This is a genomic window from Pedobacter superstes (assembly GCF_037622515.1).
GTDB classification, from domain to species: Bacteria; Bacteroidota; Bacteroidia; order Sphingobacteriales; family Sphingobacteriaceae; genus Paradesertivirga; species Paradesertivirga superstes.
The window spans coordinates 57,672-115,342 of record NZ_JBBJCN010000007.1 but is presented as its reverse complement, the minus strand read 5'-3'; the positions used below and the strand labels follow the sequence as shown (position 1 = coordinate 115,342).

The following is a 57,671-nucleotide window of genomic DNA, read 5'->3' as shown; positions in this document are numbered from 1 at the left end:
GGTAAGCCAGGAGTAGAATATATCAATATGTCCCAGCATAGAGTCGTATATAAGCATCCTACCGTTTACCATGGAAAGTATTGCGCTTAGCAGGGCTATACGCTTATCTTTTAAAAAGAATGCTGCGGAATAATAAATGGTAATTGCAAACAGAAATAATGGCACAACTGCCGGCAACCTTGTGGCAAACTCAGAAAAACTTCCCGAAATTTGATAAACCAGTGTTAATAACCAATTATACACCGGAGGTTTATTGTAATAGTATTCTCCACCAATCGTAGGCACCGAATAATTACCAGAAAGAATCATTTCTAAAGCCACATTCGCACGTGTTGGCTCATCAGCAAACAGTGGAAGCAAACCAAGATTGATTAAAAAAGGAGGAATTGCCAGAAAAAGTAAAGCAGCAAATGTTTTGCCCGGAAATCTTGAAATATAGTTTTCAATTTTCTGCATCAGGCGGCAAAGATATAAAAGGATTATTTTTAAGCTTTAAATCCTATAAAACAATTTTGAAGGTGCAACCTTTATTGACTTCACTTTCTACCGTTATTGAACCGCCTAAAGATTCTACCTGCGCTTTAGTCATATGAAGACCTAATCCTTTCCCTTCGTTCTGACTGGTAAATCGTTTATATAAACCAAAAATCTGAGGGCCATATTGTTCCAAATCAATTCCGATACCATTATCCGAAACTTCTATATATATATTTTCAGCATTTTTCCAGGCTTTTATATGGATTTCAGGATCTCTGTCAGGCGCCTTATATTTAATTGCATTTGAAACTAAATTATGTATGATGCTTTGAACATAACTTTTGATACTTGTTAACTGATCGGCTTCATCACTAATTTCGACTTGAATATTGGCGTCCGAACCCTTAATTTGTTGTTCAAGACTATTACAAACCTCTTTAACAATATCAGTTAGTCTGAATTCTTCTCTTTTTTCATTAAATGGAGATCTGGCCGTTAAGACATCGTTTAAATCTTTTATTAAAGTATCAATCGATTCGGCAGATTGAATGATGTAATCGAAAATTTTTCTAACATCCTCAGGTGGAGTGCTGGCATTCAGAATATAAGACATCCCCAGGATATTAGCTATTGGAGAACGGAGGTTGTGCGATACAATATAGTTAAACTGCATCAATTCATTATAACGGTTATTAATCTCCATTATTAAACGTTCCTTTTCCTGCTCGTTTTGCTTTTTCTCAGTAATATTTTGTGCCAGGAGTATTACAGACATGACCTTGCCAGCATCGTTTTTGACAGGCCCAATACTCACACTGTACCATTCATTTAAGGCTTGGTTAACTGCTAACTCAAGATTTTTGACCACCCCATATTTATAAACTTTATCAATATGATTCCTTAATAATGCATGATACTCAGGCATCACAGCCTCAAATACAGATGAGCCAATAACCTCATCTCTCTTTTTACCATTTACATTATTAACATATGTGATCCGATAATCAGAGCTGAGCTCTAAAATATATATAGGGGAGCTTTCGGCAATCGCCCTGAAATGCTCCTCCCTGTGTGCAAGAGCATCCTGAGAAGTTTTCATCTCAGTGATATCCTGGACCATTCCAAAGAGGTAAGTATTAGAGTTGGAATCCGTCCGGCTGCTCGACGACTGCTCTTTTATATATTTAACATTTCCATTTTTTGTAATAATCCGATATTGTAATGAATAAGTAGAATTATTTTTCCTCGATTCTTTTATTGTTTTTTTAAAACTCTCCCGGTCATCCGGATGAATATAATTTAAATATGTTGTGAGAGATGGAGTAACATGCTTTTTATCTTCCTCAAGAATATCAAAAATGCCATCGCTCCATTCATGCTTACGATTGCTTCCATACCAGACCCAATACCCTACCTTTGCTAGCTTATGGCTGAAAGATAACAAATGCTCCCTCCGCAATAATTCATTTTGAATAACTTTTAATGCGGTAATATCAACTCCATATCCAACTTTATATTTTTGACCATTCGGACCTTTAAGTGGTTTTAAGGTTCTTACAAAATATTTCTTTTTTCCAGAGTTATCGGATAACTCCTCGATCCATTCGATAGGCTTTTTGAGTTCATCAACCAGGTTGTACATTTCTGTTCTGGATTCAGCAATCTCGATATTTTTATTGCGGTATCTGCAATAGTCAAAATCTGTTTTCCCGATTAACCAGTCGCGAGTGTTATCATCTTTTACCGCCGACTTGCTGATTAATAAATACCGGTTCTTCTCATCAATAACTGCAATATCTATATTTACATTATTGATGATACTTTCATAAAACTCTTTGGCAGTTTTTATTTCTTCTTTTGCTTTTATAGTATCCGAAATATCACGAATGATGCAAACAACTTCATTATCGTCACTTTTCACAAAGCGAGCTTCGTAATATAAAAGCTTATGATGGTCGCCCGCTAAATGATACTCATATCTTAGGCTATTGTTGTATCTCAGAACATTTTTAGTATACGCAAGGAAATTCTCAGCTATTTCCAAGGGGAAAATTTCTTTTAGATGAGGCTTTCTGACTGAATCGGCTTCAATTACTAATTCCTGATTTTCATTTTTATACGATAAACAGTTTCCTGTTTTTCCAATACGCAGGAGCTTATCCGGAACACCATCTATTAACGCCTTTAAACGTTTCTCATTTAAAACACTTTCATTCACATGCGCTTCAAGCGTCGAAATTACTTGTCTGTAATCCTTCTTTTCAGATATATCCGTAATATATCCCTCTACATACAGCAGTTGTCCGGAATCACTATATACTCCATTAGAAATTTCCCGAACCCAGATTATCTTACCTTCTTTATTTATAATCCGATACTCACCATTACATTCCTGTTTATTCTTTAATTCTTCGGAAAAGTATTCCCATACCCAGACTTTGTCCTCGGGATGAATAATGTCGGCATATGCTGTTGATGCATTATTTAATATTTCCTCCGGATAGTATCCTGTCAAAGCATAACATCCATTACTGACAAAGGTCATGTTCCAATTCCGGTCGGATACAGCCCGGTAAATCATCCCCGGCAGATTCTTGACAAGGTTTTGAGAAAGGGATGTGGTTATTGTACTTTGCTCCATGCCCGGAATTATTTTATCCTAATAATTAATTTTAAATATAGAGTAATTTTCAGAGAAAATAAATGGCTCTGTCCCAAGCTAATTAAAATTGTGTAATTATCCCTCCATAAAAATTTCTGGGGGGAGCCGGATTATAAAACCTTGCCCCAAAGGCATTTAAATCGTGGCCTAAACTATATTTAGAATTGAAGATGTTATCGGCGCCAGCGAAGACTTTTATTATATAAGCATTAACCTTTTTTTGCACACTCAGTTTTGCCTGCAGCAGGTGATATTTATCTGCAAACTGGGTATTTGCATCGTTTAATGGCATTGAGGAAACATAGGCATGTTGTAAGTATAGGTTTAAGTTTAACGGGAAATAAAGATTTACAGAACTCACCAGGTTATGCCGGGGAACTCCTGTTAGTTTATTCCCCGAAAAATCTGAAGAATTAACTATATAACTCTCGAACTTAAATCTGCTCCAGGAATAGCTTTCGCTAAATTTAGCACCCCTCATCCATCCTGAATTCTTTAATGGAACAACCCAGGCGTTAAGCTGAGTTTCCAATCCTGTTTGTTTTGTGCCTCCTGCGTTAACAAAATACTCGGTATCTGCAGAATTGACTCTTCTTACAATAGCGTCTTTAAGTTTGTAATGAAAAACAACATTGTCAAAATAAACTCTGTTATTGAAAATTGATAGTCGAATTCCGGTTTCAAAGTTCCATCCGGCTTCTGGCTGCAGATCTGTATTTATTTCGCGGCTCGATGGGCGTACCTCTTCAATTGTAGGAGGAGAATAACCTTTGCTGGCTGATGCACGTAATGCCAGATAATCTGTAAGAAAGTATGAAAGCGCCAGTCTTGGAAGAAGCTGAGCTTTGAAAGCTCTGTCTTGCCACTCAGATGCAACAGGATATATTCCTTTGAAGTTATACCTATAAAAACTAAGACTTATTGCGGCTTCAGTCGTCAAACGATTAGTAGGTTTAAAAGTTAAATGTGAAAAAAAGAAACCTTGATAACCTTTAAAATCAACAAAGTCCTGTGGCTCTCCCACTTCCCCGCTTAAATTGTTATAATTTTTTTTCTCAGAACTGGTTTGCTGTCCTTCTGCTCCCAATTGCCATTTCCACGAGTTTGATGATTCGTTCCTGCTGCTCAATTCAATATATGTTCTTAATCCAAGGCTTTTTTCTTCACGGATTTCATAGGTAGTAATAAAGGGATTGACAAAATCTGTAAATGAACCGGTTAAAGAAACTACATGCCTCAGCTTTGGAGAGAATAGTTTTGAATGCGACAGCCCCGCAAGAAAAGTTTTATTAAAAATACCAGCCTGCTGCTCCGCCGCTCCGGGAACTGCAGATGTTGCTGGTCTTGCCAAACGGGCATTTTGCCGGACCTGGGCCTGGGTTAATCCGCCCGGTGTTTGATAATCTAAATCAGAATACATTATTAAAGAGCTTAGTATTGCTGAATTAGAATATTTCCACCTGGGAGTCAACTGAATACTTTTGCGATTTAACTCGCTATTCTGCCTATACCCATCAGAATGCTGAACGGCTTCATTTAAAGCTATTTCAAAAGTATTTGTTTTTGTTTTTAGGCTAACATCCTGCCGAAATAATCCATAAGATCCAGCGGTAATTCCGGCAGAGATTAACGAACTATCCTGTTTTACTAATTCAGAGCTGATTAGCACTACCCCTCCCGAATTGGCCCCGAATATACTCCCCTCGGGACCTTTCAAAATTTCAATACTTCCCACGCTTGAGGCATCCAGCAAATTAAGATATGTATTCCCCCCGGCATCACTTAATAGAAAATCATCAAGGTAAACTTTAACATTTCTTACCCCGAAAGGAGATCGTAATAAACTTCCTCTGATAGATAATCGGTAACTCCCGGGCGACCGTTCCTCCATACGTACCCCAGGGGCTGTATTAATTGCTGACAGAAGCGAATGCCCGGCTTGATTCTGCAAAATCTCGGAATTAATTAAACTTATTGAGGAAGGAACGCCCAATATTGGTTGCTCAGAAAAATATGATGTTACAATTACTTCATCAAGTTTAGAAGTATCGGCAACGATCTGACAGTTAGCAGAAATATTTATAAATGAGAGGATTAAAACAATCAGCGGGGATCTCATAAAACCTTAAAAATCATATTAACAAAGTGAAATTATTCAAAAATACGTTTTATCTCCCAGTACAATAATTGCAATTAATCAAACACTCAGAGCAAATCGGCGTTTCTTTAATAAACCAAAAAACAATGGCTATTATATATCCTGACATGTATAACCGTCCCGAAAAATACAATACCGGGAATACTGAAAATCATTTGAACTTAAGAAACGAATATGTAAATATTAACACCCCCGAACGAATTCTATCAGTAATAAGTGGAGCATTCCTTTTATATTCTGGGATTAAATCATTGTTTAAACATCCTGTTAAGGGCTTATCGAAGGTTGTAGCAGGTGGCACTTTGTTTATGAGGGGAGCCAGCGGACATTGCCCGGTTTATGAGGCAGTGGGAGCGGACAGCACCAAACCAGAAGTAATAAACATAAAACAAAAGTTTACGGTCACCAGCCCTAGCAACGAAGTGTACCAATTCTGGCGAAGATTAGAAAATCTGCCCCTTTTCATGCATCATATTGAATCAGTAGAAGAAAAAGGTCCAATTCACTCTCACTGGAGAGCCCGGTTTTCTAAAAATACTCCTGCAATAAGCTGGAATGCTGAAATTGTGAAGGAGATAGAAAACCAATTTATTGGCTGGCACTCCGTAAAAGGGTCGCCACTTGAGCATGGCGGGAAAGTAGAATTTAATGATGCACCAGGAGGAGGAACAGAAGTTGAAGTGGTTTTTAGCTATCAGTCGCCAATTGGAGGACTGGGGACAGGACTTGCAAAACAATTCTCCCCGGCTATTGAAGAGATTATTCGAGAAGATATTTTAAATTTCAAACATTTTATTGAAACAAAAGAAGTGCCTGATTGAAAATTCACAGGGTTTAATCCGAGATATATTGAATGCCAAAAGGTGAAACTGAACCTTTTGGCATTCTTTTTTAATACTACCCCACATGTACTCCTTCTGCAAATTCTTCACACATTTTTGCGTTAAAGGCAGGTAAGTCATTTGGATTACGACTTGTAACCAGGCCATGCTCGACCACAACTTCTTCATCAACCCAGTTAGCGCCTGCATTAATCAGATCTATTTTAATTGATGGATAAGAAGTTAAAGTTCTTCCTTCGGTAACCCCCGCCGTAATTAGAGATTGGGGACCGTGACAGATTGCAGCAACAGGCTTATTGGCATTAAAAAAAGATTTTATAAAATGTATTGCCTGTTCGTCCATTCGAAGCTGATCAGGATTGATTACACCTCCTGGCAATAAAAGCCCGTCGTAATCCTCCGCTTTAGCTTCAGAGATATGTTTATCAACTGCCAGTTCGATGGACCACTCGTGATTTTTCATTGCCCTAACCTTTTCTCTTTGAGGAGAAATGATATGAACCCTGGCTCCTGCTTGTTCCAAAGCTTGTTTCGGACTAGTGAGTTCAATTTCTTCAAAGCCATTCTCTGTTAGAATAGCTATGTTCAGATTTTTTAGATTAGCCATAACGATTTGAAATTATATAGATAAAATCAAAAAGGCTGCAAGAATAATACCACCCATTTCTTTTTTTAAGATACTTTTGCAAAAAGTATCATTTGTTTTGATTTAAATGGTATATTAATTTTTCAGGTCACACTATGTATCTAAAAAAACGTATAGCAATTTTCGCTTCCGGTTCAGGCTCAAACGCACAAAAAATCATGGAGCATTTCAAAAAACATAATGATGCCGAAGTGGCTATTGTGCTTACCAACAATCCTGATGCGTTTGTACTGCAGAGGGCTGATAATTTCGAAATACCCACACATATCTTTAACAGACAGGAGTTTTATCAAACTGAAACAGTAGTCGACCTGCTCAAAAGCTTACAGGTAGACCTTGTTGTGCTGGCGGGGTTTTTATGGCTTGTTCCGGAAAGCCTGCTTAAAACTTTTCCGAATAAAATTATAAATATCCACCCTGCCTTATTACCTAAATACGGAGGTAAAGGCATGTATGGCGACAAAGTACACCAAAGCATATTGGATAATCGTGAAGAAGAATCCGGCATAACCATTCATTTTGTAAACGAATGCTTTGACGAAGGAGAAATAATTCATCAATCCCGTTTTAAAATTGAGAAGGGAGATGATTTGGAAATGATAAAATTTAAAGGTCATCAGTTAGAGCACCTGCATTATCCCAAGGTCATTGAACAATTACTTAAGAAAATGAAGTCGGCTTAAAAAATATCTTAATTCACTTTCCTATTCCTTGGGTCATCAGCAGGATTAATATAAGTGATTCCCCAGGGGCCTACTCCGTGTAATTGGATAATGCACTCTTCCCTGGTGAAAAAATAATGATGAGTGCCTTTCTTCATTACTGCAAATGCTCCAGCTGCAAGTTTAGTTGCAGGATTTTCAGCAAAATCAGCACCTAAGCCCATATAGCAGGCCCCTTGAATAACTGTAATATGTTCATCGGCGGGATGCCAGTGAGGCATTATTTTATAATTGGCCGGAACTTTGGCCCGCATAGTAAATAATCCTGCTTTACCCGGATCTCCTTCAATCACCGCAACTTTAGATCCGGGGGGTAAAGATGCAGGACCATCCATCCACTTAATACTATCAGGTAAAACCATAATATGATCATTTCCATGTGTAATTTGTGCCTGAATCTGATAAACTACACTGAAGACACCTATGAGTATCAAGACAGCAATTTTCTTTTTTGGGTTCATCATGTTATTCGTTTAAGATTTCGATTTTTTCTAGCCTCAAAATTTCACACAAAATATTGTTTTTAATTGACTTTCAAGCACTTAAGAAGTAAACTTACTTATATTTAACTTCCGAAACTTAGAAGGGTTTTGCAATAAATCAAAAAATATTAGCATAAACTCTTCCAGAAATCAGCTTCAAGGTATTACATGATTAGTACGGTAGAATGTTAATGTCGCAGGAAGCCCCCTGGGTGTCTTCTTAATAAAAATACCCAGACACATATGCCGCTGTTTTCAACAAAATAAACTTAAAAGTATTTTATTATCAGGCGATACCCTATATAATCTCAATTTAAAATACTGAAAAAAATTAACTCAAAAAACCTATCTTTGCGCCTTCAAATAAAACCCCGAAATGAGTCATCCCGTTAAAATAAAAAACGCTTTAATTTCTGTTTATTATAAAGACAATTTAGAACCCTTAATCAGGCAACTGAATGATTTTGGAGTAACTCTTTATTCTACAGGAGGAACGGAGAAGTTTATAAAAGATCTGGGCATTGATGTTGTAAGAGTAGAAGATTTAACAGGATATCCTTCTATTTTAGGGGGCAGAGTGAAAACCTTGCATCCTAAAGTTTTTGGTGGGATTTTATCAAGAAGAGATCTGCAGGAAGATAAGGATCAGTCTGAACAATACGAAATTCCGGAAATTGATTTAGTCATTGTAGATCTTTATCCTTTCGAAGAAACGGTAAAAGCTGGTTTAGGCGAAGAGGAGATTATAGAGAAAATCGACATTGGCGGAATTTCCTTAATTCGAGCAGCCGCTAAAAACTTTAATGATGTCGTTATTTTAGCATCAAAAGACGATTACAGCAATCTTAATAACATACTTACCGAGAACGACGGAAGCACTCTGCTTTCTCACCGTCGCGATTTCGCAAAAAAAGCGTTCAACACCTCTTCTCATTACGATACCGCAATTTTCAATTATTTCAATCAGGATAATGGACTAAACGTATTCAAACAAAGTGAGCAGCATGCCACAGCGCTTCGCTATGGAGAAAACCCTCATCAAAAAGGCTTTTTTTATGGTAATTTAGACGAAATGTTTACGAAGCTGAATGGTAAAGAATTATCATACAACAACCTGGTAGACGTGGATGCGGCGGTTGCTTTAATTGATGAATTTGATGAGCCTACCTTTGCTATTTTAAAGCATACAAACGCATGCGGCGTGGCATCCAGAAGTACACTTGCCGAGGCATGGAAGGTGGCTTTAGCCTGCGATCCGGTTTCCGCATTCGGGGGTGTTATCATTTGCAATGGCGAAGTTGATGAGAACACGGCATTAGAAATCAACAAATTATTTTTTGAAGTATTGATCGCGCCAGCATTTAGCGATGCCGCCCTGAAAGTTCTTACAGAAAAGAAAAATCGTATCCTTTTATTAAGAAAAGAAGTTAAGCTTCCTGCTAAATTATTTAAAACATTACTAAACGGAGTAATAGAGCAAGATAAAGATATGTCTATTGAAGGAACAGAGCAAATGAAGTCTGTTACCGACAGAAAACCTACTGAACAGGAGTTAAAGGATCTGCATTTTGCTATAAAGCTTGTAAAGCACACCAAATCTAATACAATTGTTCTTGCTAAAGACGGACAGTTACTGTCAAGCGGAGTTGGGCAAACTTCACGGGTTGATGCTTTGCGTCAGGCTCTGGAAAAAGCCAAATCTTTCGGATTTGATGTTAAAGGATCTGCAATGGCCTCAGATGCATTTTTCCCCTTCCCTGATTGTGTTGAAATTGCCGCCGACGCCGGTATTGCTGTTATTGTTCAGCCTGGGGGCTCAATTAAAGATCAGCTTTCTATAGATATGGCAAATGCAAAAGGCCTCGGAATGGTTGTAACAGGGGTTAGGCATTTTAAACATTAATTTCAGATAATTTATTTTCAATTTTTGCAACATTTAGCAAGTTTTGACGTAATTCCATTGTAGTTTTTAACGATGCTTTAAAAAAAAAGACGTTAACTTAGCTTAATTTTAATCTTATAACATTATTCTTTAATGGGTTTATTTAACTGGTTTACACAGGAAATTGCAATTGATCTTGGCACTGCAAATACCCTTATTATACACAATGACAAAGTTGTCGTTGACGAACCCTCAATCGTGGCGTTTGACCGAACAACTAATAAAGTTATCGCTATCGGCCGTCAGGCCATGCAGATGGAGGGTAAAACTCATGATAACATTCGTACGGTCCGTCCATTAAAAGACGGTGTGATCGCAGATTTCAATGCTGCTGAGCACATGATTCGGGGAATGATAAAGATGATTAACAATGGAAAAGGCTGGTTCTTCCCATCTCTAAGAATGGTAATTTGTATCCCGTCCGGCATTACTGAAGTGGAAAAACGTGCCGTAAGAGATTCAGCAGAGATTGCCGGCGCGAAAGAAGTATACCTTATTCACGAACCGATGGCCGCAGCCGTAGGTATTGGTATTGATGTCGAAGAACCAATGGGTAATATGATTATTGATATTGGTGGTGGTACTACAGAGATTGCAGTTATTGCTTTATCAGGAATCGTATGCGACCAATCTATCCGTGTTGCAGGCGACAATTTCGACAGCGACATTGTGCAATACATCCGTCGCCAGCATAATATAATGATTGGAGAACGTACCGCTGAAAAAATCAAGATTGAAGTTGGCGCTGCTTTACCTGAATTAAGTGATCCTCCCGCAGATTTCGCGGTTCAGGGTCGTGATTTAATGACTGGTGTTCCAAAACAAATTACTGTATCCTATACAGAAATTGCTCATTGCCTTGATAAATCCATTTCAAAAATAGAAGAGGCCATTCTGAAAGCACTGGAAATAACTCCTCCCGAACTTTCCGCAGATATATACCAGACTGGTATCTATTTAACCGGAGGAGGGGCATTATTAAGAGGCCTTGACAAGCGTGTAGCTGCTAAAACCAAATTACCCGTTCACGTTGCTGAGGATCCTTTACGGGCAGTTGTTCGCGGTACAGGAATTTCACTTAAGAATATAAACAATTTCAAGTTTTTAATGCAATAATTCAATGAGTGAATGATGGAATGAATAAAGGAGCGAATGCTTTATTATTCTCTCATTCACTCATTCAAACAATGACCTATGCGTAACCTATTGATATTTATCAGCAAGTACAACGCATTCTTTTTTTTCGTTATCTTTTTTATCACCTCCCTTGTGCTCGTGGTTAGAAATAATTCATTTCAGCGGGCCAGTGTTTTAAATTCTTCCAATCAGCTTATTGGTCAATCATATCAAAGAGTGAATTCACTTCAGGAATATCTGCGATTAGCACAGGTTAATGATAGTCTTGCAGCCGAAAATGCACGCTTAAGGGCATCATTGAAAAGCTCGTTTTACAACGATAGCATACAGCAAATTTCAGTTAATGACACAACCCGTTTCCAACAATACACTTATATAGTGGGTAAAGTGGTAAACAATTCAATCCATCAGAAAAACAACACCATCACTATTGATAAAGGTAAACGTCATGGAATTGAAAAAGGGATGGGGGTTATCTGCTCTTCAGGCATTGTGGGAATCGTAGAAAACGTATCTGACCATTATGCTACAATAAGATCTTTATTACATCAGGACACAAGAATTAGTGCGCGGATTTCAGAGAATCAGGCTTTTGGCTCTTTGGTTTGGGGGCAAGAAAATTATGACCCGCAAATAGCTACGCTGAAAGACATCCCGAACCATGTAGAGGTAAAGAAGGGATTTCATATTGTTACTTCGGGTTATTCTTCTGTATTTCCGGCAGAAATCGCCATTGGAAGAGTGGCAGTTACCAGAAAGAAAACGGGGGAAATTTCATCTGAAGTGAAAGTGAAACTAAGTACTGATTTTTCCACGCTTGCATATGTCTATATCATTAAAAGCAAGTTAGCCGTTGAGCGACAAGCTTTAGAAACTCAAAACCAGGCAGTAAAATGATTAGAATATTTACCAGCAACCTGATACGTTTTGCATTACTGGTTTTTATACAGGTATTCTTACTTAAAAACATTGGGTATTATAACCTTTCAGTACCCTTTCTATACATCCTGTTTATTCTTCTCCTGCCCTTTGAAACACCCAACTGGCTGGTATTTTTGCTGGCGTTTTTAATTGGATTAACCATAGATAGCTTTTATGATACACTAGGTGTAAATGCTGCAGCCTGTACTGTTTTAGCCCTAGTGAGAATAATATTTATAAGTATCACAGTTCAACGCTTAAGCTTCGAAATAGAGCCCGAACCAAAGCTGGGAATAATGGGATTCAGATGGTTTGTTTTTTATGCAAGTATATTAACTCTCGTACATCATACAACTTTGTTTTTAATTGAAGACTTCAGCTTAAATGACTTTCAGTACACACTATTTAGGATAATTTTGAGTTCTCTTTTTACTGTATTTCTGATTTTAGTAGCTGAGTTCATCTTCTACCGCAAGAAAGAACGTTAACACAAAATGAATAGTTTCTTCCCCCGCCGGTATGTTATTCAAGGGATATTTATAGCGATTGCTCTAATATTGCTACTAAGGCTATTTTACATCCAGGTTATAGATAAAAGTTATTTTCTTTCGGCGAATAATAACGTTTTACGTAAAGTCATTGTGTATCCTGCAAGGGGGGTAATATTAGACCGTACAGGGAAAATATTAGCACAAAATGAACCCGTATACGACTTAATGGTTATTCCCCGGGAAGTGAAGCCATTCGACACCCTTGAATTCTGCCGTTTGATTGGCATTGATAAGGAAGGTTTTGATAAACGATTCAAAAAAGCAATCAGGTATTCCCGTTATACGTCTTCAATTTTCGAGAAGCAACTGTCGGCCATAACGTTTGCCACTTTTCAGGAAAAGCTATCCGAATTTCCGGGATTCTATGTTCAGAACAGATCTGTCAGAAAATATCCAGATAGTATCGCAGCTCAGTTTTTGGGATATATAGGAGAAGTAAATGAAAGAGATATCGAGCGATCTGGTGGATTTTACCGCAGAGGTGACTATATCGGGCGTACCGGAGTTGAGAAATCTTACGAGGACCTTCTGAGAGGCCAAAGGGGAGTTCAGAATTTGATGGTTGATGCATTTAACCGCCCAAAAGGTCATTTTGCCGACGGACGCTATGATACCACAGCCGTTTCGGGGGATCAGTTAATCAGTTCACTCGACAAAGCACTGCAAAAATTCGGGGAACAACTGATGAATAACAAAATCGGAAGTATTGTTGCCATAGAACCCTCTACGGGAGAAATTCTTGCATTTGTAAGCAGCCCCACCTACAACCCGAATTTAATGGTTGGCAGGCAGAGGGGAAAGAATTACGAAATTCTGGACAAGGACCCTAATAAACCAATGTTTATCCGGCCAATTCAGGCCGAATATCCTCCGGGTTCTACATTTAAAGTAATTAATGCCCTTCTGGGACAGCAGTTTGGTTTAATAAAGCCTGAGACGAGTGTAAATTGCACTGGAGGATACTGGTATGGTGCACGCCGTCCTATGAAATGTACCCATGTTCACGGAACAGTAGATCTGGCCCGTTCGATTCAGGTTTCCTGCAATACATATTATGGAAATGTGTATGCAACAATTGTAGATCGCTCGGGCATGCGGCCTGTTAATGGATTTAAACGCTGGCGCGAAGGAGTTGCGAAATTTGGAATAGGAACAAAATTAGATATTGATCTGCCAGCTGAAAGAAACGGGCATCTACCAACGGATGAACTTTATACGAAACGATGGGGAAGCGATAAATGGCGTTCCGGATTTAACATCTCACTTTCTATAGGGCAAGGCGAGCTTGGCATCACGCCCCTGCAAATGGCAAATGTCGTTGCGACAGTCGCTAACCGCGGATTTTACTTCAAACCACATCTGGTAAAAGCCATCGGAGAAAAAAATGTTATCAAAACTGAGTATACTAAGAAGAATAGTGTAGGCGTAGATGCGAAATACTTTGAAACAGTAATTCGCGGTATGAGTATGGTGGTTAACCAGGACGGCGGAACCGCTACCTATTCCGCCATACCCGGAATTGAAATATGCGGAAAAACAGGAACGGTGGAAAATCCTCATGGTGATGATCATTCGGTATTTTTCGCGTTTGCACCAAGAAATAACCCTAAAATTGCCATAGCTGTTATTGTAGAAAACGGCGGACATGGTTCAACCTGGGCTGCACCGATAGCCAGTTTAATGATTGAAAAGTATATCACCGACAGTATATCACGACCGAAATACTATCTTGACCGGATACTGGAAGGTAATTTATTACCTGGAGCAAAGGTAAAAGCCAGAACCGCGCCTGTAAAAAAGCCTGATAGTACCTCAAATAAACCTAAACCGAAGCCAATTGAGGCGAACACAAATGCTATTTTAAAAAATGATTAATCAGCGCAGCCTTTTTTTTAATATTGACTGGGTAATAATCTCTATCTACCTGGCGCTTTGCATTATCGGCTGGTTTAATATACATGCGGCGGTATACGATCCACTGCATCCCAGCATTTTTGATCTCGAAACCAACTACGGAAAGCAATTACTTTTTATAATTGTTGCATTAATTCTAGGGGTGGTAATTCTATTACTGGATAATAAATTCATTAATGCCTTCTCTCCTATTTTTTATGGAGTTACACTCATACTTCTTGTTGTGGTTCTATTTGTTGGACGAAATGTAGGAGGCAACCAGGCATGGATTCCCATTGGTAGTTTCAGGCTTCAACCTTCTGAATTTGCCAAATTTGCTACCTGCCTGCTGCTTGCAAAATATTTCAATTCAACTAATCTGAAACTGACTGATTTTCAGACATTATTCGTTACCGGGCTAATCATTGTTATTCCCATGGCATTAATTATGCTTCAGCCCGATACAGGTTCTGCCCTGACGTTTACCTCTTTAGTTTTTGTATTATATCGTGAGGGCTTGCCAGGACACACTCTGGTTGTCGGCGCCTTATTTATAGCCCTATTTGTCCTCACACTCCTGTTTAGTAAAATTATTGTAATAGGAGCTTTGATCGCAATAGCTGGATTATTGATTTATTCAAATAAAAAAAACCGGTCCTTTATTACCACAATAGGTATCGGTTTAATTATGTCTGTAATCTTTATTTTTACTGTAGACTTCGCATATAAAAACATCCTGCAATCGCATCAGCGTAACAGGATCGATGTTATCCTTGGTAAAATTGACGATCCGCGCGGACAAGGTTATAATTTAAATCAATCCAAAATAGCAATAGGTTCTGGTGGATTATGGGGTAAAGGGTACTTACAGGGGACTCAAACTAAATATGATTTTGTGCCAGAACAAAGCACAGACTTTATTTTCTGTACGGTAGGAGAAGAATGGGGCTTTATTGGAAGCCTTGCGGTAATTAGCTTATATGTCACCCTTTTGATCCGAATTATTAACCTTGCAGAAAGGCAGCGATCTTCATTTACCAGAGTTTACGGATACGGCGTGGCCTCCATACTTTTCTTCCATTTCTTTATCAATATCGGAATGACCATAGGACTAGTTCCGGTAATCGGAATACCTCTGCCTTTTATTAGTTATGGCGGATCTTCTTTAATCAGCTTTACAATCCTGTTATTTATTCTTTTAAGACTGGATTCAAACCGGATGGGGGTGATTTAAATTATTGAACATTCAAACAATCTTAAATTCCACCTTTCTGATATTTTAATAAAGCGATTTATAGCATTAACTATTTGCTGAAAATCGCCTGTTTAATAATTCGTAAAGTTTATCGGCTGTGCCTTGCCTGGATGCCCAGTTATTTTTACCCGCATAATTTGTCTTAAGAAAATTGTCAGCGGCCTCAAAAGAATCAAAGCGATTAATAATTTCTATAGCTTCACTATAAGCAAGACTATATCCATTAAACAAATCTTTAATAAACAGCAATTTATCATTCAGATTAATGATCGCCTTCAGGTCTGTAACAGCTTGCTTATTTATCAATCCGATAGAATTATTCTGAGGTCTCTGTGCAGACATCATCTCATTTAACGTTGGAACCTTTTCCTGCATCTCGGCAATAGACGGAACTTCTACATTAACTATTTTTTCCTCAATAATCACTTCGTTAATTACAGGGGATGATTCTTGCGTCGGGGAAGAAGATTCTTCATTTATCACAGGAACCGGGGTTTCAAGGTAAGATGACTCAGCTTCGTTAATTTCAGCTACATTCCTATCAGCTTGCTCTTCCACAATTTCTGACTGGTCTTCTTCCACTAAAGTATTATACTCTTCTATTCCCTGCGGATAAACGGGTATTGCAGCCGAAGTTAATTCAGCCTCAGGTACAGCCTCATTTTCAAGTGGGGTTTTATCTTCATCTAGTTCGTTGGATGGATAAACATCATCCTTAATCACCTCACCTGCAACCGGTATATTCTCAGGTTCTTTTTCGTATTTCTGAAATTGTGGTTCAACAGCTAATTTTTCTTGTGAACTAGCAGGCTCTTGCTTAGCAGAATTATCCTGAGAAGAGTTTAATTTTTTAAGCACCTTAATATGTTCTGCAAGAAAATCAGCATTAGCCGAAAGCAACTCCAGCTCCAGCTCATTCAGATTATCAGAAGATTCTGATAAATATCGATACTGCTCATTAATCTCGGATAATATACCTCCTACTTTCCTGAATATATTATTTGCTCTCATTTTAGGGTAACTTTTACAGCGTGTATATGTTAGTAACTAGGCTGCCAAAAATAGTATTAAATTCTGATATTAGCCCGCAGCAAAGGGCTTTTACATGTTATTTAGTGAATTACATTTCAGGTCCGTTACCGGACCGCGAGGCAGTATTGAGGTAATTTGCGGATCAATGTTTTCGGGTAAAACTGAAGAACTGATTCGCCGCTTACGCCGTGCCCAAATTGCTAAACTTAAAATCGAAATTTTTAAACCTAAGATCGATATCCGGTATGATGAGACAGCTGTAGTTTCTCACGATTTGAATTCCATTCATTCAACCCCTGTTGAAAATGCCTCGTCAATTTTGCTACTTGGTTCCCGTTCTCAGGTAGTTGGAATAGACGAAGCTCAATTTTTAGATGAGGAACTTCCCGATGTTTGTACAAAACTTGCGTCTAAAGGAATTCGGGTGATAGTAGCAGGACTGGATATGGATTTTAAAGGCAAGCCCTTCGGACCAATGCCCGCCCTTATGGCTATTGCCGAAGAAGTTACCAAGGTGCATGCAATATGCGCGATGTGCGGCTGCCCTGCAACGTACTCCTATCGCAAAATCGCTGACATCAGACAAATTCTTGTGGGTGAAAAAGAAAGCTATGAACCCCGCTGCAGGTTATGCTTTAATACTTCTGAAGAACTATCTTAGAATACTGATTTTACTGGTCGTAAGTTGATTATTATAAATCAACCGGTAAAAGTAAATGCCACTACCAATATCAGCAAAATTACCTCCTGCAAAGTCATAGTTAAGGTAATGAACTCCATTTCCATAAGGTTGATTTGATACAAGTGTTCTAACTGTCTGCCCCATAACGTTACAAAGTTCGAGAGTAACTATCCCACTCTCAGGCAAAGCAAAACGCAGGATGCTCAACCCGCTTTCCGATGTCAGAACAGGATTTGGATAAATATTTAGCTGGACTTTTGTGATTGGTTCCTGTGGAGGACGGGCACTTAAAAGATTATATTTTTCCTGAGCGGAATTTCCGGAAGCTTTAATATCCTGCAAATTATCCCCGCCAATTACGGCAAATGCTACTTTTATAGAACTATTGGCCGGAATATCATATGGCCCGTTGCCTGAAACAAAAGAAACATCAATCCCCGATGTAGTTGTTCCCATACTTAATTCTTTTACTCCGTTCGACAATGTCTCCCACTTTTCTGCAATAGTTAAATCATTATCACTAAGCGGATTATTAACAATATTATAAGACAAAGGATAGTAAATGAAAGGAGCATTTTGATTTAAAAGCTTTATTGCAGCATATGGCCCTACTTGTTGCTTATCATATACATATCCCAGGCGAGAGGATGGGTCAAATTGGGTGACATTGGCTACCCCTCCAAATATATCAAAGTCGGTAAATAGCCCTACATGAACATTTTTCAATAAAAAGTTGGTAGTGTTTGTAATTTCATATTCGGAAATAATATACTTGTCGTGAGGAGCAGACTTATAACCAATAACTTGCTGCTTTACAGATATAAATAATCGATCAGGATTTCCGGTATCATCAAACTGTGCTTCGGCTTTGATGGAATCGGAATTATTAACCAGTTCATGGGCACGTACCACTTTTATAAAATGTTCATCACTCTGATCATTAACACCCCTGGCATTATTAGAGACCCTGCCAGAAGAATTACCAATCATTAAGGATGCTTCATACAACAGTTGATTGCCTTTATAGAGAAACCCTGCTCCCGCTTCTGCCAATGGAGCACTGAACCCTATCCTACCCGTACTGGAAAGTGTGGTGGTAACAGAATTGGTGTGTATGTCGATGTAATCTTTAGCTACGATCACAGAAAACTTTTCAAAATCCTGGTAAGCATTATTATTAGCTGCATAATCCAATCTAAATGAAACGGCGGTATTAGTAGAAGTGCCGGGCGAAACAGCGACTTTAAAAGGACCAACAAGCGACCTTGACTCTAAGGTACTCAGAGATGGAATAGTAATTTCAGGAATTAGAACAGTAACTGCGGAATTTGCCGTACTTAAACTAATTTTAAGGTTTGCTGCCGGGAACAAAAAATTCTTTAAATCCAGGTAAAGATAAAGAGTATCCGATAATTGAACGTTTGAAGAATGATGTTCTTCTTCTGTTATTTTTTGAAGCCTGACGGATGGTGAGGTTTGCGTTAATGCATTAAAAACATTTAACCTCCCTTTACCCAGAAGCCCGATGTAAGACGGATTTCTGGAGTCAATATTATCTGCCGTAACCCTTAATAATTCACCCACTTGCGGCATGCTTAATAGGGGGAAATAGGCTTTCACCAAAGCAGCGGCACTGGCCACAACTGGAGCCGACATGGAAGTACCAGTACTTACACCATAGCCGTTGTTAAATGTAGTGCTAAGTAATGAACTTCCCGGAGCACTCAGGGTCACATAATCCCCATAGTTGGAAGATGGAGACTTTCGATCTGTATTATCTGTGTTAGCAACAGCAAAAACACCCTGATAGGCCGCAGGGTATTCTGGTTGATTAGCTCCTGTATTACCCGCAGCTGCAACAATAAGACAGCCTTTATTCAGGGCATAATCCACAACATCACGACCAAAACTACTTGCAGATTTACTTCCCCAGGAGCAGTTTATGATTCTGGCACCTTTATCCGCAGCGTATTTAACACCCTCGTAGCCTTTGTAAATATCGGCCCCGCTATCATCAGGTCCGGCTTTAACGATCAGCAATTTAGCATTCATCGCTATACTGGCTACCCCAACACCATTGTCGGTCACAGCAGAGGCAAGACCACTTACGTGCACCCCGTGATCATTATTAGCCGCTACAACATTAGGGTTATTATCGGCCTTTATATTATTTGCTGTAGCTCCAACAAAATCCCAGCCCGCATAATTATCTGTAAAGCCGTCGCCATCATCATCAAATCCATTAACCGGATCTGCTATATTGTAGTAAATGTTAGCTGCCAAATCCTGGTGAGCTAGTTCGGAACCACTATCTACAATCCCGATAATAATACCAGAGGCATCGCGAATTAAGTCCCAGGCCAACGGCGCCCTTACAATATTTAAAAACTGCTGCTCCCCGGAAAGATAGCGGGGATCGTTCGCGATATAATTAATATGATTTATATAAACAGGTTCTGCATAGTCAATATTGGGGTCAGTCAATAGCTCAGTAATTACTTTCTCTATATCAGCAGAAGTGGAAATAACAAGTTCAAAAATCCGATTGAGGCCAGGGTCTTTTTGCCCTCTTGAATAGGTTTTATTTTCAGGATAAGTCTCAGGGAACTTCTTATCCATGGAAATCACAACAGCTGATTTTAATTTCGGAATACTTGAAAGAGATTTGGATGAAGATTCGACACCTGCTTTAAATTTCAGAATGATACGACCAGGAATATAGTCGTTTGAAGTTATGCCCGGAGGAAATTTAAATATCCTGTTATTTTTTATACCTGTGTCCTGAGCTTGCGAAGCAATAAAATACAGGAGTAATGAAAGGATAATTAAAGGTTTTTTCATTAGGAGTTTCGGCTATTTAAAGTTATTAATAAATCGGATTATGGAAATAATTTGTTTTAGATATCTCTGATAAAGCAGCCGATAAATTTTATAACTCAATCTATTTTAACTCATTCAAAACCTTAAAAATTTTTTGCTTAATTCCTGATGTGCTTCCATTATAATTATTTGTAATGAAAGTGAAGGTCAGTGGAATACCTGAAGAGCTTTTATGATAGCCCGCATAGGCTAAAACGTTTCGAATACTCCCGCTTTTCATGCTCATTTCATTATTAAGTGGCAGGCTTTCTTTGAACGAATTAAACCAGGGTTCTCTTACTGCAGATTGAAGGATAGAGGTCATTGCCAAACTGGTAATCCTGTTTTCGGGCGACAAGCCGCTTCCGTCAAGAAGAGCAAGGGCATTGGCATCGACAGCTAATTTATCAACCCAATATTTCTGAATCTCTAAAATGCCATTTTCAGTATTTATGATTTTACCCCGCTTCATAGAGATTGTTTTTAATATATTTTCGGCATAAAGGTTAATGCTCTTTTGATTCAGCCAATAGATAACCTGAGTAAGAGAAGGTGAATTATACCGGTCGATAAAAGTTAATGCCTTTGAATAGTTCTCTTTAGTCAAATCAAGCCGGCGTGTGGTTGTGGCTATTCCAGCAATTGACATTCCATTATTAAGGAGATCCTTACGTAACTCATTACTGATGGTAAGGGCCGGATCAGGCATCGAAATCATGATTGTTTTCTTCAAATCGATGCCGTAAGTGCCTCTTAAATATACAATATCTGTATAAGGAGCAGAATAAGCGTACACTTTATCGCCGCTTCCGGCTGCACCTGTTTTAACTTCATTTACGAGCTGGATCCCTAAAGAAGTGTTAGCGTCGGTCATTAATTCCGTTTTATCACCCGGGCTATTTCCAGCACGAAACTTAACGCCCATTTCATTTTCCCTCCAGGACAGAGATGTAGCCCCGGCACCATAATAATTCCCTATATCCTGCCATATCCATCCCAATGGAGTTATTTGAGTACCAAATAACTTATCATCGCCAATTATTCGACCATTAATTTTTTTAATTCCCGCCCTTTTTATGGCAGCAGTCCAGTTGCTTAGTAATAGGTCTGCCTTCGATTGGGGAAACCGGTCGCTTCCAAGTGTTGGATCGCCCCCACCTGTAATAATAATATCCCCGTTGAGGGTCCCATTTGTAATGGTCCCACTATAACCCAAGGTCGTCTCCCATTTAAAGTTTGTGCCTAAAATCTGAAGCGCCGAAATAGAAGTTACCGTTTTAAGCGTTGATGCAGGCGCTAAACCTACATTTCCATTTCTTGAAAATACTACCTCCCCAGTCAGGGAATTAAGTACAGTTAAAGAGCTTAAACCATATTTCAACTGCGGGTCTTTTTCAAATTTCAGATATGCGTTTTCAATATCAGGCATGCGGGTTTGAGCGCATGCTGCTTGTGACAGAATGAACAGGATTGGAAAAATAAACTGCTTCATATGATTTTCAAATACAAAAAACACTCGTTTTACAACAAAAAAAGGCGGCTAAATTATCAATTTGCCGCCTTGTAAAAATATGAATAATCAGTTACCCTTTCAGGATACCTTTTTTTAATAGATACTCTGCGATCTGAACAGCATTTGTTGCAGCGCCTTTACGAAGGTTATCCGCAACCACCCACAAGTTTAGAGTGTTATCGAGTGATTCATCACGACGAATACGTCCAACCAATACTTCATCTTTTTCATGAGCATCTTTAGGCATCGGATATTTTAGGTTTGCAGGATCATCAACAACGATCACACCTTCCTGCTGCTCCAGCAAGCTCCGAACTTCCGCTAAGTCAAAATCATTCTCAAACTCTATATTCACAGATTCCGAGTGTCCACCCATTACCGGAATACGAACGGTAGTTGCTGTTACACGAATTGAATCATCGCCCATGATTTTTTTAGTTTCAAGGATCATTTTCATCTCTTCCTTAGTGTATCCGTTATCCTGGAAAACATCGATCTGAGGGATGACGTTTAAATCAATAGGATAAGGATAAGCCATTGGCCCTTCTATGCCATTGCGCTCATTCATTAGCTGTTCAACCGCCTTTACACCTGTTCCGGTAACCGACTGATAAGTTGAAACTACTACCCTCTTAATTTTATATTTTGCATGAAGCGGTTGTAATACCACTACCATTTGAATAGTCGAACAATTTGGATTCGCTATAATTTTGTCTTCAGCAGTTAATACATGCGCATTTACCTCCGGAACCACCAGTTTTTTAGTAGGATCCATTCTCCATGCAGAAGAGTTATCGATCACCGTAATGCCGGCTGCCGCAAATAGAGGCGCCTGCTCTAATGAAGTACTGCCGCCTGCAGAAAACAAAGCAACTTCAGGCTTCATCTTAATTGCATCTTCCACGGTTACAACCTTATACTTCTTGCCCTTGAATTCCACTTCTTTACCAGCACTTTTTGCTGATGCTACGGGAATCAATTCAGTAACCGGAAAATTGCGCTCTGCTAAAACTTTTAACATCACCGAACCTACAAGGCCGGTAGCGCCTACAACTGCGACTTTCATTTGTTTTGTAAATTATTTATTACTTTCAATTATTAATTATCTGCCAAAGATGAAAAAATATCTACTTTTTCCACTCATTTTATGTGGGAAATTTGCCTTTTCGCAATTAAATGAGTCGTTTAATGACGGGAATCTTACAAGTTCCCCGGTTTGGACCGGAAGTAATTCCGGAAATGACTTTATTGTCGTTACTGATCAGCTGCGGTCAAACTCAACAACAGCAAGCAGTAATCTGTATTTGAGTACAGTTAATAATTTAGCCACGAGTTGTCAGTGGGAGTTCTGGGTAAACCTCCAGTTCAATCCTTCGGGTGCAAACTATGTGGATGTTTATTTGACGTCCGATCAGGCAAATCTGCAATCAGCCAGTATTAACGGCTACTTTGTACGTCTCGGAAATACAAATGATGAAGTTTGCTTATTTAAACGATCCGGAACGACTGCATCAAGCACCAAGTTAATTGACGGAATTGATGGAATCCTGAACACGTCAAACAATAAAGTTAAAATAAGAGTAACCCGGACTGCTTCAAATGTATTTACCCTTGAACGGGATATTACCGGATTGGGAACCTCATATATAACAGAAGGCACGTTTCAGGATGCAAGTGTTACAACATCGGGCTATTTTGGAATTTTTATCCAGCAATTCACATCAAGCTTTTTCCAGAAGCACTTTTTTGATGACTTTAAAATAAACGCCTTAAATTTTGATACAAGTCCGCCTAAATTACTATCTGCGACCGTAGTTGATTCTACAAGTTTAGAAATACTATTCGATGAACCTGTTGATAGTGTTTCGGCAAAATCTTTATCGAACTACTCTATAAACAATAATTACGGAAATCCTATATCAGTTAAAACTACAGCAGATGCTTCCAAATACAGTCTGGAACTTTCCAAGGGACTAATTACAGCATCTTTCCTTCTAACTGTTTCGAACATTAAAGATAAAGCGGGTAATTTAATATCTTCTGATAAAACCGCTACGTTTTCTTTTATCAAACCATTCCGTGCAGTAAAAGGAGATATCATTATCAATGAAATTTTTTCAGACCCATCACCCCAGATTGATTTGCCATCAGTAGAATTCATCGAACTTTTAAATACCGCGAATCAAACTATTTCACTCAAAAACTGGAAATATTCAGATCCTGCGTCAACTGCAATTCTGCCAGCAGACAGTATAAAATCAGGCGAATATCTTATTCTTTGCGCTAAAGCGGACACCAGCGAATTTAAGCATTATGGAAAAACCTTAGGACTATCACCCTGGCCAACGCTAAATAACGCCTCAGATATTATAAAACTGGTAAGCCCGGAAAATAAGACAATTGATTCTGTTGCTTATTCTGATACCTGGTATCCAACGGCTATAAAAAAGCAAGGAGGATGGTCGTTGGAGAGGATAAATTATAAATCGGCTTGTCCGGGATTGTTCAACTGGACGGCCGCTACAGATTCCGCAGGAGGAACACCGGGAAAACAAAATTCTGTATTCATCCCCAATTACGATCAGTTAGCTTTTAAGGCTGATAGTATTCAATATCTATCCGACAGCACTCTAAACGTTTACTTCAATAAGCCTGCAGATATTTCCGCCTCAAATAATTCATTCAATCTATCTCCGGTTTCAGGAAATCTAAAAGCTTTAGTTTTTGATAGCAGCGCCAAACAAGCAAAATTAACTTACAGCTCTAAATTCTCTCCCGATACTTCCTATCAGTTAAGTGTTTCCCAGCTTAAAGATTGCGCAGGAAATTCAATTGGACTAAATACGTTTCAATTTACGACACCCAAACTCCCTCCTGTACGACTCGACACCGGCAGGATCTGCATCACAGAAATCTTTGCCGATCCATCACCCGAAATCAGATTACCGCTCGCAGAATTTGTTGAGATCTTTAATCCCGGCAAGGATACTATTGACCTGGATGGATGGACCCTTAACGACCCCACAACCAAGGCTTTAGTAAGTAAGAGGTTAATATTCCCCAAAGAATATATAATTCTCTGTCCTTCGGCAGATACCCTTCAATACAAACAGTATGGAAAAACTATTGGATTAACACCCTGGCCTTCGTTAAATAATACATCAGACCAAATCACTCTAAAAAGCTTTAAAGGTAGGTTAACCGACTCAATTTCGTATTCTGACACCTGGCACCAGACAAACAAAAAACAAGGCGGATGGTCATTAGAAAGAGTTGATTTTAACTCAGTTTGCGGCGGTATATTTAACTGGACTTCTTCTGTTGATACAAGCGGCGGAACTCCCGGAAGGCAAAATTCAGTAAACATTCCGAATTATGATCGGGTCGCTTTTAATGCTGACAGCATGAAGCAAACATCAGATTCAACGCTTACAGTTTATTTCAATAAATCAGCAGATCCTTCAACGGCGAATAATTCTTTCTCTATAAATCCAGCCTCTGGCACATTAAAATCGGCATCGTTTGACTTAAAAGCAAAAGAGGCAGCACTACTTTTTAGCAATTCATTTCTGCACAATACTTCATACCAATTATCTATTTCTGATTTAAAAGACTGTACAGGGAAAACTATTATACAAAACACCTTAAGTTTTACAACTCAAAAGCTACCGCCTGTAAGATTAGATACGGCAAAGCTTTACATCACCGAAATCTTAGCTGACCCTTCTCCTGAAGTACAATTACCATTGGTAGAATTTGTGGAAATTTATAATCCCGGAAAGGATACCATTGATCTTGATGGATGGACATTGAATACCTCATCTTCGAAAGCTGTTTTAAAGAAGATCTCTATTTTTCCAAAAGAATATCTTATCCTCTGTCCTGCCTCTGACACCACTCAATATAAGACTTTTGGCAAAACATCAGGACTTTCTCCCTGGCCCGTATTAAATAATTCATCTGGCCAGATTTTCATCAAAAGCTTTAAAGGACGCTTGGTTGATTCGATCGCTTATGGAGATACCTTTCACAGCGCAACCACCAAAAAACAAGGGGGATGGTCACTTGAAAGAATTGATTTTTCTTCAGTTTGTCAGGGCTTATTTAACTGGACTTCTTCTATTGATATTTTTGGTGGCAGCCCTGGAAAGGCGAATGCTGCTGGTTTAAATAACTATGATCAGATTGCGTTTAAGGCGGACAGTATTAAGCAAGCCTCTGATACAAGTGTTCATGTTTATTTTAATAAACACGCTGATATCTCAACTTCTTTAAACGCCTTCACATTGAATCCGGCTGCCAATATAAAAGCAGTACACTTTGATACAAAGGCTCGAGTTGCCACATTGGAATTGATCGATTCTTTATCGGCTAACACTTCATATCACTTAAATATCTCACAATTAAAAGATTGTGCCGGGAATGAAATCACTCCTAACAACACTTTAAGTTTTATCACACCTACCCTTTCGCCGATTAGAACAGATACCGCCAGGCTTTTTATTACCGAGATCTTTGCTGATCCTTCTCCTGAAGTAAAATTACCTCTTGCAGAATTTGTTGAGATCTTTAATCCCGGAAAAGATACAATTGATCTGGATAGCTGGACATTACATACATCGTCCGGGAAAACCACCATAAGGAAAATTTCGATTTCTCCGAACAATTATCTGGTTCTTTGCCCTGCTGCGGACACCTCACAATATCAATCTTTTGGTCAAACGAAAGGTATTTCTCAATGGCCAGGATTAAGCAATGCATCTGGTCAGGTCTTCATGAAAAGCTTTAAAGGACGCATGGTAGATTCCATTAGCTACCATGATTCATTTCATAGCTCAGCTCACAAAAAACAAGGGGGCTGGTCGATTGAACGGATTGATGTAAATTCAGTTTGTAAGGGAGCATTCAACTGGACTTCATCTATTGATCCTTCCGGAGGAACCCCTGGCAGAAAAAATTCGGTTTCTGTAAACAACAACGATTTAATTACATTCAAAACCGATAGTATTAAACAGATATCTGATACAAGTATTCAACTATTTTTCAATAAATACGCTGATGTTTCTACAGCTATAAATGCATTTAGCTTAGAGCCGGGTTCGGGGAATATTAAGTCGATAACCTTTTCTGAAAAGCCAAAAGACGTTCGATTAGTTTTTACTGAAAAATTTATTGAAAACACCGATTACAAACTAAAACTTTCACAATTAAAGGACTGCGCCGGGAATACTATTATTACGAACACCTTAAATTTCACCGCGCCTAAACTACCACCAGTAAGGCTGGATACCGCGAATTTGGTTATTACAGAAATTTTTGCCGATCCTTCTCCCGAAGTAAAACTACCTCTGGTGGAATTCATAGAGATATACAACCCTGGCAAGGATACAATTTATCTGGATGGGTGGACATTGAACGACCCGACCACAAAAACCATTTTAAAAAACGCTTCAATTTTGCCTCAACAATATTTAATTCTTTGTCCGCTTGTAGATACTTTACTTTACAATTCATATGGTAAAACTTTAGGTCTTTCCCCATGGCCTCCTTTAAATAACGCGTCAGATCAAATTACACTTAGAAGCTTTAAGGGCCGTTCTGTAGATTCGATTCTATACAAAGACAGCTGGTATAGGGATAGCTTTAAGAAATCCGGCGGCTGGTCACTGGAGCGAATAGAAAATCAATCAATTTGTACCGCGTCACAAAACTGGATGGCAAGTAATAACCCTGACGGAGGAACCCCGGGAATGCAGAATTCAGTACATAAGCTGAATAGCAATCAGCCGCTTACAATCATACAGGCAAGTCTGATAGATAGCCTAAACATCTCGCTAAAATTCAACCGTGCACCGGATAGCTTAATAGCATCAAACCCTGACAATTATACTATTAATAATGGAGCAGGAAAACCATCCGCAGTTAAAATAAACTCAGATGCATTTAATGAAGTAAGTTTGCAATTATCTGGTCCGATTCATCGAGGGAGTACATACAAAGTTACGGGCTCTAACATAGCCGATTGCTCAGGCACACTCGTCTCATCCTCCAATAACTTTGCTGAGTTTTTCTATCCCGATAAGGTCCAAAAAGGAGACATATTAATCAGTGAAATCCTCTTTAATCCACGTACCGGCGGAGCAGATTTTATTGAAATTTATAACAACTCCAATCATTTATTTGACCTGAAAGATATTTCTGTTTCTACAATTAAAGCTCCGGACAGTATCATAAACAGAAAAAAGCTGACTGATAATTCTAAAACTTTAGAACCGGGTGCCTATTTGGTCCTTACAACCGATCCTGATAACATTAAAGCCGAATACCATACAGAAAACCCACATGCTTTTTTAAAAGTGGCCTCGATGCCGGCATTTAATAATGCCGAGGGATCTGTTGTAATCTTATCCGGCGAAAGCCGTATCGACCAACTCGACTATAATGAAAAAATGCATTTCCGTTTAATTAAAGATCCCAAAGGTGTGTCTCTTGAAAGATCTGCATTCAACAGACCCAGTAATGATCCAGGCAATTTTCGGTCGGCGGCTGCTTCTGCAGGTTATGCAACTCCTGGTTATAAAAATTCTCAATCAGTGGGTATATTGTTGCAGGCATCGGAGGAAATAGTGTTAGGCTCCAAAACCCTATCGCCCGATAATGATGGTTTTGAAGATGCTTTGCAAATCAATTATAAGTTTAAGGATGCCGGACTGGTTGCAAACGTGAGTGTTTATGATGATAATGGAATACTAATAAGGCGCCTGGCAAAAAACATAACTCTTGCAGCAGAAGGAACCTTAACTTGGGATGGAATGACGGATAATGAGCAAAGAGCAGAAATAGGTGTCTACATTGTTTATTTTGACGTGTTTAACCTTGATGGAAAATCAAAAAAGTTCAGAAAGGCTTGTGTATTGGCCGCTAAGCTTAACTGATTGTAGAATTTTGCCATGTTTAAAATCAGGAGGATTAACCTCAAATCATTCTGTTTTAATTTTTACTTTTGCCTTTTAATTTTTTACTTTTTATAAATGGGAAGAGCATTCGAATTCCGTAAAGAAAGAAAATTTAAGCGCTGGGCCAAAATGGCAGTGCAGTTCACCCGCTTAGGGAAAGAAATTGTAATGGCTGTAAAATCGGGCGGACCAAACCCCGAAACAAACTCACGCTTACGCACCGCTATTCAAAATTCCAAGGCAGTAAATATGCCCAAGGATCGTGTGGATGCGGCGATAAAAAGAGCTTCAAACAAAGACGATTCGAATTATGAGGAAATTGTTTACGAAGGATATGCACAGCATGGTGTTGCCGTCTTAATTGAAACAGCTACCGACAATACGAACAGAACAGTGGCCAACGTGCGCAGTTACTTTAATAAAACTGGCGGAACTTTAGGTAAAACCGGCTCTCTTGATTTCATTTTTAACCGCAAAGCAGTTTTCAGATTCACTCCTCCTGAAGATCTCGATATAGAAGAATTAGAGTTCGAACTGATCGATGCAGGATTAGAAGATCTTTACATTGAGGCGGATGAAGAAGGAAATGATATCGGCGTAATCCATACAGCATTCGAAGATTTCGGGAAAATGCAAAAAGCATTAGAAGAAAAAGGATTTGAAATGAAAAGTGCTAAATTAGAAAGAATTGCGCTTTCCCATACCGATGTTACCGAAGAGCAGGCTGCTGATGTTTTCAAGTTAATTGATAAATTAGAAGAAGACGATGACGTGCAGGCAGTTTATCATAACATGGCGGAATAGCTGATTTACGATGAAAATAATATGCAATAATGACCTTTGAAGAATTTTTCACAAAGAAAAGAATAGACCTGGTTCAGCTTGAAAAAGCTGAACCGGTGCTTTATAGCGAATTCAAAAGCCATTTTGCCGCAATGGGTGAAAAGAGTTTTGACCACACAAAGAAATTCTGGTTTAATAAGTTACGAGGACTTTATCATCTGGCTCATCCTGAAAAAGCAATTCCGAAGGTTGAAGAAGCTATTGCCGCACAGGCGGAACCTTTAAGCTCTCCTACCATCGAACAAAGGCCCTTCACACCACGGTTTAAAAGTGCAAACATCAGCAAAACGGAGCCTTCCGAAGAGGCCCTAGAAACAAAACCGGCTGCTAAACCTGCCTTCAGATCAAGAAACATCCCCGTTAAGGAATCTGAAGAGGGCCAGAATGCTCCGCAAGAAAATTCAGAGAATATTCCACCTATAACAAAACCGGCTTTTAGGCCCAGAAATATTCCTGTAAAACAATCTCCGGCAGAGGGTGAAGACGCCAAAACTGAAAGCCCACCGATAAAAAAACCAGGTTTTAAGCCTGTAAATGTCAAACCTGCATCTGAAGAAAATGCGAGTGATTCTAATAAAACAGGCAGCCCTCCAGACCTCTCAAAGCCATCTGAAACTTCAACTATTAATAAGGGAGACCAACAAGAACTTGCCAAGGAAGGATATAAACCTAAGTTCAGGCTTAAAAACACTAAAAATCCCTCTTCTGCAGAAGAGGAAAGTGCTGGTTCAATAAAAAAAGAAATACCAGAATCTGAAGATTTCACTGTACCTTTTGTGGAACCAGGTATCGAAAGGAAGATTTCTTCTTCTACTGACCAAAAAACTCCCGAACAGGAAATACAGGATAATAATATAGACTTGAGGGGGACTGACGACACAAGTCAGGACGAAAAACCCAAGCCAGCTTATAAGCCAAAATTCAATCTGAAGAATATTAAAAAGCCTAACGCGGACCAATAAGTCTTTTAGCTTAATATTATTGGTATGAAAAGGCTCTAAATAAAAAGGCCTATAAAGCTTTAAAACTTTATAGGCCTAACTTATTGCCGAGGCAAAATCTTAATATCTGTAAGCTTCTGGTTTAAAAGGACCTTCGACATTTACACCGATATAATCAGCCTGATGCTGATCAAGTACATCAAGTTCTACACCAATTTTTGCAAGATGTAAACGGGCAACTTTCTCATCTAAATGCTTAGGAAGCGTATAAACTTTATTCTCGTATTTACCGGGATTCATCCAAAGCTCCAATTGCGCTAAAGTTTGGTTAGTAAACGAGTTAGACATTACAAATGACGGGTGACCAGTTGCGCAACCAAGGTTTACCAAACGACCTTCTGCTAATACAATGATATCTTTACCATCGATTGTATATTTATCAACCTGAGGTTTGATTTCGATTTTTGAATGTCCGTAATTAGTATTTAACCAGGCCATATCGATTTCATTATCAAAGTGACCGATATTACATACGATAGCTTTGTCTTTCATTACTTTGAAATGTTCAGCACGAACGATATCGCAGTTTCCCGTTGTAGTAACAATGATATCAGCTTCTAAAACTGCAGTTGCGAATTTCTTCACCTCATAACCTTCCATTGCTGCCTGTAAAGCGCAGATAGGATCGATTTCAGTAACGATTACACGTACACCTTGAGAGCTCAATGATTCTGCAGAACCTTTTCCTACATCACCATAACCGCAGACAACGGCAACTTTACCAGCCATCATGATATCAGTAGCACGACGAATGGCGTCAACTAAGGACTCGCGGCAACCGTATTTATTATCGAATTTTGATTTAGTAACCGAATCGTTAACGTTAATTGCAGGTAAATGCAATGTTCCGTTTTTCATACGCTCGTATAAACGGTGAACTCCGGTTGTCGTTTCTTCTGATAAACCTTTGATTTCTGCGATAAGTTCAGGGAACCTGTCGAATACCATATTGGTTAAATCACCACCATCATCCAAGATCATGTTTAATGGTTTGCGATCCTCGCCAAAGAATAAAGTTTGTTCTATACACCAGTCAAACTCTTCTTCATTCAGACCTTTCCAGGCATAAACCTGAATACCTGCAGCAGCAATTGCAGCAGCTGCGTGATCCTGAGTTGAAAAAATGTTACAAGATGACCAGGTAACTTCAGCGCCCAAAGCAACAAGTGTTTCAATAAGTACAGCAGTTTGAATAGTCATGTGCAGGCATCCTGCGATACGAGCACCTTTAAGAGGCTGTGCCGCGCCAAACTCTTCGCGAAGAGCCATTAAGCCGGGCATTTCTGCCTCTGCAAGTCCGATTTCTTTGCGACCCCATTCTGCCAGGGAAATATCCTTTACTTTGTAAGGAATGTAAGTTGTCTCTACTGATGACATAGTTTGTTTTTTTTAAATGTTTACAAAAGTACACCATCCGCCAATGAATATCAAACATTTATAAACTTAAGACATCCAACAAATAAATGTGACAAAGTATTGATATGCTAATTTTTACCTTTGCTGCGTTAGCATTATTTTTGCACCGTATATTAATCGTTATTCAATTCAATAATCCGTAAATAAAAAGAAAATGTATCCAGAATATTTAGTTGCCCCAATGCGGGAAGATCTAACCAAAGTTGGCTTTGAAGATTTAAAAACTGCAGAAGAAGTAGATGCTGCGATTGCAGGTGAAGGAACCGTTTTTGTTGTGGTAAATTCGGTTTGCGGATGCGCAGCTGCAAATGCACGCCCTGCGGCAAAAATCGCCTCACAACACCCTAAACATCCTGGAAAACTAATAACAGTTTTTGCAGGTGTAGAAAAAGCAGCTGTTGATCAGGCCAGAAGTCATATGCTGCCTTATCCTCCGTCATCTCCGTCTATGGCTTTATTTAAAGATGGCAAGCTGGTTCATATTATTGAACGTCATCAGATAGAAGGCAGACCTGCACAAATGATTGCTGATAATCTGATTGGCGCTTTTGAACAGTATTGTTAAAAAGTAATTACACAGATTAGGGAGGGGCTGAATCATGAGATTTAGCCTCTTTTTTTTCCATCTTTATTCCCTGTCTCTTGATTCTTAACTCTTGCTTCTATTTTCTCAAATATCTTTATTAAGCAACCTTTCCAAATCAATCAGGGAAACATTCATTCTAACTCTCCCCTGCCGGGCATAAGATATTTCCCCCGTTTCTTCCGAAATAATAACAGCCACTGCATCGCTCATTTCTGATATCCCGATTCCAGCTCTGTGACGCAAGCCAAATTGTGGCGGAAGCTTTTCATTATCTGTTAAAGGGAGAATAGAACTTGCCGATTTTATACGTCCTTCTGATATTACAACGGCCCCGTCATGCAATGGACTATATTTTTGAAAGATACTTTCCAGTAACCGCTTCGAAATGGCAGCGTTCAGAGTCTCACCGCTATTTTGAAAGTATTGCTCGTCAAAATATTTGGCAAAAACAATCAATGCGCCGGTTTTGCTGCTCTTCATACTTTTACATGCCTCAATAACAGGCCTGATATATATGAAATTTGCTTTCTCTAATTCCTTTTTACCGAGAAAAAAATTCTTCCAGATTTTGGTTTGCTGCAAAGAGGCATTCTTACCTATCAATAATAAAAAACGCCTAATCTCCTGCTGAAATACTATTATTAACGCCAGGACTCCTACGCTTACGAAACCGCCCATAATCTGAGTTAATAAGCGCATTTCCAGCTGTTTAACGGCGATAAAAAAAAGATAAATTATTACCAGTCCGAGGAGGATATTCAACGCAATTGTGCCGCGAAGCAAATTATAGATGTAATAAATAATAATAGCTACACAAAGGATATCGACTAAATCTAAAAGCCTTAAATGCAGGAAACTAATATCAAACCCCTCCATGCGTTGAAAATAACAATTTATAATGATTTATTAACCAATTTTATTGGATGCCTTTTAATATTCTCACGAAGCATTTTCTGAGTTAAAATGACCGCTTCAACCGCAGGTTTTACATCATGAACCCGCAAAATATCAGCGCCCTTCATCAACGCAATTGTATTTAAAACCGTGGTACCATTTAATGCATCTCTGTTATCAATATCGAGCACCTTCCAAATCATTGACTTCCGCGATAAACCTGCCAATACCAGTCCGCCAAGTGTTTTAAACAACTCAAATTTACTCAATAGCGCATAATTATGATCAATAGTTTTGGCGAAGCCAAATCCCGGGTCGAGTATGTAATCGTTAATTCCGGCTTCTTTTATCTGTTGAATTTTACCGAAAAGATATCGGGCAACATCAGTAACAACATCATCATATTCGGCCAATTGTTTCATTGTTTGAGGAGTTCCTTTCATATGCATAAAAATGTATGGAACTTTTAATCGTGAGACTGTTTCTATCATCTTTTTATCTAACTCCCCTGCCGAAATATCATTTACAATATGTGCTCCTTCTGAAACTGCAGCTTCAGCAATTTTGGCCCGGAACGTATCTGCAGATAAAATCGCTTGTGGAAACTCTTTGGCTATTGCCCTTAATGCTGGGAGCAGCCGGTTCATCTCTTCGCTCTCAGAAATATCGGCCGCTCCAGGTCGCGACGAATAAGCGCCGATATCCAGAAAACAAGCCCCTTCCGATAACATTTTTTCGGCCGTTTGCAGAACGTGGTCAACAGAGGTCATGCGACTTCCATCGAAAAAAGAATCCGGAGTTATGTTTAAAATCCCCATCACTTTTGGAGTTTCAAAGTCTATTAACCGCCCTCCAACATTCAGAGTTTTCTTTTCAAACCCTGTTGAAGCATCAATTCTAAAAGACAAATTATTCTGATGAAATTCTGTATTTTTATCCGCCATTTAAAAGGCAAAATACAGCTTTATTCATCTTACAATCAAATAATTTAAGCTTTGATCAATAATACAGCAGAAGAATACGATGCGGTTATAAAAATTTGCAAAGACCTCTTCATAAAAAAAACTAAAGATTACGGGACAGCATGGCGTATTCTTCGCCCGGGCTCAATAACAGACCAGATTTTCATAAAAGCTCAGCGCATCCGCACCCTGGAGGAAAAAAAAATCTCTAAAGTTGGGGAAGATATTATTTCTGAGTATATCGGGATTATTAACTACTGCATCATTGCAATGATGCAATTAGAGCTTAATAATAACGCACCTTTTGAGCTTCCTTTAGAACAAGTTGAAATCGAATTCAGTAACAAAGCGAATGAAACTAAAGAATTGATGTTTGCAAAAAATCACGATTATGGCGAAGCATGGCGGGATATGCGCATCAGCTCTTTAACAGATTTGATATTAATGAAAATCCTTCGTGTAAAACAAATTGAAGATAACCGGGGCCAAACACTTGCTTCGGAAGGAGTTAAAGCTAACTATCAGGACATGCTCAATTATGCTGCATTTGCCTTAATTAAACTTGGAGTTAAGTAATGAAGAAATCTCTAGTAAATTTTTCAAGAGTATTTGTTGGTATACTTTTCATCTTTTCCGGATTAATTAAAGCCAATGACCCCCTTGGATTTGGATATAAACTCGAAGAGTACTTTGAAGTATTTCATATAAGCTTCTTAAATAACTTCGCAGTAGCCATTGCGATAATTATTTGCACCTTAGAGATCATCCTTGGGGCTGCACTTTTATTAGGAATACGGGCGCGGCAGACAAGTATAGGCCTCCTGGTGTTGATTATTTTCTTCACCTTTTTAACGTTTTATTCTGCTGCATTTGATGTTGTCAGAAGCTGTGGATGCTTTGGAGATGCAATTCCTTTAACGCCATGGCAATCTTTCACAAAAGACCTCATCCTTTTGTTTTTCATCGTCATAATTTATCTGAACAAAGACACAATCAGGCCTGTTTTCAGCTCTAAAGTCACCGAGAACAGAGCTCTTCCTCTAATTTCTGTTTTGGCCCTGGGCTTTGGCTTGTACACATACAACTTTCTTCCTGTAAAAGATTTCCTTCCTTATCATAAGGGCGCTAACCTGCCCGAAAACATGAAAATTCCTGCTGGCGCTCCACTGGATGAATATGAAGTCACTTACAATTTAAAAAATAAAAAGTCCGGAGAAACAAAAGAGATGACCGACAAGGAATATTTAAAGACTGAAATATGGAAAGATGCTAATTGGGAGATAAAAGGCACACCCGCAACCAAACTTGTAAAGAAGGGCTTTGAACCTAAAATAAAAGATCTAAAAATTGTTGATAGTCAGGGTACGGATTACACTGCAGAAATAATTGAAAATCCTTATTATAACCTGGTAATTGTTGCCGAAAACCTAAGCAAAACAAATGTGAATGCAATAGGTGACTTAAATGCTTTAGCTATTAATTGTGCGGAAAACTATAATACCCGCAGTGTATTGCTAACTGCTGCCTCGCCCGAGACCATGGAAGTCTTTAAAAAGCAAAATAAATTGGTGATGGAGGTTTTCAATGCTGATGGAGTTCCATTAAAAAGTATGGTAAGATCTAATCCCGGATTACTCTTGCTTAAAGATGGCGTTGTTATAAATAAATGGCATTTTCACGCCCTCCCCTCCTATCAGGAATTGGAAGAAAAGTATTTCAGCAACAAATAATCAGAATGTTTAAAGAATTTATAAAGTATACTGAAGTGTCTGATGCAAGAATCATAAGCACTTTTTCAAGCTCTAAAAAGAACCTTCCGGAGGCTGAATTTTTATTCAGTCATGTTCTGAATGCTCAACATATCTGGACTTGCAGGATCAAAGGAACGTTGCCCTTCTACCAGCGCTTTCAAATACATACGAAGCAATCTTTTCAGTCTCTGCATACCGAAAATATTGAGAATCTATATGCCCTTCTGGATACAGATCTGGAGAGAATAGTAAAATACTCTAACACTGAAGGCGGTTATTTTGAAAGTAAAATTTCGGACATACTATTTCATTTAGTTAATCATTCAACCTACCACCGGGCTCAAATTGCAATGAACTTCAGGCTAAATGGCATACAGCCACCGGTTACCGATTTCATTACTTTAAAGCGGGAAAACCTGTTATGAAAATATTTTTAATCGGGTTTATGGGTTCCGGCAAAAGCACTTTAGGTAAAAAGCTTGCTTTAAAATTAGGCTACACGTTTATTGATATAGATAAGGTAATTGAGAACCAAATTAACATGTCTATTTCAGAATATTTTCAGAAGAATGGTGAAGACTCTTTCAGGGAACTTGAAAGCTCAATTTTGAAAACTCTTGAGCTTCCGGAAAACACCATTATCGCCACTGGCGGCGGAGCTCCCTGCTTCTATGATAACTTACAATGGATGAATGAAAATGGCACCACCATCTATCTTTCGCTATCCCCAAATGCTTTGGCTAAGAGATTAGAAAGCGCTACTGAACAGCGACCTGTGCTTCAAAATCTGAAAGGAGATAAGCTTGAACAATTTATTGCTGAAAAGTTACAGCTACGTGAAAAGTTTTATACGCAGGCAGAAGTAATTGTAAAAGGCTTTGATCAAACTCCGGAAAAGGTTATAGAAATTCTTAAAAAAGCAAATTATCTTAAATAAACTGCGTCCTCTCCCGATTCATTTAATACCACATCCACGTGTTCCTTAATAACTGTAGCCAGGTCGAGTCCTGTAAAATCTGGCGAAACCGGAAATATCCGATGGCTGCGATTTACAAGAACTGCTGTTCTGAGCTTTTTTAAAGGAATATTTAAAAATACGCCCAAACCATAGGCCAGAGTTCTGCCGCTATTTAATACATCATCGGTAAGGACCACAACTTTATTGGCACAATCTTCAATAGGCACATCGCTAAAAGCCTGCAAATGCGAAATATTCTTATCTAAAGAAATTCTCATCAGAACTACTTTGATTCCGGAAATTCTTTCGAGTTCTTTTTGTAAGCGCTCAGCAAGGGCATAACCACAGTCAATGATACCTGCAATTACAAGCTCTGTTTCATCGAGGTTGTCTTCCCATATCTGGTAAGCCATCCGGGTTACTTTCTGCTGAATCTGCTTTTTATCAAGGATCAGAATTTTTTTATCAGACATTCTTTAGATTAATTTTGCCGCAAGCGTTATAGATTTTAAATATAAGGATAAAACACAAAGTTCGCCCCTTCAGGTACAATTACGAATAAACACATAAACTCGTTAGGGTTTTTATATTGCTTTATAAAACGATCCTTTTTATCCTTGTGAATGACGCCTTTTTCAATAAATTCTTCAAGCATAGATGCCTGAACGGACCAGGAGGTATTTAACTCATTTCTATCAAGAATAAGCTCGCCTAAAGCCACTTCATGCTGGTGTGCCACGAAAATCGGGTATTCCGACAAACCTTCAACCAGTATCTCGGTTGATATCTCCTTGATCGAATCACTATAAAGTTTCAAATCTGCTTCGAGGCTTTTAAGCGGGCTATTTTTTTGAGGTTCTGCCCCCTCACCTTCCGGCTGATTGATAAGATCTTTAATTTCCATTTCTCTTTATTCTGAAGGGTTTTCCAATTCCAATAAAACCACGTTCTCAACATGTTGTGTATGCGGGAACATATCTACCGGACGGATCCGTGTTACAGTATATTTCTCTTTCAACAACGCAATATCTCTGGCCTGGGTTGCAGCATTACAGCTTACATAGACAACCTTGGGGGCCTCAATTTCAAGAATTCTTGCAACAACATCCGCATGCATACCCGCTCTTGGCGGATCGGTTATGATCACATCCGGCTTTCCGTGTTCCAAAACAAAATCAGGGGTTAGAACATCTTTCATATCTCCTGCAAAAAACTTTGTATTATCAATAGAATTAAGGCCCGAATTAATTTCAGCATCCTCAATGGCAGTTGGAACGTATTCTACACCAATAACTTCTTTAACATGTCTGGCAACGAAATTTGCAATTGTACCAGCACCTGTATATAAATCATAAACCAATTCATCGCCCTTAAAGGTCGCAAATTCACGGGTAATTAAATATAACTGATGAGCCTGCAAGGAATTAGTCTGATAGAAAGACTTCGGACCAATCTTGAATTTAAGATCTTCATTACCGGCCATATCCGGCATTTGTTCAAAAATAAAATCACGTCCGTTAAACACGTGGATATCCTGGTCGAATATTGTATCGTTTCGCTTTTGATTTATGATGTAAAGTAAAGAAGTTATTTGAGGGAAACGATCCCTAACAAAAGCCATGGTTTTCTGCACGTCTTCTTCTGAAACATATGCAAATATTACAATCACCATTAACTCTCCGGTTGTGGAAGTTCTGATAATCAGATTTCGTAAAGCACCTTCATGATTCCTTAGATCATAAAAGCTAATTCTCTCTTGTAAAGCGAAATCTTTTATGGCATTTCTGATCTCATTTGATGGATCAGTCTGAAGATAACATACATCGATATCCAGAATTTTATCAAAACGCAAAGGCACATGAAAACCTAAAGCATTCATTTCTCTTCCTTCCTGCTCATCCGCCATATCTCCGTCGGTTAGCCAGCGTTTATTCGAGAATGTAAACTCCAGCTTATTGCGGTAATAACGGGTTTCAAACGAAGCCAAAATCGGCTCTGCAGAAGATATATCGACCTTTGCTAATCTCTCGAGGGCATCGAACACACTTTTTTGTTTGAATTGGAGCTGAGCATCATAGGTCATGTGTTGCCATTTACAGCCGCCACAAACGCCAAAGTGAGGGCAAAAAGGTTCTGTTCTGTACTCTGATGGTTTAATCAGGGCAGTAACTTTCGCTTCAGCAAAATTCTTTTTCTTTTTATACAGCTCAACATCTACAATATCGCCGGGAACAGCCTTTTCAATAAAAAGAACCAGGTCTTCAGATTTGCCGACACCTTTACCACCTTCTGCAATATCCGTTACCAGGATGTTTTCAATACGCTTCTTCTCTGCGGGAATTCTTTTCATGTGGGGGGCAAAAATAAATAAATTGTACGGGAAGTATTAGAAGTATATAAAGTTTGAGCAACGCAGACAGCGTTTGAAAGGCTGTCTGCGTCAAATAGTATTGAGCCTGTCCGAGATATTAAATAGCCGCTTTTACCAGATATGGCAAAATCTCTTTTTGAAAACTGACAAAATGCTTTCGTACGTCTGAATCGCTTACTGATGTAAATGCAAATGAAAAGACGATAGCCTTACTCGATTTAATAAGGAAACGCAACTTCTCAGCGTAATGCTCATCCCCCTTAAAAAGATGAGTTTCACGGTACGATTGGATAAGAAACACTTCTAAATCATCAGATAAAAGCTTCAAAAATCCCTGGGCATTTGTAGACTCACGAATAAAGTCCCAACCGATAAATTCATTACAAATGGTATATGAAAGCCGGCTTGTCTCCAGAATCAGATTGCTGAGGTATGCTTCTTTATCAGTCTCTTCGGCGCCTTTTTCAATGATCTCGTTTACGCTTATTCTGATAAAATCCATCAAAATAAAATGTAGTAATACTTCTTTACTTTCGAAATATTTGTAAAGGGTCGCCTTAGCTATTTTGGCTCTCTTGGCAATTTCATTAACGCTGGTTTTATGATAACCATATTTTCTGAAAAGATCCTGGGCAGCTTTTAAAATACTTTCCTTTATCTTGTCAATTTCCATAATCATTGGTTACCATTATCTGAAAAGATGTAGTTTGTACCCGGTATTCTTTTAATGACCTAACTGCAGGCGACTTTGCGGGTGAACCATCCATCAGAAAATATTTAGCTCCACTACAAGGGTCAGTCACTGTAAAACTCTCATCAGCTATTACAGCACATTTCTTCTCGGGCTCAACCGAGCTGCATCTATCATATGCCTTATACGTATTATTGGACGTCCTATAAATTATTAAGCCGGCGACACCGTGCCCGCTTACTAATAAAACACCGTTTGTGTTATTTTGATCAAACTCCAGCTTAGTAATATCATACTGGACATACACCTCCGGAATCCGGTTGCCATCATCCTTGGTACAGGAAATCAATGAAGTTAAAAAGAATAAACTTATTAAAATGCGGCCTATTTTCATTGGTCAGATTAATTCAGACTGAAATTGCTTAAGAAAGCGAATGTCGTTCTCTGAGAATAAACGTAAATCCTTTATCTGATATTTTAAATTAGTGATCCGTTCTATTCCCATACCGAATGCGAAACCAGTAAATTTTGCTCCGTCAATTCCACAATTTTCCAGCACATTCGGATCAACCATACCACAACCAAGGATCTCTACCCAACCACTGTGTTTACACATTGTACATCCCGCCCCTTTGCAAATAGTGCAGGAAATGTCCATTTCGGCGGACGGCTCAGTAAAAGGGAAATATGAAGGCCTGAAACGCACCTTTGTTCCCTCACCAAATAACTCCTGTACAAAGTAAAATAAGGTTTGCTTTAAATCAGCAAATGAAACATTTTCGTCAACATATAAGCCCTCAACCTGGTGAAAAAAGCAATGCGCGCGTGCAGAAATAGCCTCATTACGATAAACTCTGCCCGGCATCAAAGCGCGGAATGGCGGCTTGCCATTTTCCATCATCCTTACCTGTACCGATGATGTATGAGTACGCAAGGCGATATCTCCTTTTTCAGCATCTTTTTTGATAAAAAAAGTATCCTGCATATCGCGGGCTGGATGTTCAGGGGGGAAATTCAACGCAGAGAAATTATGCCAGTCATCTTCAATTTCAGGTCCTTCTGCAACCGTAAACCCTAGTTTTTTAAAAATTTCAAGTATTTCCTTTCTTACAAGCGATAGGGGATGACGCGAACCAATTTCAAAACCTTCACCATGAAGTGAAGCATCTATGTTTGTCTCTTTGTTTGTAACCTGAGAGTCTAAATTCTCTTTAAAAGACTGGTAAGTTTGTTCTGCCAGAATTTTAAATTCATTCAGCACTTTTCCTAAACTTCGTTTTTCTTCCGGAGAGACAGATTTAAATTCATCAAAAATATCTTTAATAATACCTTTAGACCCTAAAAACCGTATCCTGAAAGCTTCAAGTTCATCAGAACTATTTGGCTGAAAGCTTCTTATCTCCCCTGTATATGAATTTATTTTTTCCTGCATGGTACTAATTGATACTCCAGACTATTCGAAAATCTTTGGATAAACCCGACAATATCTTAAACTAATTGTCAAAAACTGATGAATATGCGCGAAAATAATAAAAATACACGATTGCTTACATCCCTTAGTGAGTAATAGAGAACAAATACTTATTTTTTTTATTAACCATTGTCATCCTGAAACCCACATATCTTATATATACTTGTTTTAAAATAAAAAACGTTATATTAATATACAAATAAACAATTCAATTAAAGCCTGCGTTTTTATACTGTTCTGTTCCATTTAATGTTAAAAAAAAGAGCTCTATTTATTTTTCTATTTCTTCTTTCTAAAGCATTTGCTCAGGAGCCCATTATGGTAACGGGGAAAATCACTGACACGGAGGGCAATCCGGTAGCCTTTACTTCTGTATTTATAAAAAACGGGAGTAATAGTACCATGGCCAATCAAAACGGAGAATATAAAATTGCTCTTTTGCCAGGTAAACACATAATGGTTTTCAGGTTCGTCGGGTATAAGCAGGAGCAAATTCAGTTCGAAGCAAAAAAAGGAGTAATTGTTAATGCGGTTCTCGAAAAAGAAAGATTTGTTTTGAATGAGGTGAAAATCTCAGTAAAAAAGCGTGAAGATCCTGCAAATGGGCTGATAAGAAAAGTTATAGCAAAGCGAATAGTCTTAAGATCGACACCTTCCTACATATGTGATGTGTATACTAAAGGAGTTCAAAAACTTGTTGGAGCTCCCAAAAAGATTCTCGGCCAGGATGTCGCACAAGCACTAAACCTGGATTCTAATAGGCATGGTATTTTATACCAGTCTGAAACGAAATCCAAATTTTACTTTAGTTATCCAAACGTTAAAGAGGTAATGGAAGCCTCCAAAATTGCCGGCGACAAAGAAGGGTTCAGCTTTAACCGTGCTTTAGATCTTCAGATAAATCTTTATGACAACCTTCTTCAATGGGGGCCTTTGGGTAACCAAAGTTATGTATCTCCGGTTGCCGACAATGCATTTGATTATTACAGCTTTCAACTTGAAGGATCCAGTGTCCAAAATGGTCACACTATTTATAAAATAAAAATCAGCCCTAAAAACCGTTTCGACCCTGTTTTCAGCGGCCATATATATCTTGTCGAAGGCGACTGGCGACTGTATAGCGTCGATTTAATGATTACAGAAGAGTCCCGCATTAATTTTGTCGACACGTTAAAAATCAGTCAGAATTTTATTGAAGTTGGAAAGACTTATTGGCTGCCTTCAGACATTACGTTTAAATTTAAGGGAAAGGTTCTGGGTTTTAAATTTGAAGGGTATTTTACCGGCTTGTACAGCAATTATTACATTAATCCGTCCTTTCCGGATAATTTCTTTAAAGATGAAATAATGAAGGTGCCTGCAGATGTAAATAAAAAGGATAACTATTACTGGGTAAAAAACCGTCCCGTTCCTCTTACATTCGAAGAGGATATAAATTACAGACTTAAAGATACTGCTGAAGCCAGAGTCTCCTCTCCCGAGATTTTAGATTCACTACAAAAAGAGAGAAATAAATTCCGGCCTGTTAAGTTTCTGTTTAGTGGTTACACACTGCACAATTATGCTAAAAATAGCTACTGGCATTTCAATTCGATAAACAGAACCATTTTTTACAATACTGTAGAGGGTTGGGCAATCGATATAAAACCGCATTACCGAAAGGATTTTTCGTTAAAACGCTCTATTGATATAAAACCAAGGTTTCGATACGGATTTAGCAGTAAAACATTTAATACGAATATTGAAATAAACTATCTGAGAGACACCTTACATCATGAGAACTTTACTTTAAACGTCGGAAGTGATTATCTCGATTTGAATAATAAGGGTACTATTAATTTATTCTATAATACATTAACAACACTATTTGACGGCAAAAACTTCCTGAAACTTTATAAAGCAAACTTTTTTGCGTTAAGTGCACAGCGTGAAATTACAGATGGATTACTGGTAACGGGAGGAACAGAAATTGCAAGAAGATACCCCTTAAGAAATGCATCACACAAACCGATTTTTGATAATGCAGCTAAAATATTAACATCTAATAACCCCTTAAATCCGGAGATGGATGAAAACATCTTTCCTGTTAATAATGCTTTCAGCATAGAAGCAAAACTATCCTACACTTACGGACAGCGTTATACCACCAGACCGGATGGTAAAATTTATGAAAACGCCAGATATCCGACAATAAAACTAAACTATAGAAAAGGGATCCCAAATATTCTTAACTCCGCAGTAGATTATGATTTCATTTCTGCGGATCTGTTCCAGGACAAAGTTAAAACCGGCCTGTACGGTTATAGCTCATTCTATTTGTCTGCAGGAAAATTTATAAACACTAATTCGTTATTTTATCCTGACATCAAACACTTTACGGGAAATCAGACCGCGGTATATAATCCTATTTTTCCGAATTTTCATTTTTTGGACTATTATGCCCACGCAACGAACGACAAATACTTTGAAGCTCATTTTGAACATAATTTCGTAGGATTGCTATTAAAGAAAATCCCCTTAATCAGAAAACTAAAACTTGAAGAAATAATTGGGGGAGCCTATCTAACACAACCGATGAACAACTACAGGGAAGTTTACTTTGGATTACAAAGATTGATTGTCAGGGCCGATTTTGGTTGGTCATGGACGCAAAAGGGGCAGCCATACAAGGCATTTCGTTTATTTTATGGCTTTTAGGTTAAAAAGCAAAAGCCGTTAAATCATCAAAAGTCATATCTTTGCACCGCATTTCACGCTGTTTGCAGCAGTATTAATGAATTATGAAAAGATACCAGACATTACTTTACTATTGTTACTCCACGATAGAAAATGCGGAGCAATTTGCCACAGATCACTTAAATTTTTGTAAATCTTTAGACTTGGTCGGCCGAATTATTGTCGCCGACGAAGGTTTGAACGGAACCGTTTCAGGAACTGTCGGATCTTGCAAGGCCTATATGGATTTCATTCAAAATGATCATCGTTTTGCATCTACAGAATTTAAGATTGACGATGTGGAGGAACCATCCTTCATCAAAATGCATTGCCGATACAAGTCCGAAATTGTGTATTCCGGTTTACGTGATCCTAATATTATTGACCCTAAAAAGAAAACAGGTGTTCATTTAGAACCCAAGGATTTCTTAGAGATGAAAGACAGGGATGATGTGGTTATTCTGGATGTACGTTCAAACTACGAGCATTCATTAGGTAAATTCAAAAATGCGATAACCCTGGACATTGAAAATTTTCGTGATTTCCCTGCCAAAATAAATGAACTGGCCCAGTATAAAGATAAAAAAATCCTGACCTATTGCACTGGTGGAATTAAATGTGAAAAGGCTTCTGCCTTGCTTTTACACGAAGGTTTTAAAGACGTTTATCAATTACACGGCGGAATAATTAAATACGGAAAGGAAGCTGAAGGAAAAGATTTTGAAGGCCAGTGTTATGTATTTGATAACCGGGTTGCTGTTGAGGTTAATAAAGTAAATCCTAAAGTTATTTCAACGTGCTATAATTGCGGGCAGACTACCGCTAAAATGATCAACTGCGCGAATCCGGAATGCAATGAGCATTTTACTCAATGTGATAATTGTGGTTGGGATTTAGACGGATGCTGCTGTGAAACCTGCAAGGATCATCCGCGGAAGCGACCTTATGATGGTACGGGATATTATGTTAAAGTTCCTCAACCGGTAAATACCAGCAAAAAAGTATATTCAAAATAATTCATTAGCCCCGACTCACAAGTTAACTATTGAACATTTCCAATGACAAAGCTATCGGTAAACATCAATAAAATCGCAACGCTCAGAAATTCACGTGGAGGCAATAACCCTGATCTGGTAAAAACTGCGCTCGACTGTGAAAGATTTGGTGCTCAGGGTATAACCGTTCATCCCAGACCAGACGAAAGACACATTCGCTATCAGGATGTTCACGATTTAAAATCAGTTATCAAAACAGAATTTAACATTGAGGGAAATTGCGAGGAAAAGGCATTTGTTGATTTGGTATTAGCCAATAAACCAGCGCAGGTAACGCTCGTTCCTGACGCGTTAAATCAAATTACCTCTAATCATGGATGGGATACTATCTCCCACCAGGAATATTTAATGGACATTATTGCTCAATTTAAAGAGGCCGGAATTCGTGTTTCTATTTTTGTGGACCCCGACCCGAAAATGGTTGAGGGAGCCGCTGCAACCGGAACAGACAGAATAGAGTTATATACAGAGGCTTATGCACATCAATATTTTCAGGATAGGGAAAAAGCTATCGCCCCTTATATTGAAGCCGCATCGGTGGCAAACCAATTGGGTTTGGGCTTAAATGCAGGGCATGATTTGGATTTACATAATCTTAAATACTTCGCGCTTAATATCCCTAACCTTCTGGAGGTAAGTATTGGCCATGCACTAATTTGCGACGCGCTTTACCTCGGGTTAGAGCACACTATCAAAAAGTATTTACAACAACTTTCAGATGCTTCTTAGAACCATCCGAAAATTAGAATCTTTTTTCAATGCCACTCTGCCGATACTGTAAAAAATCGGCGTCTATAGCAATAAAAGGATTCGCAGTTAATTCCAAATATAGTTTTTGGTATAAGACCGTAATCCCGTACTTATAATTGTCAACTAAATATAGTTTTTTCCACATACTACCCTCACGCTTCGGCAAAAAGGCTTATTTTCTTACCTTTGCGCTACCCAAAATTCTTCAATTTCAATGAGTTTAAATATAGATTTCCAGGAAAAGTTCGAATCCCGTCACATTGCTCCCGATAATACCGACACCGATGCAATGCTGCAAACAATAGGAGTTGCAACTCTTGATGAATTAATAGAACAAACTGTTCCTCAGAAGATCCGTTTAAAACAGGCGCTGAACTTACCGTCTCCTAAAAGCGAAATCGATTATTTAACCGGTTTAAAAATTGTCGCTTCTAAAAACAAAGTGTACAAATCATATATCGGTCAGGGTTATTACGACACTCTTGTTCCTCCTGTTATTTTAAGAAATATTTTTGAGAATCCGGGATGGTACACTCAATACACACCATACCAGGCGGAAATATCACAGGGGCGTTTACAAGCTCTTTTGAACTTCCAAACTATGGTTATCGACTTAACCGGAATGGAAATTGCCAATGCTTCATTACTTGATGAAGGCACTGCTGCCGCGGAAGCCATGTTTATGCAATACAGCTTACGCAAAAATCAGCAGGCAAAAACATTCTTCGTATCCGAAGAACTTTTCCCTCAAACTATCGACATATTGAAAACCCGTTCCGCTCCTTACGGAATAGAACTTCAAATCGGTAATCATCAAACAGTTGAATTATCTGACAATATGTTTGGTGCTATTGTTCAGTACCCGGCTGCAGAAGGAAGTGTTTACAATTATTCTGATTTTGCGAATAAGGCACACGAAAAAGGCATTAAACTTACAGTAGTCGCAGATATTCTCAGCCTTGTATTATTAACTCCTCCTGGAGAATGGGGGGCAGATATAGTAGTAGGCACCACGCAACGTTTTGGTGTTCCGATGGGCTTTGGGGGTCCTCATGCCGCATATTTCGCTACAAAGGAAGAATATAAACGCAGTATGCCCGGACGCATAATTGGAGTTAGTATCGATTCCGCCGGTAATTATGCTTTAAGAATGGCGCTTCAAACCCGCGAACAACATATCCGTCGCGATAAAGCAACTTCAAATATTTGCACAGCTCAGGCTCTGCTTGCAATTATGGCTGGTATGTATGCCGCTTACCATGGTAAAGATGGTTTAAAAGCTATAGCTGAGCGGGTTCACGGATTAACAATATTCCTTTCAGAGGCTCTTGAAACTTTAGGCTATATACAAGAAAACAAAACTTTCTTTGACACCATTAAATTAGATCTTGGCGATTTAGCGAATCCGATTCACGGACAAGCAATTAACAACGAGATGAATTTTCATTACTCGGGCTCAAAAATCACCATCTCCTTAGATGAAACTACAAATTTAGAAGATGTACTAAACATTATCAGGGTGTTTGCCAGAGTCAAAGCTAAAAGTATTGACGATATTAATATCGATACTTTAAAAGCTTCTCTTGAAGCAAGAATTTCTCCGGAACTACTGCGCAGCTCTGATTTCCTGACCCACCCAGTTTTCAACACGCACCATTCAGAACACGAAATGTTGCGTTATATCAAATCATTAGAAAATAAAGATTTGTCCCTTTGTCATTCCATGATTCCGCTGGGTTCATGCACGATGAAACTGAATGCTACCACTGAAATGATTCCTGTTACCTGGCCTGAATTCAGTAAACTCCACCCCTTTGCACCTTTGGATCAAACGGGAGGTTATATGCAGCTTTTTGATGAATTAAACAGATGGCTGAGCGAAATCACAGGCTTTGCAGCAATGAGCCTTCAGCCAAACTCTGGTGCCCAAGGTGAATATGCCGGTTTAATGGTGATTCGTGCATATCATCAAAGCCGGGGTGAAGGCGAACGAAATATTGCTTTGATACCTGCGTCTGCTCATGGAACTAATCCGGCTTCTGCTGCCATGGCAGGAATGAAAGTTATTGTGGTTAAATGTGATGTAAACGGCAATATTGATTTAGCAGACCTAAAAGCCAGAGCCGAAGAACATAAGGATTATTTATCCTGCTTAATGGTGACTTATCCATCAACTCATGGAGTTTTTGAAGAATCCATTATTGAAGTTTGCAATATCATCCATGAAAATGGCGGCCAGGTTTATATGGATGGCGCAAATATGAATGCACAGGTTGGCTTAACCAGCCCCGCTGCTATTGGCGCTGACGTTTGTCACCTTAACCTTCATAAAACCTTTTGTATTCCGCACGGCGGCGGCGGGCCGGGCATGGGACCAATTGGAGTTGCAAAACACCTTGTGCCTTTCTTACCAGGGCATCCGGTTGTGGATATCAGTAATGAAAAATCTATTCATGCGGTTTCTTCAGCCCCTTGGGGATCAGCTTCTATACTGATAATCTCTCACGCGTACATAGCAATGATGGGTTCTGAAGGCTTAACAAACGCTACGAGATACGCTGTATTGAATGCAAATTATATAAAAGCAAGATTAGAACAACAATATCCAATTTTATATGCAGGAAGTAACGGACGTTGCGCTCACGAAATGATTTTGGATTGCCGTGCATTTAAAAACTTTGGCATAGAGGTAACTGATATTGCCAAGCGATTGATGGATTATGGTTTTCATGCCCCTACTGTTTCCTTCCCGGTTCCCGGGACTTTAATGATAGAGCCTACCGAGTCGGAACCTAAACATGAATTGGATCGCTTTTGTGATGCCATGACTGCTATAAGATCCGAAATCGCAGCAATTGAAAATGGCAGCATGGACAAATTGAACAATCCATTAAAAAATGCTCCGCATACTGCCGCTGTAATAGCAAGCTCAGAATGGGGCAAAGATTATAGTCGCGAACAGGCAGCCTTTCCTCTGCCCTACGTTTCCGAACGTAAGTTCTGGCCATCAGTAGGAAGAGTTAACGACACACATGGCGACAGAACATTAATTTGCTCTTGTCCTCCATTGGAAGCTTATGCTGAAGAAGCTTTGACGAATTAATAATTGTGATAATCTTACATTAAAGCAAAACGGCTGTTCTATTATAGACCAGCCGTTTTGCTTTAAAATTAGCGTATTAAAAAATTTACTTATTTAGTTTCTATTGACTGAATACTATCCAGGGCAAACACCTTTCCCAGATTGTCAGAATTGCTGCAGCTAACATTCATATCTTTTACCAAACCTGTGCTAATATCAATTACCCAACCGTGTATTTCCAGGTTCGGGCGCTCCTTCCATGCATTTTGAACTATTGTTGTTTTGCAAATGTTATATACCTGCTCAATAACATTCAGTTCTACCAAACGGTTAGCCCTGGCAGTCACATCCGTTATTAAATCCAGTTCGTGACTGTGTATACGATAAACATCTTTGATATGGCGCAACCAGTTATCAATCAATCCAAATTGTTTGTTCCCCATTGCAGCCATGATCCCACCACATCCGTAATGTCCGGCAACTATTACATGTTTTACTTTTAATACATTAACAGCGTAATCTAAAACGCTGAGCATGTTCATGTCCGAATGAACACAAACATTGGCAATATTTCTATGCACAAATACCTGTCCTGGCTTTGTTCCGGTTAATGCATTCGCAGGAACGCGGCTATCAGAACATCCAATCCAAAGCATATCAGGATTTTGCCCGGCAGCAAGCTTTTTGAAAAATTCCGGATCCTCCTGAAGTGTGGTGTCTACAAAATTTCTGTTTCCCTGAAGTAACTGCTCATAGGTACGCTGTTGAATTACTTTTACTTCTTCAGCAGTTTGATTTGTGTTGGTATTATTTATTTTACTATTGTTTGATGTCATTATATTCAGAAATTTCTGGTTTATAAATTAATTCATTAAGCTTAGGTATATCATACCTGTCTTTTATATTCACTAACTCCACAATTATAGCTTTTGTAAAAGCACTATGTTTAAAGTTGTGAATCACTTCCAATACATCCGGGTCTATATACCGGCAATTCGTACCATCAATTTTGACATTTGTTTCCTGGGGCAAATGTGTCAGCGTATACTGAATGGCAGCTTTATTTAAAAATGACACTTCTTCGGCCAGTTTTATTTCAATTACTTTCTTATCTCCGTAAGAACCGATTTTATAAAAGTATGGATTACGCAGGTTATTTCTTAAGATAAAGTAAACCGACACCAGCATTCCTAACGCGACGCCTTTCAACAGATCGGTAAAAACCACAGCTAAAACGGTAACCACAAATGGAACGAACTGACTATATCCGTTTTTCCACATTTTTGCAAATAATCCAATCTTAGCCAGTTTATAACCTGTTATTAAAAGTATTGCCGCCAGGCACGATAGCGGAATCAAATTTATTACTTTGGGTATAACTAATAAAGCTACCAATAACCATATTCCATGAAATATGGCACTCATTTTTGTTCTTCCCCCCGCACTTACGTTAGCAGATGAACGAACAATTACGGCCGTCATCGGTAAACCGCCCAATAATCCACTTGTCATATTACCAATACCCTGCGCAAGTAATTCCCTGTTTGTGGGAGAAACTCTTTTTATCGGATCAATTTTATCTACGGCTTCTAGGCTCAATAAAGTTTCAATACTTGCAACTATTGCAATGGTAACCGCTACAATCCATACATCTTTATTTCCAATTTGAGAGAAGTCGGGTGAAATGAAAAGATTGGTAAATTCATTAAATGACCCAACAACAGGTATAGTTACAAGATGCTCTGCTTTAATAGCAAACGCAGAACCCATAAATAATTGGTTCAGTATTATCCCCACAACCACTACTATTAAAGCTGCAGGTATCCCGCTCAACTTTTTAATCTTAGGCCAATAAATTAGGATTAATAACGATACAGCACTAATGATGAAAGCTCCATAGCTAATTCCCCCCAAAGCGTTTGTTATCGCAGAGAAAGTATTTTCACTATCCGCCTGCTTAAAACTTTCATTTCCCTGGTAATCAGAATCATAGCCAATTGCGTGAGGTATTTGCTTCAGGATAAGAATAATCCCGATTGCGGCCAGCATTCCTTCAATTACGGATGATGGGAAATAATTTGCAATGGTTCCGGCTTTAATAAAACTTAAAATCAACTGAAAAGCTCCTGCTAGAACTATTGCGAGTAAAAAAGTTGGATACGAGCCCAGTTGGGCGATTGCCGAAAAAACAATAACTGTTAAACCCGCTGCCGGACCACTAACACTAAGCTGTGAGCCACTACACGAAGCCACAACCACTCCTCCTATAATCCCGGTCAATAGACCGGCAAATAAAGGTGCACCTGATGCTAAAGCAATGCCCAGACATAGAGGCAGTGCAACCAAAAACACAACAATGCTAGCTGGTAAATCCCTTTTTAAATTCTTCTTTAAAAAATATTTGCCAAAACCAGACGACGCAGACACATAATTCGCTGCCATAAATACATACGTTAATTGAATAATTAATTAATACTAAAAGAGCCTTAATAAACGAACTAAGGAATGGGATTAATTATTAAACGTTAGGAGGAGGAGTAGCTACTGGTGGGTAGAAAGCCTGAACATGCTTATCATGATCAGCGCTAATCATTGATGTTAAAATAAGCTGTATCGGATGCACCAATGCGAAGCCAAAATTACTTAATGTAAAATATTCCTTGACGGTTGTTTCTTTTACATCATTAGTTTTAGCATTATTTTCGATCTCCAGCTGCATTATGACGGCATTTACCGTTTTCTTATCACAATGAGAAAGAATTAGGGGTGCCACAGAAATCACCATCTTAATTGTAAAGATGGCTAAAAAAAGAATACTGAAAATTATTTTACACTTCTCTTTTTTCATTCTGTGATAAATGCAAAAATAACAAACTTAAAAGATAATTCTGGCAATAACATCATTTTTACAAAAGTTAATAATTTCAACTCTTCTAACTATCCTGTTTTCTAAATCCAAATACATCATCAACATATATTCAGTACTTTGCTTATTCTATTTTATAAATCGTGAAAAATAAATTAAATCAACTTACCGAAAAACGTAAAGAAGCCATTCTTGGAGGTGGTCTGAACAGAATCGAGAGTCAGCATAATAAAGGAAAACTAACGGCACGCGAACGTCTGCATTTTCTTTTAGACGAGAATTCTTTTGAAGAAATAGGAATGCTGGTAACACATCGGTCCACCGATTTTGGCATGGAAAAAGAAAAATATCCGGGCGATGGAGTAGTTACAGGGTATGGAACAATAAGCGGGCGTTTGGTTTATGTTTTCTCTCAGGATTTTACAGTTTTTGGTGGCTCTTTATCAGAAACGCATGCCGAAAAAATCTGCAAGATCATGGACCTTGCTATTAAAAACGGAGCACCAATGATTGGGTTAAACGATTCGGGAGGTGCAAGAATTCAGGAAGGAGTGGTATCTCTCGGGGGTTATGCCGATATCTTCTACAGAAATACGCTAGCCTCTGGTGTCATTCCGCAAATCTCGGCCATTATGGGTCCATGTGCTGGCGGAGCCGTTTATTCTCCGGCAATTACCGATTTTATTTTAATGGTAGAACATACCTCCTATATGTTTGTAACGGGCCCAAACGTGGTAAAAACAGTTACACACGAAGAAGTGAGTTCAGAAGAACTGGGAGGTGCTTCTACTCATGCCATTAAATCCGGTGTAACTCATTTCGCCTGCAGCAACGAAATTGAGGCCATTGAAAATATAAAAAAACTTTTAAGCTATTTACCGCAAAACTGCGAAGATCCGGCCCCCTCCCTGCATTATGAGTCGAGTAAGGAAATCGGAAATGAAAAAAGACAAGAACTAAATAATCTCTTACCTGAGAATGCCAACCAGCCTTACGATATCAGGGATGTGATAAAACAGCTTGCAGATCAGGATACATTTTTTGAGGTGCATAAAGACTTCGCAGAAAACATAGTTGTAGGGTTTGCACGAATTGCCGGAAGAAGTATCGGTGTGGTGGCTAATCAGCCCGCTTTTTTAGCCGGAGTCCTCGATATTAAGGCCTCAACTAAAGGTGCTCGTTTCGTCCGTTTCTGCGATTGTTTCAATATCCCGATACTGGTATTGGAAGATGTACCGGGCTTTCTACCCGGAACGGATCAGGAGTGGAATGGAATTATAGTAAACGGAGCAAAGCTTTTGTATGCCTTCTGCGAGGCCACTGTGCCACGTATTACCGTAATAACCCGAAAGGCCTATGGAGGGGCCTATGACGTAATGAATTCGAAACACATTGGAGCCGATATGAATTATGCCTGGCCAAGTGCCGAAATTGCAGTTATGGGAGCAAAAGGTGCCGCAGAAATCATCTTTAAGAAAGAAATTGCGTCAGTAGAAGATCATAATGCCAGGTGGCTGGAAAAAGAAAAGGAATATTCGGATATTTTTGCGAACCCTTACAGAGCAGCAGAAAGAGGTTTTATAGATGAAGTGATCGAACCATCAGAAACACGGATAAAGCTTATCAAAGCTTTTAACATGCTTCAGAATAAAGTGGTAAATCATCCAAGAAAAAAACACGGAAATATTCCTCTTTAATTTATCCCGAATAATTTATGACAAAAATTGCAGGCAAAGCATACGACATCAGTTTACTAAAACGGATCTTTAATTACGTAAAGCCTTATCAGGGGATTTTTATATGGTCTGTTGTACTTACTCTGGCACTTGCTATAATAGCACCGCTTCGGCCCCTGCTTATACAGTACGCTCTCGATAATTATATTTTCACCAATAACTACAAGGGATTACTCAATGTAACCCTGTTAATGATTTTCCTCCTGCTTGCTCAAACTATTATTCAATACTTTCATACCTATTTAACTAATACTCTTGGCCAGTCCACTATTCGTGATTTAAGGATCAATGTATTTAAGCACATCAGTAAACTTAAGCTTCGATTTTTTGACCGAACGCCTATCGGACAATTAATTACCCGTACAGTTTCTGACCTGGAAACCATTGCAGATATATTTTCAGAAGGGTTGATTGTCATTATCGGAGATATACTGCAACTCATCGTAATCTTAGGAGTAATGCTTTATACCGATTGGAAATTAACATTAGTGGTACTTGCTCCTATGCCCCTGTTAATTTTTTCAAGCCTGATTTTTAAAGAAGCTATAAAGTCTGCTTTTCAGGACGTCAGGACTCAGGTGGGCCATTTAAATACATTTCTGCAGGAGCATATATCAGGCATGAGCATTATTAAATATTTTGCCCGGGAAAATCAGGAAATGAGAAAGTTTAAGCAAATTAACGCTAAACATCGTGATGCAAACATTCGTTCTAACTGGTATTATTCTATTTTCTTCCCTGTAGTAGAGATCATTTCAGCCCTGTCTATGGGACTGTTGGTCTGGTATGGCTCCAAATTGATAATTCAACATGATATCTCCCCCGGAGTTGTGGTTTCTTTTATTATGTATATTAACATGATGTTCAGGCCGATCCGGGAACTTGCTGATAAGTTTAATACTCTGCAAATGGGTATGGTTGGTGCCGATAGGGTTTTTAGCGTTTTAGACAATACTGATATTGAAGAAAATAACGGGAAATTTATCCCGGAAAAAATGAGAGGACAAATTTCTTTCGAAAATGTCTGGTTTACTTACAGGCCAGACAAAGATGAGCATGAAGAAGAAAACTGGATTCTTAAAAACATCAACTTTTCAATTAACGCGGGCGAAACCCTTGCATTGGTAGGTGCCACGGGTGCAGGCAAATCATCAGTAATCAACATTCTGAACAGGTTTTACCAAATAAGTAAAGGAAGTGTTAAAATTGATGGAATAGATATCAGGGAATACGAACTCAATTATCTAAGGACACAAATTGCAACTGTTATACAGGATGTTTTTTTGTTTTCTGATTCTGTTTCTAATAATATAACACTTAATAACAGGCAAATAAGCAGAGAACAATTAATCTCCGCTGCTAAAGAAACCGGGGCGCACGAATTTATCGAACGTCTTCCGGGTGGATACGACTATGATGTCATGGAGCGCGGTTCAACTCTGTCATCGGGCCAGGGACAATTAATTTCTTTCATCAGGGCCATGGTTTATAATCCCAAAATATTGGTATTAGATGAAGCAACCTCATCAGTAGATACTGAAACAGAATACTTAATCCAGCAAACTATAGAAAAACTGATGAAAGGTAGAACCTCAATTGTCATTGCTCACCGATTATCCACAATACAAAATGCCGATAAAATTATTGTTTTGGATCATGGAGAAATTAAAGAAGCAGGCTCCCATCAGCAACTTTTAAAACTGAATGGTTATTATAAACGGCTTTATGATTTGCAATTTAATTCAATAGGAATAGCAAAAAGTCTTTAAAACAGCCTAAAAGTTGGCTGTTTTTTACAATAACTTCAATTTTAGATTAAAAAGCGATAAAATTTCTGTAGTTCTAAAAATTAATTGCAAAAATTTTATCTAAGTTTGTACAACTTTAGAAAAAACGTCAAATGAGTGTATTAGTAAATAAAGATTCAAAAGTTATAGTTCAGGGCTTTACAGGCAACGAGGGTACGTATCATGCATCGCAAATGATCGAATACGGAACTCAGTTAGTGGGCGGAGTAACTCCGGGTAAAGGTGGTCAGACACATTTAGACCGACCAGTTTTTAACACCGTAAAAGATGCTGTAGATAAAACTGGTGCTGATGTTTCTATCATATTTGTACCTCCGGCGTTTGCTGCCGATGCAATAATGGAAGCTGCTGAAGCTGGAATAAAAGTTATCGTTTGTATCACCGAAGGCATTCCAACTAAGGACATGATTCAGGTGAAAGAATATATTTCCGACAGAGATTGCCGTCTTATCGGGCCAAATTGCCCGGGTATAATCACTGCTGACGAATCAAAAATTGGCATTATGCCAGGATTCATTTTCAAAAAAGGATCTGTTGGAGTAGTTTCTAAGTCAGGAACCTTAACATACGAAGCAGTTGATCAGGTTGTTAAAGCAGGCCTGGGTATTACAACAGCTATCGGAATTGGTGGAGATCCAATTATCGGAACTCCAACAGTTGAAGCTGTTAAGCTATTGATGAATGATCCGGAAACAAAAGGAATCATCATGATTGGTGAAATTGGTGGAGGCATGGAAGCTGAAGCTGCATATTGGATTAAAGAAAATGGTACTAAACCTGTTGTGGGTTTTATAGCTGGTCAAACTGCTCCTGCAGGACGTCGTATGGGTCATGCCGGTGCTATCGTTGGTGGTGCTGATGATACTGCTGCCGCTAAAATGAGAATCATGGCAGAGTGCGGAATTCGAGTAGTAGAATCTCCCGCCGAAATTGGCGCTGCAATGGCTGAAGAATTGAGCAAAGTTTTTGCTTAGTTTCCAACCGAATAATGTATTGAATCCTGGCTCATAGCCGGGATTTTTTGTTTTAGATTATTATTCAAAAACATTTAAACAGGACAATTACAGCACTTTTAGTTATTATTAATCCTACCGATGTCAAGGGTAATTAAACATTTTTTTATCACAGATCAATTAGAAGGACATTGAAAGCCTAATCCATTAAATAATCCATTTCAATTGCTGCTCCAAGACTCTGTATATCCTCATCTGTAAGATGCACTTTACTATGTTCCGAAAGCATCCAATAACCATCGCTATTTTGAGAAATCGCACCATCAATTTCATGCTCTTCAGGCGAAAGTTCTCCACCTTCAAAATCATCGAAAAAACGGAGAACAAAGCCAAACTTTTTCTCAGCTAATACTTGTACAGTAACATCCGTCTTTACGCCGCTCATGATGAATTGTGTCATAAACTTTTCCATAAAGTAATAAGGAATTTTAAAAAAAATGGTTTTTAAAACTAAGGATTTTGACAGCTCACCTTATCACAGTAACAGATCCTGATTTCTTAGTTGAAACGCCGTTTAAGTCTACAGTATGCAGCACATAATAATAGGTACCAACCGGAAGCGGTTCTCCTTTATACAAACCCTTCCAATTATCAAAAATATCAACAGATTCAAAAAGAGAAGTTCCCCAGCGATTAAATATCTTGATATTGTAGGATACCAGGTTAGTTATTGTCACTACAAACTCGTCATTAATGCCATCTCCGTTAGGTGTGAAAGTATTCGGAATAAATAGTGCGTTGCCTGCTTTAATAACAAATCTTCCCTTCATTACAGAAGCGCTGCATACATTACTCTTAAAAGCCGTTAAGCTTACACTATAATCTCCCGCGTGGGTATAAATATGAGATGGATGAAGCTCTTCAGATGTTTCACCATCACCAAAATCCCATAAATAAGTATCAGCATCTGCAGACATATTTGTAAACTGTATCGTAACTGGAAAAGAAAGCTTGGCCGGAATGTTAGGTATT

The 57,671-nt window shown here is 38.7% G+C and carries 47 protein-coding genes (2 of these 47 cut by a window edge); 24 read left to right on the top strand and 23 right to left on the bottom strand.

Translation table 11 applies throughout. The annotated features are described in order from the left end of the window. The 3 genes from WG906_RS16935 to WG906_RS16925 form a co-directional block, all read right to left on the bottom strand. On the bottom strand, positions 1–456 hold the start of the coding sequence (locus WG906_RS16935; RefSeq protein WP_339994028.1) for an ArnT family glycosyltransferase. 1,143 nt of this gene lie to the left of the window's left edge; 456 of the gene's 1,599 nt are visible here — the first part of the coding sequence; its start codon is at positions 454–456; its stop codon lies off the left edge, out of view. Positions 457–499: 43 nt separating this feature from the next. Further along, the gene (locus tag WG906_RS16930) at positions 500–3,118 is read right to left on the bottom strand and encodes a PAS domain S-box protein (protein ID WP_339994027.1); all 2,619 of its coding nucleotides are present in this window, start codon (positions 3,116–3,118) and stop codon (positions 500–502) included. An 82-nt stretch (positions 3,119–3,200) separates the two neighbouring features. Then, positions 3,201–5,258, bottom strand: coding sequence for a TonB-dependent receptor (locus WG906_RS16925; protein ID WP_339994026.1), 2,058 nt, complete (start codon positions 5,256–5,258; stop codon positions 3,201–3,203). Between the two features lie 125 nt (positions 5,259–5,383). Here WG906_RS16925 and WG906_RS16920 point away from each other — a divergent pair, with 125 nt between their 5' ends. After that, the gene (locus WG906_RS16920; protein ID WP_339994025.1) at positions 5,384–6,118 is read left to right on the top strand and encodes a YgaP-like transmembrane domain; all 735 of its coding nucleotides are present in this window, start codon (positions 5,384–5,386) and stop codon (positions 6,116–6,118) included. 76 nt (positions 6,119–6,194) lie between these two features. On the opposite strand, the gene WG906_RS16915 is transcribed toward WG906_RS16920, so the two are convergent. Next, positions 6,195–6,746: a type 1 glutamine amidotransferase domain-containing protein gene (locus WG906_RS16915; protein WP_339994024.1), complete on the bottom strand. Its 552-nt coding sequence runs from the start codon at positions 6,744–6,746 to the stop codon at positions 6,195–6,197. A gap of 134 nt (positions 6,747–6,880) precedes the next feature. Between WG906_RS16915 and purN the strand changes: the two genes are divergently transcribed. Further along, positions 6,881–7,468, top strand: a complete 588-nt coding sequence (purN, locus tag WG906_RS16910; protein ID WP_339994023.1) for a phosphoribosylglycinamide formyltransferase — start codon at positions 6,881–6,883, stop codon at positions 7,466–7,468. Between the two features lie 8 nt (positions 7,469–7,476). On the opposite strand, the gene WG906_RS16905 is transcribed toward purN, so the two are convergent. After that, entirely contained in the window at positions 7,477–7,971 is a 495-nt protein-coding gene (locus WG906_RS16905; RefSeq protein WP_339994022.1) for a cupin domain-containing protein, read from the bottom strand. A gap of 394 nt (positions 7,972–8,365) precedes the next feature. On the opposite strand from WG906_RS16905, the gene purH reads away from it, so the two are divergent. The 6 genes from purH (at position 8,366) to rodA (ending at position 15,667) form a co-directional block, all read left to right on the top strand. Next, the gene (gene purH, locus WG906_RS16900; RefSeq protein ID WP_339994021.1) at positions 8,366–9,892 is read left to right on the top strand and encodes a bifunctional phosphoribosylaminoimidazolecarboxamide formyltransferase/IMP cyclohydrolase; all 1,527 of its coding nucleotides are present in this window, start codon (positions 8,366–8,368) and stop codon (positions 9,890–9,892) included. 132 nt (positions 9,893–10,024) lie between these two features. Beyond that, positions 10,025–11,047 (top strand): rod shape-determining protein, encoded by a 1,023-nt coding sequence (locus tag WG906_RS16895; RefSeq protein ID WP_255903421.1) that lies wholly within the window; start codon positions 10,025–10,027, stop codon positions 11,045–11,047. A gap of 78 nt (positions 11,048–11,125) precedes the next feature. Beyond that, positions 11,126–11,965: a rod shape-determining protein MreC gene (gene mreC / locus WG906_RS16890; protein WP_339994020.1), complete on the top strand. Its 840-nt coding sequence runs from the start codon at positions 11,126–11,128 to the stop codon at positions 11,963–11,965. Continuing rightward, positions 11,962–12,477: a rod shape-determining protein MreD gene (locus tag WG906_RS16885; protein WP_339994019.1), complete on the top strand. Its 516-nt coding sequence runs from the start codon at positions 11,962–11,964 to the stop codon at positions 12,475–12,477. Before mreC ends, WG906_RS16885 begins: the two co-directional genes overlap by 4 nt. Positions 12,478–12,483: 6 nt before the next feature. Beyond that, positions 12,484–14,415, top strand: a complete 1,932-nt coding sequence (mrdA, locus tag WG906_RS16880) for a penicillin-binding protein 2 (protein WP_339994018.1) — start codon at positions 12,484–12,486, stop codon at positions 14,413–14,415. Then, entirely contained in the window at positions 14,408–15,667 is a 1,260-nt protein-coding gene (gene rodA, locus WG906_RS16875) for a rod shape-determining protein RodA (protein WP_339994017.1), read from the top strand. Before mrdA ends, rodA begins: the two co-directional genes overlap by 8 nt. A 66-nt stretch (positions 15,668–15,733) precedes the next feature. On the opposite strand, the gene WG906_RS16870 is transcribed toward rodA, so the two are convergent. Then, complete coding sequence (locus tag WG906_RS16870; protein WP_339994016.1) at positions 15,734–16,699, bottom strand: DUF8457 domain-containing protein; 966 nt, start codon at positions 16,697–16,699, stop codon at positions 15,734–15,736. A 94-nt stretch (positions 16,700–16,793) separates the two neighbouring features. On the opposite strand from WG906_RS16870, the gene WG906_RS16865 reads away from it, so the two are divergent. Beyond that, entirely contained in the window at positions 16,794–17,381 is a 588-nt protein-coding gene (locus tag WG906_RS16865) for a thymidine kinase (RefSeq protein WP_339994015.1), read from the top strand. Here the strand turns inward: WG906_RS16865 and WG906_RS16860 are convergent. The 3 genes from WG906_RS16860 to WG906_RS16850 all read right to left on the bottom strand — a co-directional run bounded on the left by WG906_RS16860 (position 17,373) and on the right by WG906_RS16850 (position 22,840). After that, positions 17,373–20,243, bottom strand: a complete 2,871-nt coding sequence (locus WG906_RS16860; protein ID WP_339994014.1) for a S8 family peptidase — start codon at positions 20,241–20,243, stop codon at positions 17,373–17,375. The genes WG906_RS16865 and WG906_RS16860 overlap by 9 nt on opposite strands. Positions 20,244–20,343: 100 nt before the next feature. After that, positions 20,344–21,753: a D-alanyl-D-alanine carboxypeptidase/D-alanyl-D-alanine endopeptidase gene (dacB, locus tag WG906_RS16855; protein WP_339994013.1), complete on the bottom strand. Its 1,410-nt coding sequence runs from the start codon at positions 21,751–21,753 to the stop codon at positions 20,344–20,346. Positions 21,754–21,844: 91 nt separating this feature from the next. Beyond that, the gene (locus WG906_RS16850) at positions 21,845–22,840 is read right to left on the bottom strand and encodes an aspartate-semialdehyde dehydrogenase (RefSeq protein WP_339994012.1); all 996 of its coding nucleotides are present in this window, start codon (positions 22,838–22,840) and stop codon (positions 21,845–21,847) included. Between the two features lie 49 nt (positions 22,841–22,889). Here WG906_RS16850 and WG906_RS16845 point away from each other — a divergent pair, with 49 nt between their 5' ends. The 3 genes from WG906_RS16845 to WG906_RS16835 all read left to right on the top strand — a co-directional run bounded on the left by WG906_RS16845 (position 22,890) and on the right by WG906_RS16835 (position 30,535). Beyond that, complete coding sequence (locus WG906_RS16845; RefSeq protein ID WP_339994011.1) at positions 22,890–28,709, top strand: lamin tail domain-containing protein; 5,820 nt, start codon at positions 22,890–22,892, stop codon at positions 28,707–28,709. A 96-nt stretch (positions 28,710–28,805) separates the two neighbouring features. Continuing rightward, the gene (locus tag WG906_RS16840; RefSeq protein WP_339994010.1) at positions 28,806–29,534 is read left to right on the top strand and encodes a YebC/PmpR family DNA-binding transcriptional regulator; all 729 of its coding nucleotides are present in this window, start codon (positions 28,806–28,808) and stop codon (positions 29,532–29,534) included. A 29-nt stretch (positions 29,535–29,563) separates the two neighbouring features. Then, complete coding sequence (locus WG906_RS16835) at positions 29,564–30,535, top strand: hypothetical protein (protein WP_339994009.1); 972 nt, start codon at positions 29,564–29,566, stop codon at positions 30,533–30,535. A 99-nt stretch (positions 30,536–30,634) separates the two neighbouring features. Here WG906_RS16835 and ahcY read toward each other — a convergent pair whose 3' ends face one another. After that, positions 30,635–31,951, bottom strand: coding sequence for an adenosylhomocysteinase (gene ahcY / locus WG906_RS16830; RefSeq protein WP_339994008.1), 1,317 nt, complete (start codon positions 31,949–31,951; stop codon positions 30,635–30,637). Positions 31,952–32,144: 193 nt separating this feature from the next. Between ahcY and WG906_RS16825 the strand changes: the two genes are divergently transcribed. Then, complete coding sequence (locus WG906_RS16825; RefSeq protein WP_339994007.1) at positions 32,145–32,555, top strand: BrxA/BrxB family bacilliredoxin; 411 nt, start codon at positions 32,145–32,147, stop codon at positions 32,553–32,555. Positions 32,556–32,660: 105 nt separating this feature from the next. On the opposite strand, the gene cdaA is transcribed toward WG906_RS16825, so the two are convergent. Next, a complete protein-coding gene (cdaA, locus tag WG906_RS16820; RefSeq protein ID WP_339994006.1) occupies positions 32,661–33,452 on the bottom strand; it encodes a diadenylate cyclase CdaA in 792 nt (263 codons plus the stop codon). Positions 33,453–33,469: 17 nt separating this feature from the next. Further along, on the bottom strand, positions 33,470–34,414 hold the full coding sequence (folP, locus tag WG906_RS16815; protein WP_339994005.1) for a dihydropteroate synthase: 945 nt from the start codon (positions 34,412–34,414) through the stop codon (positions 33,470–33,472). Positions 34,415–34,465: 51 nt separating this feature from the next. Here folP and WG906_RS16810 point away from each other — a divergent pair, with 51 nt between their 5' ends. From WG906_RS16810 to WG906_RS16795, 4 genes are read left to right on the top strand one after another with little or no spacing between them, the layout of a single operon-like run. Continuing rightward, positions 34,466–35,008: a DUF1599 domain-containing protein gene (locus WG906_RS16810; RefSeq protein WP_339994004.1), complete on the top strand. Its 543-nt coding sequence runs from the start codon at positions 34,466–34,468 to the stop codon at positions 35,006–35,008. Further along, entirely contained in the window at positions 35,008–36,162 is a 1,155-nt protein-coding gene (locus tag WG906_RS16805) for a BT_3928 family protein (RefSeq protein WP_339994003.1), read from the top strand. Before WG906_RS16810 ends, WG906_RS16805 begins: the two co-directional genes overlap by 1 nt. After that, positions 36,099–36,608, top strand: coding sequence for a DinB family protein (locus WG906_RS16800; protein ID WP_339994002.1), 510 nt, complete (start codon positions 36,099–36,101; stop codon positions 36,606–36,608). Before WG906_RS16805 ends, WG906_RS16800 begins: the two co-directional genes overlap by 64 nt. After that, on the top strand, positions 36,605–37,120 hold the full coding sequence (locus WG906_RS16795; protein WP_339994001.1) for a shikimate kinase: 516 nt from the start codon (positions 36,605–36,607) through the stop codon (positions 37,118–37,120). Before WG906_RS16800 ends, WG906_RS16795 begins: the two co-directional genes overlap by 4 nt. Here the strand turns inward: WG906_RS16795 and WG906_RS16790 are convergent. The 6 genes from WG906_RS16790 to pheS form a co-directional block, all read right to left on the bottom strand. Next, positions 37,108–37,614, bottom strand: a complete 507-nt coding sequence (locus WG906_RS16790; RefSeq protein WP_339994000.1) for a phosphoribosyltransferase family protein — start codon at positions 37,612–37,614, stop codon at positions 37,108–37,110. The two genes, WG906_RS16795 and WG906_RS16790, sit on opposite strands and share 13 nt — an antisense overlap. A 35-nt stretch (positions 37,615–37,649) precedes the next feature. Next, complete coding sequence (locus tag WG906_RS16785; protein WP_339993999.1) at positions 37,650–38,045, bottom strand: hypothetical protein; 396 nt, start codon at positions 38,043–38,045, stop codon at positions 37,650–37,652. 6 nt (positions 38,046–38,051) lie between these two features. Beyond that, entirely contained in the window at positions 38,052–39,491 is a 1,440-nt protein-coding gene (gene rlmD / locus WG906_RS16780; RefSeq protein WP_339993998.1) for a 23S rRNA (uracil(1939)-C(5))-methyltransferase RlmD, read from the bottom strand. Between the two features lie 118 nt (positions 39,492–39,609). Next, a complete protein-coding gene (locus WG906_RS16775; RefSeq protein WP_339993997.1) occupies positions 39,610–40,185 on the bottom strand; it encodes a TetR/AcrR family transcriptional regulator in 576 nt (191 codons plus the stop codon). Continuing rightward, on the bottom strand, positions 40,175–40,597 hold the full coding sequence (locus WG906_RS16770) for a Rieske (2Fe-2S) protein (protein WP_339993996.1): 423 nt from the start codon (positions 40,595–40,597) through the stop codon (positions 40,175–40,177). The genes WG906_RS16775 and WG906_RS16770 overlap by 11 nt, the downstream gene beginning before the upstream one ends. 3 nt (positions 40,598–40,600) lie before the next feature. Further along, positions 40,601–41,635 (bottom strand): phenylalanine--tRNA ligase subunit alpha, encoded by a 1,035-nt coding sequence (gene pheS / locus WG906_RS16765; protein WP_339993995.1) that lies wholly within the window; start codon positions 41,633–41,635, stop codon positions 40,601–40,603. Between the two features lie 288 nt (positions 41,636–41,923). Between pheS and WG906_RS16760 the strand changes: the two genes are divergently transcribed. The 4 genes from WG906_RS16760 to gcvP all read left to right on the top strand — a co-directional run bounded on the left by WG906_RS16760 (position 41,924) and on the right by gcvP (position 49,297). After that, positions 41,924–44,371, top strand: a complete 2,448-nt coding sequence (locus WG906_RS16760) for a DUF5686 and carboxypeptidase regulatory-like domain-containing protein (RefSeq protein ID WP_339993994.1) — start codon at positions 41,924–41,926, stop codon at positions 44,369–44,371. An 83-nt stretch (positions 44,372–44,454) separates the two neighbouring features. Next, positions 44,455–45,405, top strand: a complete 951-nt coding sequence (gene trhO / locus WG906_RS16755) for an oxygen-dependent tRNA uridine(34) hydroxylase TrhO (protein ID WP_339993993.1) — start codon at positions 44,455–44,457, stop codon at positions 45,403–45,405. Between the two features lie 42 nt (positions 45,406–45,447). After that, positions 45,448–46,173, top strand: a complete 726-nt coding sequence (locus WG906_RS16750; protein ID WP_339993992.1) for a pyridoxine 5'-phosphate synthase — start codon at positions 45,448–45,450, stop codon at positions 46,171–46,173. 235 nt (positions 46,174–46,408) lie between these two features. Next, on the top strand, positions 46,409–49,297 hold the full coding sequence (gene gcvP / locus WG906_RS16745; RefSeq protein ID WP_339993991.1) for an aminomethyl-transferring glycine dehydrogenase: 2,889 nt from the start codon (positions 46,409–46,411) through the stop codon (positions 49,295–49,297). Between the two features lie 89 nt (positions 49,298–49,386). Here gcvP and can read toward each other — a convergent pair whose 3' ends face one another. The 3 genes from can to WG906_RS16730 all read right to left on the bottom strand — a co-directional run bounded on the left by can (position 49,387) and on the right by WG906_RS16730 (position 52,124). Beyond that, positions 49,387–50,112: a carbonate dehydratase gene (can, locus tag WG906_RS16740; RefSeq protein ID WP_339993990.1), complete on the bottom strand. Its 726-nt coding sequence runs from the start codon at positions 50,110–50,112 to the stop codon at positions 49,387–49,389. After that, positions 50,096–51,718, bottom strand: a complete 1,623-nt coding sequence (locus WG906_RS16735) for a SulP family inorganic anion transporter (protein WP_339993989.1) — start codon at positions 51,716–51,718, stop codon at positions 50,096–50,098. The genes can and WG906_RS16735 overlap by 17 nt, the downstream gene beginning before the upstream one ends. A gap of 76 nt (positions 51,719–51,794) precedes the next feature. Further along, positions 51,795–52,124 carry a hypothetical protein gene (locus WG906_RS16730; protein ID WP_339993988.1) on the bottom strand — a complete coding sequence of 110 codons (330 nt, stop codon included), beginning with the start codon at positions 52,122–52,124 and terminating at the stop codon, positions 51,795–51,797. Between the two features lie 161 nt (positions 52,125–52,285). Between WG906_RS16730 and WG906_RS16725 the strand changes: the two genes are divergently transcribed. The 3 genes from WG906_RS16725 to sucD all read left to right on the top strand — a co-directional run bounded on the left by WG906_RS16725 (position 52,286) and on the right by sucD (position 56,660). Then, complete coding sequence (locus tag WG906_RS16725) at positions 52,286–53,839, top strand: acyl-CoA carboxylase subunit beta (protein WP_339993987.1); 1,554 nt, start codon at positions 52,286–52,288, stop codon at positions 53,837–53,839. 17 nt (positions 53,840–53,856) lie between these two features. Beyond that, the gene (locus tag WG906_RS16720) at positions 53,857–55,647 is read left to right on the top strand and encodes an ABC transporter ATP-binding protein (protein ID WP_339993986.1); all 1,791 of its coding nucleotides are present in this window, start codon (positions 53,857–53,859) and stop codon (positions 55,645–55,647) included. Between the two features lie 131 nt (positions 55,648–55,778). Then, positions 55,779–56,660 (top strand): succinate--CoA ligase subunit alpha, encoded by an 882-nt coding sequence (sucD, locus tag WG906_RS16715; RefSeq protein ID WP_339993985.1) that lies wholly within the window; start codon positions 55,779–55,781, stop codon positions 56,658–56,660. Between the two features lie 178 nt (positions 56,661–56,838). On the opposite strand, the gene WG906_RS16710 is transcribed toward sucD, so the two are convergent. Both WG906_RS16710 and WG906_RS16705 read right to left on the bottom strand, forming a co-directional pair. Beyond that, positions 56,839–57,099, bottom strand: coding sequence for a hypothetical protein (locus WG906_RS16710; protein WP_339993984.1), 261 nt, complete (start codon positions 57,097–57,099; stop codon positions 56,839–56,841). Between the two features lie 67 nt (positions 57,100–57,166). Continuing rightward, a protein-coding gene (locus WG906_RS16705) for a PKD domain-containing protein (protein ID WP_339993983.1) crosses the window boundary here: on the bottom strand, positions 57,167–57,671 show its final stretch. 2,042 nt of this gene lie beyond the right edge of the window; only the last 505 of its 2,547 coding nucleotides appear in the window; its start codon lies beyond the right edge, outside the window; its stop codon occupies positions 57,167–57,169.

Bases quoted from the DNA above. Each gene is read 5' to 3' on its own strand.
- WG906_RS16930 (WP_339994027.1), bottom strand. From the start codon at position 3,118: ATGGAGCAAAGTACAATAACCACATCCCTTTCTCAAAACCTTGTCAAG.
- WG906_RS16925 (WP_339994026.1), bottom strand. From the start codon at position 5,258: ATGAGATCCCCGCTGATTGTTTTAATCCTCTCATTTATAAATATTTCT.
- WG906_RS16920 (WP_339994025.1), top strand. From the start codon at position 5,384: ATGGCTATTATATATCCTGACATGTATAACCGTCCCGAAAAATACAAT.
- WG906_RS16915 (WP_339994024.1), bottom strand. From the start codon at position 6,746: ATGGCTAATCTAAAAAATCTGAACATAGCTATTCTAACAGAGAATGGC.
- purN (WP_339994023.1), top strand. From the start codon at position 6,881: ATGTATCTAAAAAAACGTATAGCAATTTTCGCTTCCGGTTCAGGCTCA.
- WG906_RS16905 (WP_339994022.1), bottom strand. From the start codon at position 7,971: ATGATGAACCCAAAAAAGAAAATTGCTGTCTTGATACTCATAGGTGTC.
- purH (WP_339994021.1), top strand. From the start codon at position 8,366: ATGAGTCATCCCGTTAAAATAAAAAACGCTTTAATTTCTGTTTATTAT.
- WG906_RS16895 (WP_255903421.1), top strand. From the start codon at position 10,025: ATGGGTTTATTTAACTGGTTTACACAGGAAATTGCAATTGATCTTGGC.
- mreC (WP_339994020.1), top strand. From the start codon at position 11,126: ATGCGTAACCTATTGATATTTATCAGCAAGTACAACGCATTCTTTTTT.
- WG906_RS16885 (WP_339994019.1), top strand. From the start codon at position 11,962: ATGATTAGAATATTTACCAGCAACCTGATACGTTTTGCATTACTGGTT.
- mrdA (WP_339994018.1), top strand. From the start codon at position 12,484: ATGAATAGTTTCTTCCCCCGCCGGTATGTTATTCAAGGGATATTTATA.
- rodA (WP_339994017.1), top strand. From the start codon at position 14,408: ATGATTAATCAGCGCAGCCTTTTTTTTAATATTGACTGGGTAATAATC.
- WG906_RS16870 (WP_339994016.1), bottom strand. From the start codon at position 16,699: ATGAGAGCAAATAATATATTCAGGAAAGTAGGAGGTATATTATCCGAG.
- WG906_RS16865 (WP_339994015.1), top strand. From the start codon at position 16,794: ATGTTATTTAGTGAATTACATTTCAGGTCCGTTACCGGACCGCGAGGC.
- WG906_RS16860 (WP_339994014.1), bottom strand. From the start codon at position 20,243: ATGAAAAAACCTTTAATTATCCTTTCATTACTCCTGTATTTTATTGCT.
- dacB (WP_339994013.1), bottom strand. From the start codon at position 21,753: ATGAAGCAGTTTATTTTTCCAATCCTGTTCATTCTGTCACAAGCAGCA.
- WG906_RS16850 (WP_339994012.1), bottom strand. From the start codon at position 22,840: ATGAAAGTCGCAGTTGTAGGCGCTACCGGCCTTGTAGGTTCGGTGATG.
- WG906_RS16845 (WP_339994011.1), top strand. From the start codon at position 22,890: ATGAAAAAATATCTACTTTTTCCACTCATTTTATGTGGGAAATTTGCC.
- WG906_RS16840 (WP_339994010.1), top strand. From the start codon at position 28,806: ATGGGAAGAGCATTCGAATTCCGTAAAGAAAGAAAATTTAAGCGCTGG.
- WG906_RS16835 (WP_339994009.1), top strand. From the start codon at position 29,564: ATGACCTTTGAAGAATTTTTCACAAAGAAAAGAATAGACCTGGTTCAG.
- ahcY (WP_339994008.1), bottom strand. From the start codon at position 31,951: ATGTCATCAGTAGAGACAACTTACATTCCTTACAAAGTAAAGGATATT.
- WG906_RS16825 (WP_339994007.1), top strand. From the start codon at position 32,145: ATGTATCCAGAATATTTAGTTGCCCCAATGCGGGAAGATCTAACCAAA.
- cdaA (WP_339994006.1), bottom strand. From the start codon at position 33,452: ATGGAGGGGTTTGATATTAGTTTCCTGCATTTAAGGCTTTTAGATTTA.
- folP (WP_339994005.1), bottom strand. From the start codon at position 34,414: ATGGCGGATAAAAATACAGAATTTCATCAGAATAATTTGTCTTTTAGA.
- WG906_RS16805 (WP_339994003.1), top strand. From the start codon at position 35,008: ATGAAGAAATCTCTAGTAAATTTTTCAAGAGTATTTGTTGGTATACTT.
- WG906_RS16800 (WP_339994002.1), top strand. From the start codon at position 36,099: ATGGCATTTTCACGCCCTCCCCTCCTATCAGGAATTGGAAGAAAAGTA.
- WG906_RS16795 (WP_339994001.1), top strand. From the start codon at position 36,605: ATGAAAATATTTTTAATCGGGTTTATGGGTTCCGGCAAAAGCACTTTA.
- WG906_RS16790 (WP_339994000.1), bottom strand. From the start codon at position 37,614: ATGTCTGATAAAAAAATTCTGATCCTTGATAAAAAGCAGATTCAGCAG.
- WG906_RS16785 (WP_339993999.1), bottom strand. From the start codon at position 38,045: ATGGAAATTAAAGATCTTATCAATCAGCCGGAAGGTGAGGGGGCAGAA.
- rlmD (WP_339993998.1), bottom strand. From the start codon at position 39,491: ATGAAAAGAATTCCCGCAGAGAAGAAGCGTATTGAAAACATCCTGGTA.
- WG906_RS16775 (WP_339993997.1), bottom strand. From the start codon at position 40,185: ATGGAAATTGACAAGATAAAGGAAAGTATTTTAAAAGCTGCCCAGGAT.
- WG906_RS16770 (WP_339993996.1), bottom strand. From the start codon at position 40,597: ATGAAAATAGGCCGCATTTTAATAAGTTTATTCTTTTTAACTTCATTG.
- pheS (WP_339993995.1), bottom strand. From the start codon at position 41,635: ATGCAGGAAAAAATAAATTCATATACAGGGGAGATAAGAAGCTTTCAG.
- WG906_RS16760 (WP_339993994.1), top strand. From the start codon at position 41,924: ATGTTAAAAAAAAGAGCTCTATTTATTTTTCTATTTCTTCTTTCTAAA.
- trhO (WP_339993993.1), top strand. From the start codon at position 44,455: ATGAAAAGATACCAGACATTACTTTACTATTGTTACTCCACGATAGAA.
- WG906_RS16750 (WP_339993992.1), top strand. From the start codon at position 45,448: ATGACAAAGCTATCGGTAAACATCAATAAAATCGCAACGCTCAGAAAT.
- gcvP (WP_339993991.1), top strand. From the start codon at position 46,409: ATGAGTTTAAATATAGATTTCCAGGAAAAGTTCGAATCCCGTCACATT.
- can (WP_339993990.1), bottom strand. From the start codon at position 50,112: ATGACATCAAACAATAGTAAAATAAATAATACCAACACAAATCAAACT.
- WG906_RS16735 (WP_339993989.1), bottom strand. From the start codon at position 51,718: ATGGCAGCGAATTATGTGTCTGCGTCGTCTGGTTTTGGCAAATATTTT.
- WG906_RS16730 (WP_339993988.1), bottom strand. From the start codon at position 52,124: ATGAAAAAAGAGAAGTGTAAAATAATTTTCAGTATTCTTTTTTTAGCC.
- WG906_RS16720 (WP_339993986.1), top strand. From the start codon at position 53,857: ATGACAAAAATTGCAGGCAAAGCATACGACATCAGTTTACTAAAACGG.
- sucD (WP_339993985.1), top strand. From the start codon at position 55,779: ATGAGTGTATTAGTAAATAAAGATTCAAAAGTTATAGTTCAGGGCTTT.
- WG906_RS16710 (WP_339993984.1), bottom strand. From the start codon at position 57,099: ATGACACAATTCATCATGAGCGGCGTAAAGACGGATGTTACTGTACAA.